The following is a 57,671-nucleotide window of genomic DNA, read 5'->3' on the forward strand; positions in this document are numbered from 1 at the left end:
GTCTGTAACAAAAGCTGTGTACACGAAACCCGACAAAGTTCTGACATAAGTGATATCCGCGACCCACAGCCGGTTTGGTCTATCTGCAGTGAAATCGCGGTTAACCAAATCCGGGCGTGTATCCGGGCGGGGTGAAGGCCGGGTAGTAACTGGTCTACGTCCCCTACGCGCCCCGCAAATCCCGGTCAGGCGCATCAACCTGCCAGTCTGTTCCCGCCCGATAGCAAACCCCGCCCGGCGCATAGCGTGCCAGATTTTACGAATCCCGTAAACACGGTAATTCTGGTCGAAAATCTTTACGATTTCCTCGATTAACAAGGCATCTCTCAATTGCCTAGCGCTCACTTTTCGGGTCTTTGCCGCCCGGTAACCACGTGGCGTGATAAAGCCCCCAACCGTGTGTTCTCTCATAACCCGGCAAATACGCTCGACCGAGAAACAATCACGATACTGGTCAATAAACGCAATCATTTCATCCCGGGATGGTCGAGTTCTTTGGCGAAAAAAGCCGATGCGAGCTTCAAAATCTCGTTCGTACGTTTAAGCTCTGCGTTTTCTTTACGCAACCGCCTTATCTCGGCAGATTCCTCTCGAGTGACCCCGGGGTCTTTCTCCCTGGTCTATCTCGGCTTGAACAACCCAGCGACGCAGTGATTCCCGGCTGACACCGAGTTTCAGTCCGATATCGCTGATAACCGCCCATCTCGAAACCCCAGAATCGTCTCGAAGCCGGTCAAACACCAACCCAACAGCACAATCCCTAAACTCCCGCGAATACTTCCAAGGCATGAAACAACCCTCACAAAAAACCTAGGAACAAAACCCGGGACGCTTCAATTAAACTTGTACGCGAAGCGCTCGTAGCTCAATGGATAGAGCATCTGACTACGGATCAGAAGGTTGGGGGTTCGAGTCCCTTCGGGCGCGCTGCTGAATGATTTTCACCGTCTTGGCGCAGTGTCGTTTTCCCGTTTCCTGGTTTTTCAGTCTGTTTGCGTGTGCCAGTGCCAGCAACGAATGCGCAACCCGTGGAATAACTTGCCAGGCACGGACTCAAATACCCCTTAAAGCCTGACGAGGCGAACAAACCCCACCGACCTTGTGCAGCCAGAGCCCGACGCTTGTGCCACCTCCCGAACGCGCTACCACCCCCCAAAACCGCCTACTGTAACATGAAAATATATGCATTCTCTGGATGCGGACTACAGGGGGACAAAGAAGGGTATACGCATAATTATTCAAATTTGGAAATCCCTCGATTTACGTGTGAACAGGTAATACAATGAATTAGTGCGAAAAATAACAGATGTTTTTAGGGCAGCGGCAATGGGGCGCATACCCCGAGAACGCTGTTTTCGAGACCGCACACTTCACTCCATATAGAAGGGTAAAGAATGAGCAACGACAATGCTGTTGCGGAAACAGAGGAAGTTAAGCTTCCCCTATTCCCGTTGATTGCTTTTGGTATAGGTTCCATGGTTGGAGCGGGTATCTTCGGGATACCGAGCCAGATGGCTGGCAAAGCGGCGCCGGGACCGCTGTTGATAGGTTGGTTGATTACCGGCATCGGTATGCTGATGCTGGCTTTCGTGTTCCAATCTCTGGCAACAACTCGTCCAGACATCACTGGTGGTGTTTATGGCTACGCACGCGAAGGTCTGGGCAACTTCGGCGGCTTTATGTCCGCCTGGTCATACTGGTTATCGGCTTGGGCCGGCAACCTCTCTTACATTGCCTTTTTCACGTCAGCTCTGGGTGGATTCGCGGTATTCTCCGGCTTGATGCAAGGAGATTCCGTTTCTATCGCGGGGTTGATATTCGGTCTGGTCTGCCTGTGGTTGATTCACTTCCTGATTTTGGCCGGTATCCGTACCGCAGCGTTCGTGAACACGATTGTTACCGCGGTTAAGATTATTCCGATTGTTGTCTTTATCATCTGTGCTGCTGTGGCTTTCAAGGTCGGTTTCTTTACGGCTGACTTCTGGGGCAACGTGGTGCAGGTTGGTCCCGAGGGCGAAGAAGTCGGGCTTGGTCCGGTGATGGCTCAGGTTTCCCACATGATGCTGGTTACGGTTTGGGTGTTCATCGGTATCGAAGGTGCTTCGGTGTACTCCACTCGTGCCAAGAAGTCCAGCGATGTGGCCAAGGCTACGGTTATCGCTTTCCTTACCGTGCTGGCATTGCTGGTATTTGTGAACGTCCTGTCCTACGGCTTGATGGCCCAGCCCGAGTTGGCTGGACTCGCCGATCCGTCCATGGGCGGTGCGATGGCGGCTGCGGTCGGTCCTTGGGGTGCCGGATTCATCAACATTGCGGTGCTAATCTCCGTGGCTGGCGCTATGCTGACCTGGGTCATGCTGGCCTCCGAGATTCTATTCGTGCCGGCAGCTGACCACAACATCATGGCGGCCTTTGGCAAGACGAACCGGAAAGGCTCCCCGACAGTTTCGCTGTGGGTGACCAACATTGTGTCTTCCATTGTCTACATCATCATGATTTTGGGCTTTGCCTCGAGCTACACCGACTTGATTACCATCGCGGCCTCGCTGATTATTCCGTGCTACGTGATTTCGGCAATCTACCAGATTATTCAGACCTCGCATGGACGCAACGAAGCGGAAGGTGTGAAGTCTTCTAAGGGCTACCGGATGTGCGTTGGCGTCATCGCTACCGTCTACACGGTCTGGTTGCTGTGGGCTGGCGGCATCGGGCTGCTGTTCCTCAACGGTTTGCTGTGGTTGATTGGCTCCCCGCTGTATTACAAGGGACGTAAGGAACAATATCCTGACCGGCCGGCTTTCCAGGGTAAAGACAAGATTTTGCTGGGCGTGGCTGTAGCTTTCACGGTACTGCTGATTATCTGGGTCACCGTATTCAAGGGTGACTTCATCAGCGCTATGTTCTGGAACGGTCTGTAAAGACTACCGACAATTGAATCTTGCGTTTTCTTTGGCGATGGCTCGGTGAGGTCACCCGACCGACCCGGGACATCGCCAAAGAAAACCTCTTGAAAGATAATTTCATATCCACACAGCATGAGGACTAAAGGGGTCCTCTCGGCTCGGTTCGTACACTTGTACCGATGACTATAAGTCTTCGCGCCCTGAGGCGACCTGCGTACGTACCAAAACAACGATTACGTTAGGAAGGAATCAATATGAACAACAAAGTTGGTGTTTACTCTGAGGCAGGGGTTCTGCGTACTGTGATGGTTTGCAGGCCTGATTTAGCTCATAAGCGGCTAACTCCTGAAAACTGCTCGGACCTACTATTCGATGATGTCTTGTGGGTCGAAGAAGCGCAGAAGCACCACGATGACTTCGTGGCTCAGATGAAGGCCCGCGACATCGAAGTACTCGATATGCAGGTCATGCTGAGCGAAATCCTGGATAACAAGGAAGCTCGCAAGTTTATCCTGGATCGCCGTGTCGCCGACGACATGGTTAACCCCATCGTCGCCAAGGACTTCCGTGATTACTTCACGGAAATGGACTCCAAGGAACTGGCACGTTACCTCATCGGCGGTATCAACCTCGATGAGATTCCCGATGAAGTCGGCGGCGTGTACAAGAAAGCTGTGACCCCTGACGGTTACAACCTGCACGACTGGATTTTCAATCCGCTGCCCAATACTCAGTTCACTCGTGACAACTCCGCTTGGGTGTTCAATGGCGTGTCCCTGAACCCGATGTACTGGCAGGCTCGCCGTCAGGAGACCCTCCTGACTCACGCGATTTACCAGTACCACCCGCGTTTCGCTAACGAGGACTTTAACATCTGGTTCGGCGCTGACCCAGACAAGAAGTGGCACCCCAACACCTTCATCGAAGGCGGCGACGTGATGCCTCTGAAGGATGGTGTGCTGCTGGTCGGCATGGGCGAGCGTACCTCGCTCAACGCCACTACGGAGCTGGCCAAGGAATTGTTCGCCAAGAAGGCTGCTGAGCGCGTCATCGTGGCGCGTATTCCGCGGACTCGTGCGGCAATGCACCTGGACACCATCTTTACGTTCTGCTCCGAGGACGTCGTAAACGCTTACATGCCTTACGTCGACAATACTTGGACCTTCTCGCTGCGTCCTGATGAGTCCAAGTCCAGCGGCGTCGACATTCGCCGCGACGGCACGAAGCTGGTCGACACCTTGAACGAAGCGCTGGGCGTGAAGTTCCATGTCTGCCCCACCGGCGGCGACTACTTCAACGTCGAACGCGAACAGTGGAACGACGCGAACAACACCCTGGCTATTGCACCGGGGGTTGTGATGGGCTACCGCTCCAACATCGAGACCAACAAGAACCTGCGCAATGCTGGTATCGAGGTCCTCGAGATTGACGGCGCCGAACTCGGTCGTGGCCGCGGTGGCTCGCGTTGCATGAGCTGCCCGATTGCTCGCGACCCGCTCTACAAGTAGAGCCACTCGTAAGCGGTTATAAGTTTCCCCTCCGGGCTGCCTCGGAGGTTATCAACGGGGCAGCCCACGGGGGTATGTTTTTTCTGGCCGGTAACCGTAGCGGTGCTGTTATGGTACTATCCAGAAATTTGGAGATTATTCTCCACGCATTACCCATCAACAAGAAAAAACCTATTTGAAAGGAAAACCCATGACTGATTTTCACGGTCGTCACTTTTTGAAAGAACTCGACTTTACTCCTGCCGAGTGGCTGGAACTGCTCGAGCTGGCTGCTGAACTGAAAGCCGCGAAGAAAGAAGGTCGCGAAGTTCAGTACCTGAAGAACAAGAACATTGCTCTGATTTTCGAAAAGACTTCGACCCGTACCCGCTGCTCTTTTGAAGTTGCTGCCTACGATCAGGGCGCTCACGTAACCTATCTGGATCCCTCCGGCTCTCAGATGGGTCACAAGGAGTCTATTGAGGATACTGCCCGCGTGTTGGGTCGTTTCTATGACGGTATCGAATACCGTGGTGACTCCCAGCACAAGGTAGATGTCCTGGCTGAAATGTCCGGCGTGCCGGTGTGGAACGGCTTGACCGATGCTTGGCACCCCACCCAGATGCTGTGTGACATGCTGACCATGCACGAGCAGAGCGGCAAGCCTTACAACGAGATTTCTTTCGCTTACGTGGGCGACTCCCGCTTCAACATGGCTAACTCTCTGTTGATTTCCGGCGCGATGCTGGGAATGGACGTGCGGATTGTGGCTCCTAAGGAACTGTGGAACTCCCCGGAGATTATTGCTAAGGCTGAAGAAATCGCCAAGCAGACCGGTGCCAAGATCCTGCACACCGAGAGCGTTGATGAAGGCGTCAAGGGCGTGGACTTCGTCTACACCGATATTTGGGTTTCCATGGGTGAGCCGAAGGAAGTTTGGGATGAACGCATCAAGCTGCTGAAGCCCTACCAGGTGAACGCTGAACTGATGGCCAAGACTGGTAACCCGAACACCAAGTTCCTGCACTGCTTGCCGTCTTTCCATGACCGCCACACGACCGTTGGTGAAGACATCTACCAGAAGTACGGCTTGGACGGTATGGAAGTAACCGACGATGTCTTTAACGGTGAATGCTCCGTGGTGTTCGATCAGGCCGAAAACCGGATGCACACGATTAAAGCCGTAATGGTGGCGACGCTAGGAGAGAAGTAAGAGATGCGTATAGTTATTGCTTTGGGCGGCAACGCCCTGCTGCGCCGTGGAGAAAAGCCGGATTCCGCCACGCAGATTGCTAACGTTGAGCTGGCAGTGCAGAAACTCGCGCCCTTGGCGGAAGAACATGAAGTGGTTATCACCCACGGTAATGGTCCCCAGGTTGGCGTGTTGGCTTTGCAGTCAGCTAACGATCCGAATCTGACCCAGCCCTATCCTTTCGATACTTTGGGTGCACAAACCCAGGGCATGATTGGTTACTGGCTGTTGCAGTCTCTGCAGAATAACCTTCCGGGGCGGCATGTGGCTTCTTTCGTGAACCAGACTCTGGTTTTGGCTGGAGACCCTGCATTCGATAACCCGACCAAGTTCGTAGGCCAGGTTTACAACAAGGAAGAATCCGAAGAGCTGGCGAAGTCTCGTGGCTGGATAATGAAAGCTGACGGAGAGTACTTCCGTCGCGTTGTCGGCTCGCCTAAGCCGCAGCGTGTGGTAGAGACCCGGTTGATTCGCCGGATGCTCGACATTGGCGCTGTCGTGGTCTGCGCGGGTGGCGGCGGTATTCCTGTCGTCCGTAATGAAAAGGGCAAGCTGCAGGGCGTGGAGGCAGTAATCGACAAAGATTTGACTGCCGCGACCCTGGCCGAGCACCTGGATGCCGATTTCCTGATGATTTTGACCGATGTTCCCGCTGTAATGGAGAACTTCGGCACTCCCGAGCAAAAGGAAATTCACCGGGCCAGCCCTGCCGCTATGCGCGCAGGTGGCTTCCCCGCCGGCTCTATGGGGCCGAAGGTCGAAGCAGCTTGCCGCTTTGTCGAGCTGACCGGTGATGTTGCTGCGATTGGGCAGCTCAGCGATGCTCAAAAGATTATCGCGGGTGAATCTGGCACCATCATTACCCCCGGCGGTAATTACAGTGGTCCCGATGAGATTACCCGTCGCGACTGCAAGAAGATGTAGTACCAAGATGGTGCGGCTGTCACCATCTCGGAAGGCTTGAAAACGCCTTTCGTTGCGAATAATCTGTATTCGCGGGGAAGCTTAGGCTTCCCCGCGAATCGCATTTAACTGCATGAACCACAAGGCCTTCGACCTGATTTGGTAGCGTAACTCAAAAATGAAATAGTTTAGGATTATAGCGTTTGCAGATGCAGTCAAGAGTGCGATGGACTTGGATAAGGGCATCCGGTGGATCCGCGGGGAGGACAATGCTAACCGGTATGGAACGAACCGAACTGGAAAAATTTTCACCGCAGGTCAATTTGCCCGCGGACTTCGTAACTTTTTGGAGCAACACGCTGCAGGACTCTCGTCAGATTCCAGCACATATTCAACTGCAACAGGTCAATACCCCGATAGAGACCGTCGAATTTTACGATGTGACCTTTCCCGGATTTGCCGGGGAGAGCATCAAAGGTTGGTTGGCAGGAGCGCCTGGATTTACCAAGTGTGAAGGTCAACCCCTCATCGTGGAGTACCTCGGCTACGGTGTGGGGCGTGGGGTACCCGGAGAACGCCTGTTCTGGCCTTCTGCCGGTTACGTGCATCTCATTATGGACAGTCGCGGTCAAGGTGGAGACTGCGGCACCGGGGGAGCCACTCCTGACCCGCATCCAGCCCCTCCACACGCCTTCGGGTTCTTTACCCTGGGCATCGAAAATCGTGAAACCTATTATTTTCGCCGTCTGATAACTGACGCCCACCGAGCTATTGATGCCGCAGCGACCTTAAACTTTATCGACCCGAAACGAATTTTTGTAGCTGGAGCGTCCCAAGGCGGAACCTTGGCGGTTTGTGTCGGAGCGTGGCACCAGGGCGTGCGGGCAGTGTTGTCGGATTTAGCTTTGGGCAACGTAATGTATGGGGTCAGCCATAATAATCACATGCCTTACCGGGAAGTGCAGCGTTATCTGCGTGCCTATCCGGATCAATACGAGCAGGTAGAAACAACCCTGTCGTATTTTGATGCCGTCAATTTTGCGCGACAAGCCATGCACCCGGCCTATTTCTCAGTGTCGCTCAGCGATGAGTACGTGCCTCCCGCCTGCACCTACTCAATCTTCAACGAGTGGAGCGGAGATAAATGCCTGGAAGTGTATCCCTTTAACGAACACGACGACCCGAATCTGCACCACCTGTTAAAGCAACACGCCTGGTTGGAGCAGTTCCACTAACTTTCTATGGCGTCCCAGTCCGGGGTGTGCGCTGAAAGCGGAGGTCGCCAATCGGGCGCCGATTGCGGGCTTGCCAGCAGGGCGATTTGGGTATTGACCCCTTTCACCGTATCTAGGGCGAGTTTACGTCCGGAGATAAACCCCAGCGCTCCGCCAATACCCAGGGGAATGAAACGCCCCACAAGGTGTCCCGAAAGTTTTTTAGAAATCTTTTTCCCCGCGAACTGAGCCAAAGCCTTATTGGCTGAGCTCAGAGTGGCGGTAGCATTGTTGGCAACTTGAATTCGTGCCCAATTCCAGATGCCCACTCCAGCTTGGTCATAGACCACTTTGCTCGCCTCATCCCCAAGGATTGCCGAGAGCACCAAAGTCTTGCGCGCTTCCAAATTTTCGGTGGCAATACCGGAAAGCCGCGCCATAGTCAACACATAAAGCGCCGTATTGGCAGCAAATACGCTCAGTTCTAGCCCGGTCAAAGCTGCCCCGATTGCCAGCCCGGAGCCAGGAACCGCGGCTCCTGCCCCCACTCCTGCCGATGCCGTTTGAGATACCCGCACGTAGCGCCGCGTCACCAAATCCATCAGCTCAGGTGTGGAAATCCCCCGATGCTTATCTAGTAGCCGGGCAACTGTTCGCTCGATATGCCGTTCCGGCAGACCCAACATCGCATCCAGCAGGGCATCAATATTTGGGGAGAGTTTCTGCATATGACCAATCTATCGCGAAGAGCGCGATTTCTCGCGGGGACGGTGTATCTGAGAACAGCTAAAACAAAGTTCCCTGAATCCCTGCGCCTCCAGTTTCTAGTGGCGCGTCGGCTGTAATCGGGCTTACAGAAGAACAGGCATTTACAGGCGACTGGGATGGTGCTGCCAAGGCACACAGCTCCGGGCTCAAGCCTGGACCAGTTTGAGGGGAACGTCCCTGTTGATATGCGGTAGCAGCCCCCCGAGCCAGCTTGTCGACTTTCTCGTTGAGAGTGTGTCCGGCGTGACCTTTTACCCAGCGGAAGTCCACCGCGCGTCCCGACAGTTCAGCATCTAGGCGTTTCATCAGGTCATCGTTCAGCACCGCTTTGCCGTCAGCTTTGCGCCAGCCGCGGCGTTTCCATCCCGGCATCCACTTCGTTACCGAGTTGATGACATATTGAGAATCACACAGGAAATGAATGGTCAGGTTGGGAATATCGGAAGTCTTTTCCAAAAAGTCCACCACCGCCATCAGTTCACCACGGTTGTTCGTGGACTTTGTCCAGCCGCCTGCTGACCAACAATTTTCGTCAACGTACCACGCCCATCCGGCTGGTCCGGGATTTCCCAAGGCAGAGCCGTCCGCCGCTACTGTGATTTCCATGTTTTCCATCCTAAGGGCAAGAGGTGCGAAAACGACAGCGGTACTAGCACCTGCAGAAAAACAAAACTGAGGATTTTAACTGCTCTAGGTACGTGTAGACTTAATGATGAAAACAGAATAGTGGATTGATTGCAAAGGATAAGAACAGTGACAGAATCAGACAATCCTCGTCCTTGGGAAAACTTGGCAGAGGAACCGAAAGAAAATTGGCGCGAGCGCAAAGGCGAGTCTCGCGAAAATGAGGGGGACGACCGCGGGTCGCGCGGTGACAAACGAGATAACGAACGTAAAGGTCGCGGGGGGTTCAAAGGCGACCGTAAAGGCGGATACAAGTCAGGTGGCAAGTACAGTCGCGAGGAACGCGGTGGAAAACGTGGCGGCTACTCGGGACGCCCTCGTCGCGACAACGACCGCGATGATTGGCGGCGCGATGACCGGGGTGGCAAACGTAACTTTGAGCGTGGCGGGGAACGCCGTGACTCGGGGCGCTCGGGTTTCCGCTCCGCAGGTTCGGAACGTGGCTCACGCTACAACGATCGGGGATACAACCGCAGTCGCACCGGGTCGGATAAACGCGGTCACGGTACGACCGGACGCTCCCGGTATCTGGAAATCCCCGCTTCAATTACTTGGGATATGTTGGATAAAGAGGCTTGGTCTCGCCTGAGTCCGCTGCCGAAAGAAACCGCGGAAAACGTGGCTCGGCACCTGGTCATGTCCGCGGAACTGTTCGACACGCAGCCCGAACTGGCTCATGAATATGCGCGGGCAGCCCTAAAGATGGCTTGGCGTATCGACGTGGTTCGTGAAGCTGTTGCTTTGACTGCCTACGCCTGTGGCAAGTACAGTGAAGCACTGCGCGAAGTGAAAACTGCCCGGCGGATGAGCGGCATCGAAGTGCTGAAATCGGTAGAAGCCGACTCGGAACGCGGTCTGGGACGTCCCGAAAAAGCGTTGGAAATCATCAAGTCGGTGAAACCGGGGGATTTGGATCGAACGGAACAATTTGAACTTGCTTTGGTGGAGTCCTCTGCCAGGGCAGATTTGGGTGAATATGAGACCGGGCTGGCAGTCATTGAAGCAGCCTTGGCTCAGGTGGATTCCGATGCAGAGAGCTTTGAATATGGACGACTACTCAGCGTGAAGGCTGACCGGCTGCGTGAGCTGGGGCGGGATGAGGAAGCCGCCGCTGCACAGGCGTTAATTCCGCGGGAACCAGAGGACGTTGAAATCCTCGATATTCAAGAAGCTGAAGAAGCCGAGCAAAAGGCTAACCCGACCACTTTGCAAGGGGCGAATGTCCCCCTGGCTCAGCTTTACCCCCTGTTACTTACCGATTTGGACGGGGTAACCTGGAATGGGGCGCAACCGGTAGATGGGGTCGCGCAAAGCATTTCCGCAGGTCGCGAATTGGGCGGAAAGTTCGTGTTCCTGACCAATAATGCGGCGCGCATACCGCAAGACGTGGTGGCGAAATTAGCTGCTGCTGGGGTTGAAGTCGAACCCGATGACATCGTGACTTCCGCGCAAGATGGGGCAGCAAAGCTCAGCGAACTGCTGGAACCGGGGTCGAAAGTCCTGTGCGTCGGGGGTGAAGGAGTGCCACATGCGGTGCAGGAGGCGGGCTTTGAAGCCGTGTCCACGGCTGACCAAAAGCCTGCGGGGGTCTTGCAAGGACTTGGTTTCGAGGTGGGCTGGGCAGAACTGTCCGAGGCCTGTTACGCCATCGCGAACGGCGCGAAGTGGGTGGTTACAAATATGGATTACTCTCTGCCGACCGAAAAAGGCCGAGGCATCGGTAACGGTTCCCTGGTGGAAGCGATTCGTCGTGTTACCAAGAGCGAACCGATAGTGTGCGGCAAGCCGGAACTTTCTATCTACGATTTAGCGATTAAGCGTTGCCACGATTATCTGATGGGAAATGAAGAAATCGCCGCGGAAGTCAAAGCCAATGAAGAAGCCGCTGCGGCGGCACGTGAGCAGGCAAAGCAGGCTCGTGAAGCCAAAGAGGATCCGGATAGCGAACCCGTAGTTCTCAGCGAGGCGGACCTGGCGAAAGAAAAAGAATTCGATCGGGTGAAGGCGGCGGAACGTAAACACCGAATCTTGAAACGGCACGCACTGGCCATTGGCGACCAATTGGCAACCGACATCCTCGGGGCAAACAACGCCCAGTTGGCGTCTTGTGTAGTGCTGACTGGGCTCACTAAACCTCGTGATTTAGTGATGGCTCCGCCCGCCCAAAGACCCACCTTTGTGGCTCTGGATTTGGCTGACCTGTCAGTACCGATTGAACGTCCGGAACTGCGCAATCGCGGCTGGTGGTACACCGAAAACACGCGGGCTCGGGTCAATGGCCACGATATTGAAGTCCGCGGGCTGGGAGTGTTAAGCGAGGACGGTACCGTCGTATCTCTGGGAGAATTCCGCGCTATTCTGGCAGCCGTATGGTACGCCCGCGAGCAGGGCAACCGAGTGGATTGCCCCGAGTTTAGCGTGGTGCGTGAAGTCGAACGAGACTACGGCGAGGAAGACGACCTAGACCCCGACGAAACCGCTCCTGAGTACAACGACGCAAAACCGGTGGTGGAACAAGGGACCACAGATGTCGAATAAACAAGCTCCCACTCCTGCGGCATTGAATGCCCAGGACCTGCATGATTACCGGGAAGAAATTGAAGCTGCGCACGAAGCACCCCTGGAATCACAGCTGGAACTGCTGCAAAAGGTAGCCACCGACCTGCAGACGGTCTTACACGGGGACGAGGCGCTGTCAGCGAGTCATGGGTAAACGCGCGAGGCTAGACACGGAGCTGGTGCGCCGTCACTTGGCTCCCAGCCGCACCCAAGCGGCAGCGATGATTACTGCCGGGCAAGTGTTGGTCGATGGTCAGGAGGCTCTGAAACCTGCTCGGCAGGTCGAATTGAGCTCGGCCATCGTACTGCGCGACCCGGACACAGTCCACTATGTGTCTAGGGGTGCCCACAAATTGTTGGGGGCGCTAGATTACCTGGAGCTTTATGGACCATCGACACCGGTGATAGCCGGGGCGGTGTGTCTCGACGCAGGTGCCTCCACAGGCGGATTTACCGACGTGTTATTGCGTCGTGGCGCGACCAAAGTGTTTGCGGTTGATGTGGGCTATGGTCAACTGGCATGGAGTTTGCGCACCGACAGTCGAGTGGTGAACCTCGAACGAACCAACGTGCGCACGCTGGATTCCGCCCTCATCACCCCGCCTGCGGACCTGGTCGTGGGGGATTTGTCCTTTATCTCACTAGGTTTGGTTCTGCCGGCACTACAACGCGCCGCCAACTCGCAGGCGCAGTACCTACTGATGGTGAAACCTCAGTTTGAAATCGGTCGCGACGGCTTGGGGCGCGGAGGCGTGGTCAGGAATCCTGATGATCGGGGAGAGACCGTCAAGAATGTTGCCCATCAGGCGCACGTGGCAGGACTGGCGGTACTGAACGTGGCTCCGGCTGGACTGCCAGGTCCCAGTGGAAATGTTGAATACTTCCTCTACCTCACCGCGCAGTCTGTGGCGCGGCAGCGAAATCTCCCCGACCTGGAGGGTGAGTTGTTAGAAAACGCCGTTGCGGAAGCTATTGCCAAGGGACCGCAGACGTAAAACATCCGTGCCCAATGGCTTGTGGGTGTGAGAAAATGGAGCGGATAGAAGGGAAAGTTATGGAACAGGAAGTCCGGGGTATGCTGGGGGCGACACCGCCGGAACAACTACAGACTGGTGACGACGTGTGTCAGGATTTGGGAGGATACGCGGATTGCTGCGGAGCCAGCGAGGCTGAGCCCGCTGGTGAATATCAACCTCCCAGCCCGGAATTAGTCCAGAAATATGCACGAAAGGCGCATCCTGGTGAGTAAAGAACGAACCATTATGGTGTTTCACCACCATTACCGCCAGCCCGCTATTGTGGCGGCAGCCAGTGTCCGTGGATACCTGGAAAATGCGGGAATCACCGTGGTAGATCGCACCAGTACGGAGCCAATTGAGCTCATCATTGTGCTGGGTGGGGACGGAACCATTCTGGAAGCTGCGAATATCGCTCATCGTCAGGGCGTCCCGGTCATTGGAGTTAATCTGGGGCACGTGGGATTCCTCGCCGAAGCAGAGGAAGAAGAGCTTGGTGAGCTGTGCGAGCGGGTGGTGCGCGGTGAGTATCAGGTGGAACGCAGAATGTGCATCGACGTGGAAGTGCGTCATCCTGATGGTTCAGTGCAATCAGAGTGGGCTGCCAATGACATCGCGGTGTTGAGCACCGATAAAGGTCATCCCGCACTGCTGGCTTTTGGCGTTGATGGAGAAGCAGTTTCCGAGTACGGGGCGGACGGTTTAATCGTATCGACTCCGACGGGGTCTACTGCCTATAACTTTTCGGTCGGGGGTCCGGTGGTATGGCCTGATGTGCAAGCCTTGGTGCTTTCCCCACTGGCTGCTCACGGCTTGTTTACACGTTCCCTGGTGCTGGGACCCTCGTCAGTGCTAGAGATTCAAGTGCTGCCCCAACAGGTGCAGGACTGCGAAGTTTGGGCTGATGGGAGACGGATTTTGCCCGCACCGTTGGGGTCTTCTATTCGGGTCACGAAGTCCACCACCGATATGCAGTTGGCGCGATTGGTATCCCTGCCGTTCTCCGCTCGGTTGGTGAAAAAATTTGGTTTACCCGTGGAAGGGTGGCGAGGTCGCTAATGCTGGAATCGCTGCGGATTGAAAATTTGGGGACGATTAGCTCCGTCGCGCTGGAGTTTAGTCCAGGGTTTACGGTCATTACTGGCGAGACTGGAGCCGGTAAAACTATGCTGCTGACTTCGCTGGACTGGCTGCTGGGGGCAAAAGTCGAGCCCGCACTGGTTTCCCACGGTGCTCAAAAGGCCGTGGTTGAGGGTAGTTTTCAGGTGGATAACGCGGCTGGAGCAGTCGTGGAAGAAGCCGGTGGGGTGGTTGAGGACGGCGTAGCCGAGGTGTCAAGAGTGGTGCCCTTAGCTTCACGTTCCAAGGCTCACCTGGGAGGACGCACGGTTCCTGCCGCTATTTTGGGTGAGTTCGGTTCTAGCTTGGTGTCGGTTCATGGTCAAGCCGCGCAAGGTCGGCTACGTACCGAGCGGGCTCAGCGTGACGCTTTGGATGCTTATGGAGACGAACCGCATAGGCGGGCTTTGGAACGGTACCTTCGAGATTGGGAGGCTTTGAGTCTCGCCCAGAAGGCTTTTACTCAGTGGGAAGTCAACGCTGAAAAGCGCGAACAACGCCGTGAAGTGTTGGAACGGTTTTGTGAGGAGTTTGACACTCTCCGGCCTGAGGACGGCGAATTCACGGAACTTAGTGCCAGTGTAGCGAAACTGTCCAACGTGGAAAGTTTGCGTGAAAACGTCGCTGCGGCGCTGGGGGCTATTGAAAATGAGGCGGATTCCACCCCGACAGCCATCGATTTGGTCGCCGTGGCCTCCCGAGCTCTACAGCGGGCGGCGGAAGAGGACTCGAGCTTGCAAGAGGTCGCGCAAAGCGTGAGTGGAGTCGGCTATGCCCTCGACGATGCGGCTCGTGAGCTGGGGGTTTATCTGCAGGATTTGAATGCTGACCCGGAGGCACTCCAGGAGGCTTTAAGCCGGCGGGCCGCGTTTACCGATTTGAGTTTACGCTTGGGAGTGGAACCGGAAAACTTGGGCACGGCATGGCAGGATACCGTTACCGAGATGCAAGGTCTGCAGGGCGGAACGGAACATTTAGAACAGCTACGCCTCGCGAAGGAAGCTGCGGCTGAGGCAGTAAACCAGTCGGCAGCAAAACTGCATGAGGCTCGTGAAAAAACGGCACGCGCGCTCAGTAAGGCGATTAATGCGGAACTGGTGGGGCTGGATATGAAAGACACCCAGGTCAACGTGGAAGTCCGCCAAAAGGAGCCAGGTGCCCACGGCGCTGACCGAGTTGAGTTTATGCTGCGCCCGCACCCAAAAGCTCCTGTGCTGGCATTATCTAGCGCCGCCTCTGGCGGGGAACTTTCCCGTATCATGCTAGCTCTGGAAGTGACCCTGGCAGACCGGAGTTCCCGGTTATCCCAGACCAATCAAACTATCCAAAACCCGCAGAACGTCGGGACTCGTGGCACTTTTGTGTTCGATGAAGTCGACGCGGGGATTGGAGGGCAAGCCGGTATTGAAGTCGGGCGGCGTCTGGCACGTCTGGCTCAGGAATATCAGGTCATTGTGGTGACTCACCTGGCACAGGTCGCGGCGTTTGGAGACAGCCAGGTGCAGATTACCAAGAGTGGCGGGGAGAGCCGGATTACAGTGCTGAATCAGGAATCGCGACGCGAGGAGCTGGCGCGGATGATTTCCGGGACGAAGCTCACAAAAACGGCGCTTGCGCACGCCGATGAGTTAATCGAACTGGCTCGTGTGGGACAATCGGAGTCATGATGGCATTGTTTGGCCGAAAACGTAATCAAAAGACAGGAACCAACCTGGGCGGTCTGGTACGCATTGATACACGTACCAAAAATCTGACAAAACGCTTGGGAGCTGGAGAAGTCGCCGTTATTTCGCACCAAGATTTAGACTGGGTGGCTGCCGAGTCACTGAAGGCAATCGAACCTGCCGCGGTGCTGAATGCAGAAAAGTCCACTTCTGGACGATACCCGAACCAAGGACCGAAAGTCCTCATTGAGGCGGGAATTCCCCTCATAGATGATTTAGGTTCGGACATTATGAGCCTGAAAGAAGGTCAACGCGTCGAAATTCGGGATAACCAGGTGTTTTGTGAGGGCAAGCTGGTTGCCGAAGGAGTGCGACAGACCGAGGAAACGAACGCTGCCAATATGGAGGCAGCGAAGGCTTCCCTGGGCGTCCAGATTGAGGCTTTCACTGCCAACACTATGGAATACCTAAAGAAGGAACGGGATTTGATTCTTGATTCCGTGGGTGTTCCGGATTTGCGGACGAACTTTACCGGACGCCAGGTCTTGATGGTGGTACGTGGTTACAACTACAAAGAAGACCTGCTGATGCTCAAGCCCTACATTCGCGAGTATCGCCCCATCCTGATTGGAGTAGATGGCGGAGCGGATGCGCTGTTAGAGAACGGTTTGAAGCCTGACCTGGTGGTGGGCGATATGGACTCCGTGACCGATAAGGCACTGACCTGCGGGGCGGAAATCGTGGTACATGCCTATCCCAATGGAAAAGCCCCCGGTTTGACCAGGGTGCAGGAACTTGGTGTGGAGCACGTAGTGTTTCCGGCCGCGGGCACGTCTGAAGACATCACGATGCTCTTGGCAGATGAAAAAGGTGCCGAACTCATCGTCGCCTTGGGAACCCACGCCACCTTGGTGGAATTCCTGGACAAGGGACGTGCCGGAATGTCCTCAACTTTCTTGACCCGCTTGAAAGTTGGCAGCAAACTCATCGATGCCAAGGGCGTTTCCAAACTTTATCGTCCCCGAATTGCGAACTGGCAGATGGGATTGTTAGTGGTGGCTGGTCTGTTGGCAATGCTGGCAGCATTAGGCTCAACCACGGGCGGACAGACTTTCCTGGGGCTGGTGGCTGCGAACATGGATGCCTGGTGGCATGGCCTGAGGGGCTTGATTGGATAACTGAGATTGTGAATTTGTGAAAGTTAGATTGGAAGAAAACTTATGATTGATTTTCGGTATCACCTGGTTTCGCTGGTGGCGGTTTTCTTGGCTCTCGCGGTGGGGATTATCCTTGGCGCTGGACCGTTGGCTGATCCCATCGGGGACACTTTGACGGGGCAAGTCGACAAGCTCCGGGAAGATCGTAATCAGCTCAACGATCAACTGACCCAAGCCCAGTCTCGAATCAATGTACAAGACCAGACGGTGGAACAGTTCGCGCCGCGGATATTCAACGGACTTCTGCAAGGCACGGGGGTTGCACTGGTGGTGCTGCCGGATGCCGAAGCTGAAGATGTGAAATCCGTGAGTGAAATTGTTACCGCGGCGGGTGGTAGCGTCAACGCTCAAATCAACTTACAAGATAGCTTCTTCGCCCCCGCGAAACAGGCTTACCGGGATGCGCTTTCCGGTCAAATCAGACAGTACCTGACCGATACCGCCCGTGCCACCACGCCGGAATCCACTTTGGCAGCGGCGATTGGTCAGCTGATTTTCACCGGTCAAAATGATTCGCTTTCTGGAATTCTGACGGTGGAAGAAACCCCCCTTATTCAGGTTGCTAACCCAGCGACTCAACCGGCTCGCTCCGCGATTATTGTGGGTTCCGGTCCGCTGAAACCGCAGAATGAGAAACAGCAGAAGGCATCGGAAAAAAGAACCAAGAGCATCGTTGAATTCGCGCAGACCCTCAATACGTTTGCCTCGGGAGTGGTGCTTTACGGTTCGGCTCAGGGAGAGAACGACCTCTTGACCAAAGTGCGGGCGGGCGGAAATCCCGTTCCCACGGTGGACGGCATCGGTACCAAAACTTCACTTCTTTCTCTGCCATTTGCTTTGGTGGCACGTATGAATGGCACTGCTGGAGCCTGGGGCAGTGAACAGAAAGCCTCCGCCCTGGTGCCGCCCTTCATGGAAGTTCCTGCTCCGCCCGCTCCAACTGAGGCCCCCGCCGCCCCGGTCGATTCACCAGCTCCACAGTGAGATTCGGTCAAAACAATCCAGGAACAAAACCGGAAGGCAAGTTATGCAGATTAACTTCCAGCGCACGAATTTCCACGGTCGGAATGTGAGTCTCTGGGGAGGGACAGCAGTTGGTGTCTTGCTGCCGGTAGCTCAAATCATTTCGGGAAGGCGGAATTCTACGGCTCTGCAGGTCGCTATAGCTGCGGCGGGTAGCGCCGCGGCAGGGTTCTTTGACGACATGTCTGACGGCGATGCTACCAACAAGTCCACTAAAGGGCTGCGCGGTCATATCGGGGCATTGAAAGAGGGGCGATTGAGTCCCGGTTTGATTAAAATGTTGGCTCTCATAGCTACAGGGGCTGTGGCAGCTCGCCCACGCCGCGATATTTGGGGTTGGATAATCCAAGCCGGGGTTATCGCGGGGAGCGCAAACTTGCTCAATCTGTTGGATCTCAGACCGGGTCGGGCTCTCAAAGTGGCGTTACTGGGAGGCGCTGCCGGATTCTTACCCGCCCACAGTGGGTGCAACTTCGCACGTCGACGCCTGGCGGCAACAAACTGTGCTGTTATCGCCGCTGCCCTGCCCTTAGATTTGCGTGAAGTCACCATGTTGGGCGACACGGGCGCAAACGCTTTGGGAGCAGCTTTGGGAACCACTTGGTCGCAGGGAAGAACTACCCGCACCAACCTCGTGACCTTGGCGGGAATCGCTGTCCTGACCCTGGCTAGTGAAAAAATCAGTTTCTCGAAAGTCATCGACAGTCACCCGGTGCTAAAAGCTGGAGACAACTGGGGACGTTTGCCCGCGTAGGATTCGCGTGGAACGGCACGTTACATAAACAGTCCGAAAGGTGAGTAAACCGATTTGAGAAAGCGTGAAAAAACCGTTACGAACCCGGTAGCCGCTTTAGCAGGGGCAGCCGGGACCGTAGCGGTGATTACGCTAGTCTCCAGGGTTTTTGGTTTCGGACGATGGTTGGCTCAAGCCACCTGGGTCGGAGCGGACACGGTCGGCAACGCCTATGCCTCGGCGAACCAAATCCCCAATGTGATTTTTGAGGTCGTGGTAGGGGGCGCTTTGGCTTCCATTACCATCCCCCTGCTGGCTCAAGCTATTGCCGGTTCGCTGAAAGACGAAGTGAATCGTATCGCTTCGGCGCTGCTCACCTGGACGCTGACCATGCTGGTTCCGCTGGGGTTAATAGTTTTCGTGGCAGCAGAGCCTATCGCCGCGGTGCTGCCTGTCTCGGTAGGTTCCGACGTTGCCACACAAAATGCACTGACAGCTTATTTCCTGAGGGTGTTTGCCTTCCAGATTCCTCTCTACGGGGTCGCCGTGGTGCTGGGGGGAATCCTCCAAGCTCACCATCGGTTTGCCTGGCCAGCCCTGATGCCGGCGTTTTCCTCCGTAGTAACCATTGGTGCCTATGCCGCCTACGGCGCCGGGAGCGGCTCTGACCCGACCGAATACACGGCTATTACCGCTCTGGCATGGGGAACTACCGCAGGCGTGCTGGTGCTGAGCGTTCCACTGTTCATTCCCGTCTGGAACGTGGGAGTGCGCCTCAAACTCGTATGGAAGATGCCCCGGGAACAATTCCGGCACGCTCTCACGTTGGGAGCCTACGGTATCGGAGCCCTGCTGGCAGCCCAAGGCTACATGCTCGCCACATTGTTCCTGACCCGGTGGGGCGGGGTGGAAGGCACTATCAATGTTTTTCAGTATTCCCAAGCTATCTATCTGCTGCCCTACGCGCTGTTCACTTTTCCGGTCGCGACTGTCGTATTCCCGCTATTGACCAGGAGCTTCGCCGCGGGGCAGACCGTAAAAGCTGGAGAGCTGACCACCAGTTCCACCGCGTTAATTGCCGGTCTGTCTCTGCTGGGTGTCTCCGGTTTGATCGTGGTGGCACCCGGTATGGCAGCCATTTTTGCATGGAACAGACCCATTCCGGGACTGGAAATGGCAGTCGTGGCGATGGCTCCTGCCCTGGTGGGATACGCCTTGCTCTATCACTTGTCAAGAGTGTTTATTGCCCTTAATCATGCCCAGCATTCCTTTTTCGCAGCACTGCTGGGGTGGGGGATAGCTGCTATCAGCGGATGGCTGCTGATTATCGTTTTGGCGCCTTCGCGCGGTAACGGTGTTGCTACGCTCCTCGCACTGGGCGCTGGCAATGTCCTGGGTATGAGCGCGGCAGGGGTTTATCTGCTGATAATGTGGGGACGTCTCCAGGTGGGTTCTCCGGCACAAGTGTTGCGGGCATTGTTGATTGCTCTGCCCGGCGCTGTCCTGGGGGGCGCTTTCGGGCGCTTATCCTATGCGGGGGTCATGACCCTAGATCTGCCCCTGGGAGTGCTCTGGGCAATTCTCGCAGCCGGTTTTGTGGCGGTAATCTGTGCCTTGCCGGGACTGAAAATCATTGCCACGCCCTTCTGGAAACAAACCCGGGCCGCCCGCCAGGTTCCCGAAACCGTCGAAACAAGCGAGAACCTTGAGCAAAGCTCCTCCCCGCAGAATTCCCGACAGTCCCAACTGCAGACACCGCGTTCGGAAGAAGGCGAATCGTGAAAATAACCATGGTGATGGGTGAAGCCGCACACTCGATGGGCACTTTCGTGGCATCGCTTTCCAGCGTTTTGGTAGCGAAAGGTCACGATGTCCAGATTATCGCGGAACCCACCAGCGCTAAGCGGTATCGTCTCAAGAATGTTTTGCCACTGTGGCTCGTGACACCCCGGAGACTGTTCCTGATAGGTACGAATTTGCGACGATTGCGCCGGGCCCAAGACGTGTTAAAAAACTCTGATGTCATCCACGTTCACGGGTTGAAAGCGGCGCTGTATGCTCTGGTATTGACCACGTTCATGCCTAACACCCCGCCACTTTTAGTCTCGCTTTATGAACTGAATGATGAACGTCGGGATACCGTCTGGCGGCGGTTGCTGTTTCGGTGGATGGATAACCGGGCCTCTCTCATTTCGGGGTCCTCGCTGCGCTTGACCGCAAAAATTGACCGCAAATCCTCGGCGGACACTGACTCGGCAGTATCTTTCCTGGTCAGCCCCAGGGTAGAAAAACTCTTGCAGACCGGAATGCTCAATCGTAAGGAGCGGGTGAGTAACTGGACCAAATTGGCAGCTGCGGAACGGTTGCGCAACCGTGGTCAGCTGGTGCTGGGAATTGGTCCAATTGAGCAAGAAAAGCGTTTTGACCGATTCGTTCGTGCTATGCAGCGGGTGACTTATCCAGCCACAGGAGTGGTCATCGGGGATGGGGATCCGCAGCTGCTGGCGGGTTTGCGTTCTTACGGCACCGACGCACAAGTGTCTTTCCTGGGGTGGCGCAAGTCCTTGGATACCTGGTTGCAGGCAGCGAGCGTGTTGGTGATTACTTCGGAGTGGGAGTCGCGGGGTTTCATCGCCCAAGAAGCCATGAGCTTGGGGCTGCCGATTGTGGCTGCTCCGGTTGGAAAATTGCGGGATATCCTGCTGCCCGCCGGAGTGGCGGTGGAAAGCCCCCCAGGTGAAAGTTTGACCAGAGGGGAACACCTCGCGGGAACGTCACGAGAGACGGAACTGGGCATCGGCAGCCTTGTGGTAGACACAGACGATGCTGATGCGACAGCTCAAGCCATCACAAAACTGCTCGCTAACCCCAGTATTTGGTATGAAAAGCAAGAGTCTGCGAGACATCGCGCCGCAACCTGGCCGACTACCGACCAAGTCGCTAGCGAATGGCTGGGATTCTATCGGCGATTCTAATCGGGGCAGTCCCAGCCAGAAAACCAGAGCACCCCGGAACCACAAACAGGAGACCACAATGACTGATAACCCCTCGCAGTTGGCGTCACCAACAGATGAGCGAACCGAATTTCCCGTAGTGGATTCCAAGGAAGTGTTTAGGGGTAAAGTCTTTTCTTTGCTCACCGAGCAGGTTAGCTATGGAGACGGGATGGCGACTCGGGATTTTGTGAAGCATCCGGGGGCGGTAGCCATCGTTCCTCTGCGGGAAGGCGCAGAGAGCGCTTCGGGAGAGCCGGAAGTACTGCTGATTAGCCAGTATCGTCACCCGGTGAGGGCGACCTTGTGGGAGATTCCTGCGGGACTGCTGGACATCGCGGGGGAGGACCCGCTGCGGGCAGCGCAACGGGAACTCGCGGAAGAAGCCGACTTGCGGGCTGCACGGTGGGATGTGCTGGTGGATTATTTCACCACGCCAGGCGGATCGTCTGAAGCCCTGCGCGTGTTCTTGGCTCGCGATTTAACTCTGATTCCGGTACCGGAGCGCAGTTTTCAACGTGAAGCTGAGGAAGCGTTCATGACGCGACGCTGGGTGGGGCTGGGAGATGCCGTGGCAGCGATTTTTGCGGGTCAGATACACAATCCTTCTGCGGTCGTGGGAGTGCTGTCTACCGCGCTGGCGCTGGGGTTGCCAGATGTTTCCCCGGTTTCGTTACGTCCGGTGGCAGCCCCGTGGTTTCGGAAAATCTATCAGGATTAGCCTTGGTGCTAGCCGGGGAAGGTCCCTTTTCACTGACACTGGCGGGGCTAGACTGACGGGGATTCAAAAATGATTTCTGATACACTTCTGTTGCGCAATTTTTCAATAAAACCCCTGTTTGGTGTGTTTTGGCGGCTTTTAAGCAATGACTAGCTTGGGAAAATATGCTAGATTTAGGAAAGTCATAGTTGATGTAAAGATTTTGACGAAGGGGGAGCGGGATGCCAGCAATCGTAGATGATCAGGGCACCCGTCAAGTCGTTCTGGACCTAATCATTGAAAAGGGTCCCATTACCGCTTCTGTCTTGGCTAATATCCTCAAACTTACTCCGGCAGCAGTTCGGCGCCACCTCATCTATCTGGAAGAAAGTGGGCAAATCGAGAACCTTGAAGCCACCGGAAAGATTCGCGGTCGCGGACGTCCGGCACGTCACTATGTAGCGACTGACGCTGGACGTGCTACGTTGCCAGATGGTTATTCGCAGATGGCGAACAAAGCTCTGGACTACTTGCAGCAGGTCGCCGGGGATCAAGCCATCGAAGACTTTGCCAACCGGCACTCGCGGGAGGTGGAACGCCGCTATGCTCCGGTGGTTCACGCTGCCGGAGACGACCCACAAGCGCGGGTTGTCGCTTTGGCAGATGCGCTGGCGCAAGATGGCTATGCCGCGACCGTTCGACAAACTGCGCACGGGTTGGCGCTGCAACTTTGCCAAGGATCCTGCCCGGTGCAGGACGTGGCCAAGTCCTATCCAAAACTTTGCGAAGCCGAAACGCAGGCTTTTTCTCGACTGCTCGATACCCATGTGCAGCGTCTCGCCACTCTCGCCGAGGGGGATCATGCTTGTACCACCAGCGTGCCGCTAACCTTGCGCAAAAACGGAACCGTGAGCAGCATTAATGTGTTGAGTGGGGTGAAGGTCGCGCGTCGGGGGGAATAAAATAGTGAGGATGTCTCCTGGTGGCTCTTGAGAGTTAAGCCCCGGATGAATTGTCTAGACTTAGAGAAAACCTCGGATGAAAGGATAGAGATGAGCGATGCTCTGACTGAGTCAGATCAGAAAAAGCGCGCGGATGATGAGATTATCGAATCTATTTCCGATAAGTACGAGTTCGGCTGGCATGATTCCGATGCTGCTGGGCAAGCCGCAAAGCGTGGCTTGGATGAGGACGTGGTGCGCTACATCTCCAAGATGAAAGATGAACCGGAATGGATGTTGAAACTGCGGTTGAAAGCCCTGAAAATCTTTCAACGCAAACCCATTCCGAATTGGGGTCCCGATTTGAGCTTCCTGGACTTTGACGAGTTCAAGTACTTCGTGCGGGCAGCCGATAAAGTGGCTCAATCCTGGGATGACCTGCCCGAGGACATCAAACAAACCTATGACCGTCTGGGTATTCCGGAAGCGGAGCGGCAACGCTTAGTGGATGGAGTGGCTGCCCAGTACGAATCGGAGGTCGTTTACCACCAAATCCGTGAGGACCTCGAGAAACAAGGCGTTATCTTCCTTGATACCGATACGGGATTGAAAGAATATCCTGAACTGTTCCAGGAATACTTTGGGCGGGCAGTACCGGCAGGAGATAACAAGTTTGCTGCCCTGAACACGGCGGTATGGTCCGGCGGTTCTTTCATCTACGTTCCCAAGGGAGTGCAGTGCACAGTTCCCCTGCAGGCGTACTTCCGCATCAATACCGAAAGCATGGGTCAGTTTGAACGGACATTGATTATCGCTGACGAAGGTTCCTACGTCCACTACGTGGAAGGCTGTACCGCCCCGATTTACCAATCGGATTCCTTGCACGCCGCCATCGTGGAAATTTTTGTGAGAAAGAATGCCCGCGTGCGCTACACGACCATCCAAAACTGGTCGAATAACGTGTTGAACCTGGTGACCCAACGCGCCTTTTGCGAGGAAGGCGCCACAATGGAGTGGATTGACGGCAACATCGGTTCACGCATCAACATGAAGTATCCCTCGGTATATCTGCTGGGCGAACACGCTCACGGCGAGACTCTGTCCATTGCTTTTGCAGGCAAGGGCCAGCATCAAGACACCGGCTCAAAAATGCTGCATCGGGCACCGCACACGTCCTCGCATATTGTCAGCAAATCTATCTCCCGGCAAGGGGGACGCTCGTCATACCGGGGTCTGGTCGATATTGCCGAAAATGCCACTGGTTCCAAGTCCAACGTACTGTGCGACGCCCTGCTGGTGGACACCATTTCCCGCTCCGACACCTATCCTTATGTGGATGTGCGCAACGACGAGGTCGAAATGGGTCACGAGGCAACCGTTTCCAAAGTGTCCGAGGACCAGCTGTTCTACCTGATGAGCCGGGGACTGACTGAGACGGAAGCGATGGCAACCATCGTGCGCGGATTCGTAGAGCCTATTGCCAAGGAACTGCCGATGGAATACGCCTTAGAGCTGAATCGACTAATTGAACTACAGATGGAAGGCTCGGTGGGTTAAATGACTGAAGTGACTATGCCAACTGGCGATGCGCTGACCGCACCGACCCCAACTCGACTGACCTCCACGTCAGTAGAGGATTTTCCGATGCCTACCGGACGGGAAGAAGCCTGGAGATTTACCCCTCTGTCCCGATTCGCCGGTTTACTGGAAGAATCTCTGGAGGGCGGCGGTGCCAAGTTTGCGATAGATGGCGTGGCTTTGCGCGCTGACGAACCAGTCCAGCCCGAGGCGGGTGTGACCCTGAAACTGTCCGCGTTGGTGGGGCTGTCACCACTGGCAGGAGCACCTTTCGATCGTGCCGGAGTGGTGGGTTGGAACAACATTTCCCAGACCCTTGACGTGGCGGTTACAGGCGTGGTTAGTCGACCGGTCTGGATTGATGTCACTGCGGAAGGCACCGACACGGTCGGTCACGTGCGGATACATGCGGAAAAGAACTCCCAAGCCACCATTGTGCTGCGTCACCGTGGTGGCGGTTCCCTGAACGAGACCTTGGAAGTGAAAGCGGAGCCGGGCGCGAAACTGAACGTGGTTAGCCTGCAAGCCTGGGACGCCACCGCTGTGCATATGGCGACTCAACAGCTGACTTTGAGTGAAAACGCCAGCGTGAAACACGCCAACGTTACTTTGGGAGGGGACTCAGTCCGTATTGCGATGGGAGTGAACCTTCCTGCAGAACGCAGCGATTTGAACCTGTTGGGGCTGTACTTTACTAACTCAGAACAACATCAGGAACACCGGCTGTTCATTGAGCACAAGGGGCAAAAGTCTAAGTCCCGGGTGACCTACAAAGGGGCTTTGCAAGGTCAGGATGCCCATGCCGTATGGGTTGGTGACGTTGGCATCGGGCCGCAGGCTTTCGGGACTGATTCCTACGAACTGAACCGAAACCTGGTGCTGGGTAAAGGACCCCGCGTGGATTCCGTGCCGAATCTAGAAATTCATAACGGCGAAATCGAAGGTGCCGGACATGCTTCCGCAACCGGCAGATTTGACGATGAACAGCTGTTCTATTTGCAAAGTCGTGGCATCGATGCAGTCAATGCGAAACGACTGGTGGTGCGGGCGTTCTATGCGGAGCTATTGAATATGCTAGAAATACCGGAGCTGACCGACTATGTATTGGAAACCGTAGATAGCCACCTGAGCGTAGGGAGTTTGCAATGAGCTTTATTAATGTTGCCAGTGTTGACGAGATTGAGCCGGGAACCGGCAAAGAAGTTAGCGTGGAAGGCACCGACATCGTAGTATTGCGCAGCGATGAGGGAGATTTTCACGCGATGGCAAAGGAATGCCCGCACGCCGGAGTATCCATGGTGGACGGCATTATTGAAGATGGCTGTGTGGAATGCGTCGCGCACGGGGCACAATTTGATTTGGAGACAGGTCAGCCCCTGTCTCCGGCGTACGACCCGCTTAAGATTTACCCGGTGCAAATTGTTGACGGATTTATCGCGGTGGATTTGAAAGCATAACAAAGCCCGTCTCAGCGTGGGAAACGTGTGAGTCGCTCGGAATGGAACAAGAAACAGGAGAAAACAGTGTCAGTGTTGGAAGTAAAGAACCTTAAAGCCCAGGTGGAGACTCCAGAGGGACCAAAAAAGATTTTGAAAGGCGTAAACCTGACCATCAACTCCGGGGAAGTGCACGCCATTATGGGACCCAACGGTTCGGGTAAATCGACTTTGAGCTATGTCTTGGCAGGACACCCGAATTATGAGGTTACCGGTGGTGAGGCTCTGCTGGACGGAAAGAATATCCTGGAGATGAGCGTGGATGAGCGCGCTCGGGCGGGTTTGTTCCTGGCGATGCAGTACCCCGTCGAAGTTCCTGGCGTGAGCGTGTCGAATTTCCTGCGTGCTGCCAAGACCGCGGTGGCGGGGCAAGCTCCGTCGCTACGCAAATGGATGAAAGAAGTCAACGGCGCTTTTGACGACTTTAAGATGGAGAAAGAATTTGCCAGTCGGGATTTGAACGCGGGTTTTTCCGGCGGGGAAAAGAAACGCTTGGAAATCCTGCAGATGCAGCTGTTGGCACCACAGTTTGCGATTCTGGACGAAACGGATTCCGGCTTGGATATTGACGCCCTCAAAATTGTTTCCGAAGGTATCAACCGGGTTCACGAGTCTGCCAATACAGGAATTCTGCTGATTACCCACTATTCCCGGATTTTACGCTACGTACATCCCGATTTCGTTCATGTTTTTGTGGACGGGCGCATCAGCGAAGAAGGCGGACCCGAACTGGCAGACGAACTCGAAGCTGAAGGCTACGACAAGTACCTGGGAGCCTCGACGGCTGTCTGAATGCGGCACGACAGGCAAAGGGAAGGAGTGGTCATGGTTACAGTCCCGAAGACGACAGATTTTAGCCCGGCGGAGCTCGCCCGGATGCGTGCGGATTTTCCGATTCTGACCATTCCGGGACGTGATGGTCAGCCCCTCGATTACCTGGATTCGGGGGCAACCTCACAAAAGCCGGCAGCGGTGTTGGATGCCATTGACGATTTTTACCGTCATCACAATGGGGCGGTGCATCGCGGCACCCACCAGCTCGGCGACGAAGCAACCTCCTTGTTTGAAGATGCTCGGCAGGACGTGGCGGACTTCTTAGGGGTGAGCGACCCCGAAGAAATCGTGTGGACTTCGGGGGCAACCGCAGCGTTAAACCTGGTGGCTTACGGGTTTGCAGCTGCTACCTGGGAGCGTGCAGGCGGTCCTTTTGCCTTGCAGCCCGGTGATGAAATCGTGTTCACCAGGGCGGAGCATCACGCTAACCTGGTGCCGTGGCAGTTGGTCGCTAAACGTACCGGAGCTGTGACGAAAGTCATCGAACTCACTCCCGACGGGCGCGTGGACGTGAATCACCTGGAGGATGTCATTACGTCGCGCACGCGGGTGGTTGCGTTCACGCACCTGTCCAACGTGACGGGAGCGGTGACAGACATCGCGCCAATTATTGCTGCCGCCCGGGCAGTCGGTGCCATCGTCGTGATGGATACCTGCCAGTCCAGTGCTCACCTGCCGCTGGACGTGGATCAGCTGGGCGTTGACTTTACGTGTTTTTCCGGGCACAAGATGCTTGGACCCACCGGGGTAGGAGCCTTGTGGGGGAGGCGTGAGTTACTCGAGCAGCTGCCGGTATTCCTCAGTGGCGGTTCTATGATTGAAAACGTCACGGTGGAAGAAACTACTTTCATGCCGGCTCCCTATCGGTTTGAAGCCGGTACACAGCCGGTAGCCCAGATTGTCGGGTGGGCTGCCGCTTGCAAATACCTGCAAGAACTGGGGATGGAACGGGTCGCTGCACACGAACAGGCTCTCACCGCTTATGCCCTGCCGAGACTGGTCGACATTCCCGGTGTGAAGGTACTGGGTCCCACCGACATGACGCATCGCGCGGGGGTGTTGTCTTTTGAAATGAAGGGCATTCATCCTCATGACCTGGGGCAATACTTGGATTCTCAAGGGGTGGCGGTACGCGTGGGACATCACTGTGCCATTCCGCTGCATCGGTTCTTTGGGGTAAGCGCCTCCACCCGAGCCACGTTCAGTCCTACCACGACTATTGAAGAGGTTGATCGTTGGCTGCAGGCGTTACCCCAGGCCGCGAAGTTCTTTGGGGTTACACCCGAGGGTGACTGATAGACAGAAGGAATACAAGTGAACGAACTGGAAAACCTGTATCAACAGCTCATCTTGGAGCAGTCCAAAGCTCGGCATGGTGCCGGTACTCTGCCCGGCTGGGCAGCGAGTTCCCACCAGGTCAATCCGACTTGCGGAGATGAGGTTACGCTGCAGGTGAAAGTGACAGACGGAAAGTTGCGTGAACTGGTGTGGGACGGGCATGGCTGCTCGATTTCGCAAGCGTCTCTGTCGATGATGTGGGAGCTGGTGCAGGGACAGGACCTGGAAGCCGTGCACGGGCTGGAACAGGATTTCAACGAAATGATGCATTCACGTGGTCGAGGGGTGGACGAAGACCTACTCGATCGCCTGGGCGATGCATCCAGTTTGGAAGGAGTCTCTCGGTACGTCAATCGTGTGAAATGCGCTCTGCTGGGGTGGATGGCTTTGAAAGATGCCCTGGCTCAGGCGGAAGTGACGGATGGAACCGGCGGCGGGACCCAGACGGCGCCGCACTGTGACCCGAAAGTGATGAACCGGACTTGTGACCCGCAACACCCCCAAATGGCAAAGGAATAAATCCATGAGCGAAGAACCCTTGAGCAAAGAATTATTGAACGAATTGGGAACTCCCGACACCAGCGCGATGGTGGAATCCGAGGGCAGCGCCACGCCAGCGGGGGCAGTAACCGTGGTCGAAGGGGTAGCGGCGGACACCGTGTCGGCACCAGGAGCAGAGCTTTCCGAGGAACAGCGAGCTCTGGTGGAAGAAATCGTGGAACTGCTGAAGGACGTCATCGACCCGGAACTGGGCATCAACATCGTGGATTTGGGGTTGCTTTACGGGCTGCACCTGGACGGAGATGCCCTGGTCATTGATATGACTCTGACCTCTGCCGGCTGCCCGCTGACGGATATGATTGAACGCCAATGCCGTTTCGTGCTGGAAGATTTGATGAAAACCGTGTCAATCAACTGGGTGTGGCTGCCACCGTGGGGTCCAGACAAAATCACTGAGGACGGTCGCGAGCAGCTGCGGGCTCTCGGTTTCAACGTGTGATTCACTCAGAGGCGAATTTGTGCTGCCTGGGGCGGGCTAAGGTATTTCACAGTTAGATTTGGCTTGAGGAATAACATGGGCGCAAAGATTCCTCGGCTCTTGTTAGAATTACCCCATGTCCCACCTTTTTACGCCGTTTCGACTGAAAAACCTCGAGACCCGCAACCGCTTGTGGATGCCGCCGATGTGCCAATTTACTGCCTCTTCCGAGGGACCGTCTGCGGGTTGGCCTAACGATTGGCATGAAGTTCACTACGGTGCTAGGGCAGCAGGCGGGGTGGGCGCTGTCATCGTGGAAGCGACCGCGGTGAACCCGGAAGGACGCATTAGTCCCTTTGATTTAATGCTGGATCGGGACGAGAAAATCCCCGCGTTCGCGCGACTGGCTACCCTCATCAAGGAAGGTGGCGCGGCTGCCGGCATTCAGATTTCTCACGCGGGCAGAAAAGCCTCCGCTTCTCCGTCCGGTACTCCCTTGGCTCCAGAAGACTCCGACTTGGGAGGAATCGGTTGGCATACGGTGGCTCCCAGTCCGATTCCGTTTACTGCCCGCCACGAGACTCCACGTGAAATGAGTGTCGCGGAGATTCGTCAGACACAAACGGATTTCGTCTCTGCCATCCGCCGCGCCCTGGAAGCCGGGTTCGATTTTGTGGAGCTTCACGGTGCCCACGGTTACCTGTTGAGCCAGTTTATTTCTCCGCTGACGAACCAGCGTACTGACGAGTACGGTGGTGACTTGCAGGGAAGGTTCCGGTTTTGGCGCGAGCTGGTCATTACGATTAGAGGGGAGCTGGGAGAGAACTTCCCGCTCTTAATGCGAATTTCCGCGACAAACTGGGTACCCAACGGAGCTTTCGGTTTGCAGCGTGACGTCACCCTAGAGGACTGGGGTCGAATCGTTCAGGATTTGGCAGCCTTCGGCGTTGACTTCATTGACGTGTCCACCGGTGGGCTGATTGCCGGGGTGGAAATTCCGCAGGCCCCCGGTTATCAGGTGAAATACGCCACTGAGATTCAAGACCGAGGCCCGCTTCCTGTTTCAGCAGTCGGCTTGATTACCGAACCGGCGCAAGCTGAGCAGATTTTGGTCAACGGTCAAGCTTCTGTGATTCAGGTTGGCAGACCGCTGCTGACTGATCCCTCGCTGCCATTGGCTTGGGCGGCACGTTTGGGTGATGAAGCCCCGATTCCCAAGCCTTATATCAATGGCACTCCGCGCAGCTGATGTCTATCAGCCTTGACTTCGAGGCGGCGCGACTATTGACCTTAGGGCAGCGGTTCAACGGGAACTACTTTGCCTTCGCAATCAGAGCTTGACCCAGATACGTCACGAATCGCTGCAATTCGGCACGCACCTCGTTAGCGTCCTTGACTGGATTCTTGCCGTCAAAATACACCCGAATTTCCAAGTTACCGACTCTCTGAAACACCCCGACTTCGGTAGTGGCAAGCTGACCTTCACCGGGGTCCGTTCTGCTAGTCATCATCAAGCCGTCTTGGGCTCCGTCAAGCGGATAATCCGCCGCGGCGGTGGTAAACCGGAGGCTTTTGTCTCCGGGAGCCGTCACTGCATAAGTGGGACAGGCTTGTGCTAAATCCCGCTGGACTTTAATGGCTTTCTGGGCCTGCGCCACGGAATCATAAGCTCGCAGTTGAGTGCGCACAACGGTGGCGTGATTATTAAGGTTAGCTTGGGAAAAAGCAGCGGGGATGCTTTCCTGATCCGCATACGAGTCGAGAACTTTTTGCTGGCACTTTTCAGGTTTAAAGGTAGTTTGCCGCAACAAATCTAACGCTTGGTGATCGGCAGAGCGCATCGAAGCGGTGGTCTCTTCGTCATAGACTTTCAGGCTTTCACCTTTGAGTTTTAACCCACTCAAAATAATGGCCAGATTCGGACCGGAAAACTGTTTCACCATTGTGGGGAGGTCATCTTTTTGCTTGACATAAGCGCTGTCAGGGTGATCCAGAGTCTGTTTCGTACCGGTGGTACATCCGCTCAACGTTGCTGCCAGCAGTGCCGCCCCCAGGATGCTGGCGACGGTCTTTTGATAACGCATCAGTTTTCCTCTCTAGTCTGTTTCAAACAGTTTACCGTTTCGTGTGGTGTGGATAGACAACGGTTTAATCTACTTCAACCAGTTCCAGATAAGTTTCGTCCCACAGGTCCTCATCACCATCGGGCAGCAGCAGAACCCGTTGCGGATCCAGTGCCTTCACCGCGCCCGGATCGTGGGTGACCAAGATTACTGCCCCTTCATAGGTGGCTAAGGAATTTAGAATCTCCTCGCGCGAGGCAGGATCCAAGTTGTTGGTCGGTTCGTCCAGCAGCAGTACGTTCGCCCCGCTCACCACCAATGTGGCTAAAGCTAGACGGGTCTTTTCTCCGCCGGACAGCACTGCGGTGGGTTTATCTGCATCCGCTCCGGAGAACAGGAACTGTCCCAGCAGGGAACGTACCTGGGTGTCATCAAGTTCCGGAGCTGCCCGCCGTAAGTTCTCTACCACGGAGAGGGAGTTGTCCAGCGTCTCGTGTTCTTGGGCGTAATAGCCGAGCTTCAATCCGTGACCAGGAACCACTCGTCCCGTGTCGCTGGTCTCCAAGCCAGCTAGGATACGCAGCATGGTCGTCTTTCCCGCGCCGTTGAAGCCTAACACCACCACTTTTGAACCGCGGTCGATAGCCAGCGTCAGATTGGTAAAAACTTCCAAGGAACCGTAAGTTTTAGAAATTCCCTCCGCGGATAGGGGAACTTTTCCACAAGGCTGGGGCTGAGGGAAATCCAGTTTGGCGACTTTTTCCTTCGGACCTTCCGCCTGGGTATTTTCCAGCAGCTGCGCCGCTCGGCGCAGCATCTGTTGGGCAGCCACAGCCTTGGTGGCTTTCGCGTGGAGACGTTCGCCTTGAGCTTGCAGAGCCGCGGCTTTCTTTTCTGCTACCGCCCGTTCCCGTTTCCGCCGTACCTCATCATCAGCGCGAGCCTGCAAATATGCCTTCCAACCCATGTGGTACACGTCCAACACGCCACGCATCGCATCCAAATACAAAACCTGGTTCAGGGTTTCGTCCAAGAGCTTGACATTGTGCGAAATAATCAGGACTCCGCCAGGGAATGAACGCAGGTACCCGCGCAGCCACACTATCGAGTCGTGGTCTAAGTGGTTGGTCGGTTCGTCCAGCAGCAGGGTGTCTGCCCCGGAAAACAGCACGCGTGCCAGCTCGACCCGGCGGCGTTGCCCTCCGGAGAGCGTCCCCAAAGGCTGCCGTAATGTTTCGTTAGAAATCCCTAAGTTAGCGGCGATTTGTGCAGCTTCGGAAGCTGCCGCGTAACCGCCGGACATGTGAAACTCCTGATCCAGGCGCACATATTTTTCCATGGCCTTTTGCTGTTTTTCGCCTGATTCACGACTCATCGCCTCCTCCGCTTTGCGGATGCGAGATTCGATGACATCCAGTCCGCGCACGCTCAAGATGTGGTCGCGCACTATCTGGTCGGGATCAACTTCCCGAGGATCTTGGGGAAGGTAGCCTGGGGCGGTCGACCGGGATACGGTTCCCTCAACTTGAATAGCATCGGGCAGACCGGTACCGCTCAGTAGTCTCATTAGGGTGGTCTTGCCGGCGCCGTTGCGCCCCACCAAACCGACCCGCATACCTTTGTTGACCTGGAATGAAGCGTGTTCCATCAGGATGCGATCCGCGATCCGTAAGGTGAGGTCAGTGGCAGTAATCACCCCAAGAGTTTAGTCGGAAAACCGCCAGAACTGAAAACCTGCTCAACCGACCTTGTGACGTGAGATCGCAATTTACAAAATCCGTCTGGCAGAGGACTCTCAGGACGGAAAACCACCCCAAAAGTGTGCGTCTGATTATTTTCGGGTGCGAATCCACAGACGGTCGAATTCCCAGGCGGAGAGTTCCGCAGCGACTTCGCCGTGGCGTTCCATGCCGTGTAGTAACTCCCCGGCTTCGCGCAGCAGCGAGAGCGCCCAATGAATGGTGGTTTCTCGGTCCGACCCGGCAGAATAAACCAGTTGTACCGCGCATTTTCGCAGGTAGCGGGCCCGCAAAAGCGGTCGTTCGCTGTACAAATCCGCAGCGCAACCATAGAGCCCAGCGGCGCGGATGCCCTGCAGATCGCGTGCTGCCAAATCCGCGGCAATAACCGTAAATTCTTGCTCCAGTGCCAGATTCCCGTGGCGCTGCGCCCACGCTGAAACTTCCTCAGCGTATTCAATGCCTTTTTTGGCTCGTCCCATCCGCGCCAGCGAACGAGCCAGCACTGCTTTGACGCCGATGCGACGGGATTCTCCCAGATTCAGCTGGTCAAAAAGCCGGAGAGTCTCTATACCGTGGGAAATGACGTCTTGATCCAGATGCATTTCGGCATCGAGATCAGTTCGAGTGGCACTCAGCAGGGCTTGCTGGAGCAACAGCCCCTCCGATTTGGCCTGCTGGAATAACGTTTTTACCCGATTCAGGGCAGCGGCGTAGTTCCCGCTATCCTGATCCATTTGCAGACGAAACATTCCGATGGTCATGCGGGCGCCCTGCAGATCAGAAAAAATCCCCGGGTTGCCCTCTAAATCGTCAAGAAAAAACAGTGCCTGCTCCCGCTGCCCTTGAGCCAGATAGATTTTCACCTGTAACAGAGCGGAATCCAGACGAATCCGGGCTGAGCTGACCGCAGCTTCACCGCGGAGAATCCGGGCGGCTCGCAAATCCCCCAATTCCAGCAGGCTGTTTGCTAAAAGCACCAAGGATTCAGATTTTTCTAATGAATCAGGTACTCTGGCGAGGAATTTAATCAGCTGTGCTGCGGTCTCGGAAGCCTCCGCCGGAGGAATCTGAGGCAATAGTAGAGCGTGTGCCTGCGCCAGGGCATAGGTAGCCCCCCTCAAATCGTCTCGATGATGACACCACACTGCGACTTGTTTCCAGATGGAGGCTGCCGCGCTGTTCTCACCGCGGGCTACCAGCATATCTGCCCATAGGCGCAGAATGTTCAGATTTTCTGTCTCGCTGCGACTCGGGCTGGGAGCAAAAGGTTCAGCAAGAGGGAAAGCCTGCAGGGCATAAGCCAGCAGACGCAGACTGACGGAATGCGACGAGGTGGCGTACTGGCTGGCCAAATCCGGCAGCAGCAGCGTAATATCCATCCGATTTGCCATTACGCTTTTCCCTCCTCGGACGAGTCTGACGGTGGTGGTGCACTTTCGTTAGGCACAATCGAAGTGTCCGCGTCACCCTCGACACTCGCCATCCAGGTGCGCAGTTCATTCCATTTAGCAAGTTCCTGCGCAGCGAGTTCGCGTTCTCCCTCCGGAGTGGACATCAACAGCGAAAGCGCTTCCTCCAAAAGATCCTTTGCTAGAGACAGTGCAGTTCTTGCTTCAATAGATTTAACATCCGGAGTAATCTCTAGGTGCTGTAGCGTTTCCGCTTCCAGTCTTGCGGCGGGGTCGTCCGGGAATGGCGCACAGGAGTCCTCGGGCAGCTCCCGACGCGGAGGTTTCAGACCTACGGTCTCTAAAATTGCCGCGGACTCTTTACGTAGGAAGCGGGCTCGCAGCGATATTTCACCACCGGCTAGTTCCGCGCAGAATCCGTAAAGATTAGCGGCACGAGCTTGATCTCCGCTAGCTCTGGCAGATTTAGCTCCCATTTCAAACAGCACAATGGCGGTATCTACGTCCCCGTGTTCCCGAGCTCGCGTGCCGGCAATCTCAGCGCAATTAACCGCCTGAATATGCCGCCCTAAACTGGCCAAACTTTGAACCAAGACAATGTCCAAAGTCCTCACCACCTCGTTATTGATACCGAGATCGTGAGCTACATCCAGAGCCCAGGACGCTAAATCAACCACGATTTCCGTTTTGTTCAGTTCCACCAGGGAAGAAATCTGTTCCATTGCCGCAATCACAGCCATGTAGGGCAGGTCATAGTCGCGGCACAGGTCGGTCACAATCCGGAGGTGATTGGCGGCATCTACGTGACGGCCTATGGCTCGATACCAGGTCCCTAAGAACTCGCGCACCTCGACTTGTAACGCCAGTGGGTCTTCGGAATCGCGCCCTAATATAAGTTCCCCGAATTCCAAAGCCTCATCAATCTGCCCGCAGCAAGCCAGCAGCACGGCATCAGCCAGGTCCAAACTGGCTTTGAGAGATTCTTTTTCGGGACAGATAACCCGAGCTTGATCCAGGGTCTCCCGGCCATCAGCATTGGCTCCAATGAGAGCAAAACCGTGCACCAGATGGGCGAGGGTTGCCGTGGACAAATCCGGATTTTGTGCCATAGCTGCGGGATTATCCAAAAGCAGATTCACGATGTCTCGCAAATCCTTACGAATATCTCCCACAAAAGGTGAGCCGTGCTCGGTGTCATCATCGAGACGGAAAGATCGATCCACGTGCAGCTGCGCCAGAGCGGCCGCTTGGGACACTATGTCGCCCGCCCCTGCGGCTTGGGTAGCCGCGAACTTAAAGATAGCCCGACAGGCACTGACATCCCCCAAAGCATCTAAAATGGTTGCCCGCAGTCGCAGGAACGAGATAGCGTGGCGAGGCGCCACCGCGCTCAGAGGAGCGTTCGGAAAAGCCTGCAGCATCCGGTCCGCGAGCCGCCACGCATAAGATCCGGTCGCATCCGTATACGCTTCACACAGCTCATCCAGAGAATCCGGAACAGGAGGTAAGGCGAAACGTTGCATGAAGAAAGTTTATCCCGCCAACAGGGACAAATCGTCCAAGAGCGCGCGAGGTTTGCCCGAAATAGTAGCATCTATAAACTCGTCAGCCCGCACCAGCCAGTTACGCGCCACACTCAAATCGTCCAACTGCCAATAAGCCTGCACCAGGTAGCACGCCAAACGCAGCGACTGACGGTGATCGTCCACTCGTTCACCGATTTCCAGCAGCAGTTCACCCGTATCTATAACCTCGTTCCACTTGCCGGCCGCGGCCAAGAAAGCCACCCGGTTTGTCCCCAGCACCAAGCGTTCTTTATCGGCAGAAATCGCAGCTGGCAGCGCTGAAAAATCAATCGACTCCTCAAAGGCTCGCAGCTGTTTCTCGACGGCAGAGGCCTGTTGAAAGTCCAACAAATGAAACTCTGGAACAGGTTGATGCGCCCAAGACGGATCGTCTAGCTCTGGCAGCACCCATTCTGGACTGTTTTCGCTCAACCCCTGTTCGGCAAGCAGATTCTTTACGCCAAAACGGACTCGCAAAAGGTCTTTCACCGCAGCGAAAGAACACAGGGGAGCTTCGTGCAGACTCTGGGTGACCCTTGTGGACATGGTGTTGTTAGCGTTACGGAAGTCAAAAGCCAACGCAAGTTTCATGGCTACCGATTCCAACCGGGCTTGTGCCAGCGCTAAAGTATCCGCCGGACTGAGACTCTCGAAGGAGAGCCAACGATTCGACCCGTTGATAGCAAATCCGAGGGGCGGCACTTTTGTGCCCGTCCCAATAAAAGCCCCCACCGCGCGGGAGAGGAAAGCTGCCGCGGAGCGGGTCGCCACCAGTAAATCCCAAGGGTCCTCAGGATTAGCGAACCATTGCGCATGGGTTTCCAGCAGTTCCAAGCCTTCGGGAATGTTCCACGTCGCCGCGCAAAAACGCAGGTGAGAAGCGATGTCGCCGAGGTATTGGGAAGTTTCGGTTTGGTGACGGTAAGAACGTTCGTGAGCGCGCCACGCCGCATCACCTTCGCCTGCCCAAGACAGTGGCAGCATCAGGAGGGGATTGATGTCATCCGGTTGAATGCACTGCCAGTCAGCGGCAGCGCACCGCTCCAAAGCATCGCGATAGAGGGAGAGCGCTTGGGGAAATTCCGAAGCGTTGACTGCCCAAGCGATGCGGGAACGATAATGGTGCAGGGGACAGTCCGCCTCGTCGCGAACTTCCCGTGGCAGTTCTTCCAAAGCAGAAATAATATCGAGAGCTTCGCGAGCGGCTTCGCGATGTCCCCGTCCCAACTCCACCTGGTGTCGGGTAATCCAGCGGGAACGCAAGGAAATACCCGCTTCAGTCGTGAAGTATTCCATCCAGTAGGTCAAGTGTTCGAGGAGTTTCGCGCTTACGCCGGGGTGTCGGGCTGCCAAGGTAGGAATTTGCAGCAGCTGTTGGGCGATGACCTGGGTTTGAGCTTCGTTCGGGACCATTTGCCCGTGCGCGACCTGCTGTAGCACCCACGACAGGGTCGCCAAGGCGGATTCGGAGTCGCCGGATTCGAGGGCATCCCACACGACTTCCAGGCGGATGGTGGCTTCCACTTCGTCCAGACCGTGTTTTTGAGCCAGAGTCGCCAGTTCTTCCAGGCGATGCAGGCGATCTGTACTCAATGGTTCACGCAAAGCAGTTTCCAGATCATCGCCAATCTGCATGGTCAGAATTTCTGGATCCACTCCGGGGACGAAGCCGTCGGACTCAAAAATGCTCATTAGCACCCATTCTTACATATTCACAAGGTTCCTCGTCCGGTTTCCCGGTGTGTCACACGTGCTAGGACAGCGCGCCCCGGTATGGTGATTTTAACCGGGATAGGTAAGGGGGAGTCTGTTGAGCATAACGTTTTCCGATGATGCTTACTCTTTTGACTCCGCATCTGATGATTCTGCCCCTCACAGCGCGGCGGTGTTGTCCACGCAATTGATGAATGCTGCCTCGATTCCTCCCGGACTGCCACGTACAAAAGCGACTTTAGACGTGGTGAGTGCAGCTCGTGACGCTGGATATGACGATTTGTTGGCAGGGGCTGAAATTGAGCTGATTGGCTGCTATCTGGAAGGTCGGAATCCCGGCAAGGCTTTGGAAGCATTTTCTTCAACGCTGACCCGCCTGTTGCATCGCCCGGAACTGTATGATTCGCGTCAGTTGGAGCAACTCTCTCGCTTCTATCCCGAGGTCATCGAGAGTGCCTGTACACACCCTGATGTCCCCCTGTCCCTGCTGAATCATTTATTGGCTGGCTTGCAGGCTTTCCAAGCTAGCCTTGGTCCCTCGCCGGCTGCCGGGGATTACCTGCGTCATCGGATGCGGGAAGCCTTGGGGAACCCTGCTGAGGAACGGTATTTTTTGGATCGTGCTATCGACCGGATTACTCCCGCGGATCATCCGGCTCTGGGGCGCGCGATAGATATTTCGCAGGTGGCACTGGCTTGGGAGCATCATCCCGACCAGGCCTTGCAGGTGTCGTGGCGGATGTTGACTCACGAGATTCCGGCTCCGCAAAAGGCGCGGTTGCTGCGGGTGATGCTACCGGGGCTGGTCGCCGCTGATGCTTGGCAGGTTGCCTGGGAAGCGCACTTGGTGGCTTATGAATATGATCGTGAGAACTCCCGGCTTTCCGAGCTGTGCGAACACTTTCAATTTCTAGCGGTGGCAGGGATGTGGTCACGCCTGCTCCTGTTACTGGAGCGGCACCTGGGGTTGATTCGTCAGGCTCACGACCCGTGGGATTTATTGGTCGGGATGCGTGCCCTCGTCGGGGCTTTAGAAGCGTTGGATTGGGCTGGATATGGGAGGTATTCCCTGAAGGTGTCGTTGGCTTCGACTTCGCGTTTCCACGAGATTCCTGCCCTGGTGCATCCAACTGTGGCACAGGCTCGCGATTTGCTGGGGCAGGCAGCTGCCACACTGGCAGCCCGGTATGACGAGCGTAACGGCAATGTTGAGGTGTCATCGTCTTTGGGGTTGCTGGATTCTCACCTGCTTCCCGACGGTTTGTTACTGCAGGGAACCGAAGGAGACGCGCGGTTTATGGCGCGGCTGTTGCGGGCGCGGGCTCTCTTGGAATGCAACCAGGGATTTGACGCTTTGCTACTGCTGGGAGGGCTGGAACAGACGAACTTCCCCTCCGTGCGACGTCTGGGTCCCGAGATTCGGATGCTGACATCTTTAGCGCGGATGCAGATGTCTCATGATTCTGCCAGTGCCGCGGAATCATCGACTGCTGGATCCTCCCCGGAATCCCAGTCTGCCTAGCCTTCTGCGGTCTCGGCGAAGGCACCGTTACCGTGGCTGCTCGCCCTGCAGCTTGTGCAGGAATTGGCGAGTCCGTTCCTGAGTAGGGTGGTGAATGAGCTGTTCCGCGGGACCCTCTTCCAACACGGTGCCGCCGTCCATGAAAACGGCACGGTCCGCAACTTGGGCGGCGAACTCCATCTCGTGAGTGACGATGACCATAGTCATTCGTTCGTCAGCCAGAGAGCGGATAATAGCCAAGATTTCGCCGGTGAGCTCAGGATCTAGCGCGGAAGTTGGTTCGTCAAAATACAGCATCCGCGGCTTCAATGCGAGCGCCCGAGCGATGGCCACGCGCTGCTTTTGACCTCCGCTCAGCTCAGAGGGGTAAGCATTGCCTTTATCTCCCAAGTTCATACGTTCCAAGAGCTGGTGGGCTTCGGCGCGAACCTCGGTCGGATTGCGATGCTGCACTTTAATCGGGGCATCGGTGAGGTTGCGCATGACATTCCAGTGGGGGAACAGGTTGAAGTTCTGGAACACCAGCCCGTAATCATGCCGGAACCGTTTCTCGTCGCCACTCGAGGTTTTTTCACCATTTTTCATGCTCAGGGCGGTTTCTCCGAAGTACGCGATGCTTCCGGAATCCATGCGATCCAGGAACGTGGCGCAACGCAGTAAGGTGGACTTGCCCGAACCGGAAGGACCCAGAATCGCCAGGACCTCACCCTGCTCGACCTGTATGCAGACCCCCTTCAGGACTTCCAGGTTGCCGAAGCTCTTGTGCATGTCTTTGATGGATAGTGCGGTGCTCATTTTTTCCTGCTTTGCTGGTGACATCTCAGATTTGGTATTTGCTGACGCGTTTTTCCAACTTGTTCATGGTCACAGCCACCACCATGTTAAAGACGTAATAGAAAATCCCGGCAGCGACGAAAGGTGCCATCGAGGCGGTGGTGGAGGCATATTCCCTGGCAATGGAAAACATTTCCAGGAAAGAAATGACTTGGGCCAGGGAAGTGTCCTTGACCAGGGTGATGACTTCGTTGGTGATTGAAGGCAGTACCGTGCGAAACATTTGGGGCAGCTTGATGGTGTAGAAAGTGCGCTGCTGGGAGTACCCCAGTACAAACGCCGCTTCAGTTTGCCCCTGGGGGATAGCTTGGAAACCGCCACGATAGATTTCGGCAAAATAGGCTGCGTAGTTGACGGAAAAAGCGATGATGGCTGCCCAGAAGTTGTATGACGCACTGATAGGCACTTTGAACAGGTAATACGGTCCGAAATACACGACCATGAGCTGCAGCATCAGGGGAGTGCCGCGCATAATCGAGATATAGAACTGCACTATCCAGTTCAGGGGTTTAAACGGAACCACGCGTCCGGCATACACCAGCAATCCCAAGGGAAGGGAAAGTATCAGGGTCAGCGCGAACAGAATCACGGTGCGACCAAAGCCCAGGGTCAGTTCAGGAAGGAAAGTCCACTCGTTCATATTGCATTCTCAAGCCGAGGAGTTTGCGGTGCCGTTGGTTACGGTACCTAGGAAATCGCGGCACCACAAACTCACTTTTGCATACGTTTACTTGTTGATAACGGCTTTTTCTAAGCCGTATTTCTGGGCGAGTTCCATGAACTTGCCGTCTGCTTTCATCTGGTCCAGGGTGGTTTGTACCTGGTCACGCAAGGCTTTATTGCCGAGTTTGAAGCCTATGCCGTACTGTTCGGTTTGCACCGGTTTTTCCATAATGGTGTACATGCCCTTTTGTCGTGTCTCCAGTTGGTAGTTGGCGACTCCAAGGTCCACGACTACCGCATCGGCAGCTCCCGCTTCCAAACTCATGAATGCGTTGTTGTAGTCGGGAACTTTGTTGAGGGTCTTAAACGAAGCGAGCAATTCCTTGTTCGATTCGTCCTCGAGGGCTGCTAAACCGGATGAATCAGCTTGCACAATGACGGTCTTGCCTGCCAGGTCTGCAGCGTCTTTCAGGTTGTCGGCGCTGCGCGTTACAAAGACGATGGAGTTATCCACATAAGGCTTTGACCAAGTGTATTTGTCCTCGCGGCCGTTCATGGTGAAACCGTTCCACAAGCAGTCCACTGAACCTGATGAGAGCTGCATATCTTTGGAATCCCAGTCGATAGGTTTCTTTTCTAGGGTCCAGTGGTTGCGCTTCGCTACTTCGGTCGCTAAATCCATGTCAAAACCGGTATATTCCCCGGTTTTTTCGTCTTTGTAACCGTAAGGGGGAAAGTTTGCGTCGAAGCCGACCACAAACTTGTCGCCGGCGCTTTTCGCCACATTGTCACCCGCGTTACCGGCATTGTTACTTGCCGCACCGCCGCAACCAGCTAAAGAAAAAGCCAGGGCTAAACCCGCTGCTACGCTGACAATTTTTTTGAAGACCATTGTTTTTCCTTTAGATAGTGAAAAAGTTGTTTTTGTCTTTTGCAGTCTAACAGTGCGGTCGCCGGGAATTAAACCGTGACGGAAATTTGTGTAATTCCAAAACACGCCGAAGCGCATCCCGGTTAATCGCATAACACTCACTAAATTTCTGGCGTCAAAAAGGCGGCGTTACTTTAACCCTTAAGTTCAAGGTTAAGGTTGGAAGGGGAAACCATTATGGAACCAGCACCACTGGCAGTCATCCGTGTCGTAGGCGTCGGGGGTGGCGGTGTCAACGCGGTGAACCGAATGATTGAATCAAATCTGCGTGGCGTGGAGTTCATCGCGATTAACACCGACGCACAGGCACTGCTCATGTCAGACGCGGACGTCAAACTTGAGATTGGCAGAGAGTCCACACGCGGATTGGGCGCGGGAGCTGATCCGGAAGTTGGCAAAGCTGCCGCAACTGCTCACGAGGACGATATTCGTGAGGTGCTGCGCGACTCTAACATGGTTTTTGTCACCGCTGGAGAAGGCGGTGGCACCGGTACAGGGGCGGCACCGATTGTGGCAGGTATCGCTCGCGAGCTCGGGGCTTTGACCATTGGTGTGGTCACCCGACCTTTCCAGTTTGAGGGGCGTCGTCGGGAACAGCAAGCTGATCGAGGCATCGAGGCACTGCGCGAACAAGTCGATGCCCTCATCGTGATTCCGAACCAGCGTCTGTTGGAATCCACGGAGGAGAACCTCTCGGTTTTGGAGGCTTTCCGTGCCGCTGACCAGGTCTTGCAATCGTCCGTGCAAGGCATTACCGAAATCATCACTATCCCGGGCACTATCAACGTTGACTTTGCCGATGTAACCACCACCTTGAAAGACGCCAAGACCGCTCTGATGGGCATCGGGACGGCTACCGGTCCGGACCGCGCACGCGTTTCGGTTGATATGGCAATCTCTTCACCGCTGTTAGAAAGCTCTATGGACGGCGCTGACCGCGTACTTATTTTCTTCCAAGGCGGAACAGACATGGGTATGCAAGAAATGAACGATGCTGCCGAGATGGTTCGTGAACTCGCCGATCAGGACGCTAACGTCATTATCGGCTACGCCCCGAACGAAGAATTTGCCGATGAGATTAAAGTGACGGTTATCGCCGCGGGGTTTGGAAGTAAGGACGCGGCTGCAGCTTCTGCGCGGGTCGTCCAGACTTCTGCTGTTTCCCGCACCGCAGCGCGTCCCGCCCCGGCTGTACCGAGTGCTAAGCCGGCGGTGCCAACTCGGAATAGTGAACCGAGTGAGCCTCGTCCCGCGCCCCAGCCTAGTGCAGAAACTCCCGCAGCCCCGCAACCCGCCCCGGCACCTGTTGCCGCCCCGGCGCCGGCTGAGCCCGCTGCAGAGAAAGAAGAAATTCTTGACGGAATAGAAGCCCGGCTGGCACAGCATCGCCATGAGCCGGCAGCGAAAGTCCCGGAGCTGAAAGCGCCGAAATTCCCTGCGGGAACCGAAGCGGTGGGCAGCTTGCGTCCCAAAGCAGAGCAACACAAACCCGATATTAAACTCACCAGTTTGAACGGAATTCCTGACGCGAAACACGAGCCTCTGGCTGTCACCTCCGGGATTCGTCCGGTATCTCCCGATGCGGCAAGTGTGCCGGACTATGTGGACTCCTCGCGTGAACAGCGGGCTCCGGCACTGCGCCTGGAACACGTATTCGATGATATTGCGGGAGACGATGAGCTCGACATACCGGACTTCTTGAAATAAATCTGCCGTGCGCAGGCGGTAATACTGGCGCGGCTGAAAACTTTTTCCTATCTCCCAATAAAAGCCGTTCCCGTCGTTGACTACCAGTCAGCGACGGGGCGGTTTTTGCATTTTCTCGCTTCGATTGGCGACACTCCGTAAAAATTCCCCAATAAACACCGGTTATCGCGTAACCTCGTTCCAGTTGTCTAAAAATACAATCGAGACCTAGGGGAGAAAATATGGGGCTGGCGTTGCGTAACGTTTTAGAGAAAGTCGGTTTGCGGGAACCCGACGTCGATGATTACGAAGACGAGGAATTTATCGAAGACGAGACTCCTTTGGGCGAGCTGCACGAATTCCCCGGTTCTACAGAATCTGAAGCTGCGCCGGAAGCTCCGGTGGAGGCTCCAGTCGTCACTATTGACCGGATTAAGACCGCCAAGCCCACGACGTATTCCGATGCCAAAGAGATTGGCGATTACCTGCGCGATAACGTTCCAGTCATCCTCAATCTTGCTTATCTTTCGGTCAAGGAAGCGCAGCGTATGGTTGATTTTGCATCCGGTCTGACTTATGGTCTGCGCGGTTCTTTCGAGGAAGTTGGCACCCGAGTGTTCTTGCTTTCTCCCCAGAACCTTAAAACTATCGAGGACACACCAAAATCCTCGACTTCTCTGTTGCAAACTTTGTGACCACCAGTCTCCTTCCATCCTGAGGTTCCCCCGTCGCGTCCCCGTGGCGGGGGAACCTCAATCTGTTCGGTCTGCGACTCTCAGGTAGGATGTGTGCTGTGAGTATGGTGCAATTGCTGGGTCTGGTCATTTATTACGTGATAAATGTTTATGTTTTTATACTGATTTTGCGGGTAGTTCTGGACTGGGTACAGATTCTGGCCAGAGACTGGCGTCCCCGGGGAATTATTTTGGTGTTAGCTAACTTGATTTATGCCCTGACGGATCCGCCGGTACGCTTCTTTGGGCGCTTAATCCCCCCGCTACGCATTGGCGGATTGGCTCTTGACATGGGATTTATGGTGCTTTTCATATTGCTGTTCGTGGTGCAGAGGGTGGCAGTCAGTATTGTTTTTATGGTTTAGTTGCCACGTTTTGGCTTTTGACGGTCCGCGGAATTAGCAAATTTCCCCCTTTTCGGAGTAAGTTTTAAACCTCAGTATTCACACAAGTAACAAAAAATGTGTAACAATGTCTTTTGTACAAAACGTGCGAATGCCCAAGAGGTTTTGGAAATCGGGGCGCAAGCCCCCTGACACGGACGAGGTGACGAATATGGCGTTGCTCACCACAGATGACATCGTCAACAAGAAGTTTCAGCCCACGAAATTCCGCGAAGGCTATGACCAAGATGAAGTGGACGATTTCTTGGACGAGGTGGTGAATACCCTCGATACCCTGACTAAAGAGCGTGACTCGCTCCGGGTTGAGCTGGATGAAGCAAACCGCAAGATTGCTGAACTGAGCAACGGCGTGGCGCCGGTGGCGGAAACAGTTTCCGAACCGGCTGTTCCGGAACCTGCCCCGGTGGCAGAACCCGCTCCGGCTACGGGCGAGGTTCCCGAGTCGACTTCTGCTGTCTCCATGCTGGATATGGCGCAGCGCCTGCACGACGAATACGTGCAAGACGGTCAAAAGAAGGGCGAAGAGATTATTGCCGATGCCCGCGTCGAAGCTGATCGCATCGTTGCCGAGGCGGAGCAAGAACATACCCGGGTACTGACTCAGTTGGAGCAGGAGCGTGGCATGTTGGAGCGCAAGATTGAAGAGCTCAAGACTTTCGAATCCGAATACCGCTCCAAGATGAGTTCTTTCCTGGAAGGTATTCTTTCGGACTTGGCGAACTCTGCCCCGACCAACTAAATTGGCGCTCGCAATCAAACTTGCCCCGCAGTCAACGTGGCACCCTTTCCGGGTCTCACGTTGGCTGCTGGTCATTTTTATCGGATTGATTATTGGTGCGGTTGACCAAGTCACGAAGGCTCTGGCGGTTAACTTGCTGCCCTACGACGGAACTGCATTGCCCTTGCTTGGCTCTTGGGTTACCTTGCACGTGACGCACAATTCCGGGGCAGCATTGTCGTTGCTCGATTCGGCCACAATAGTTGTCACGGTGTTGAGTTGCCTTTTGACTCTCGTTTTACTCGTGCTGGCGTTGATGACCCCCAATAGTATCTGGGCTGGCGTTTTAGCGGTCATTGCCGGTGGTGGGTTGAGCAATATCGTGGATCGGGGGCGCGGCAACCCGTGGGGAACCGGTGCGGTCATTGACTTTATTGACTACTTTGGGTGGTTTGTAGGTAATGTGGCCGACATCTTCGTGGTTGTCGGGGTTGCAGTGGTGTTCGTATTGATGTTGCGAGGCATGCCGCTGGGTGTGGTGTGGTTGCGGCGTGCAGACGTCGCAGCGGCCCTTGAAAGCGGAAAATCCGTCCAGGGCAAGCACGGTGTTTACATTTTCTTAGACGAAGCAAAGGACGCCTTGTGAGTCGCCTGTTGCCCGTTCCAGAAGGGTTGGCGGGGTTGCGGGCTGACGTTGGTCTGTCGCGGCTGCTGGGGCTGTCACGAGCAAAAACAGGAGCCTTGTTAGAATCCGGAGCGGTCATACAAGACGGGGAAACTCTCAAAAAATCCGATCAACTCGCTGCCGGCAATCTGCTGGAAATCGATATTCCCGAGCCTACTGGCTACGTTCCCGAAGCCACCCGCGTGGATAATTTGGGAATTTTATATGCCGATGATGATTTGGTGGTGGTGGACAAGCCAGCCGGGGTCGCCGCCCATACCGGTCCCGGTTGGGAGGGTCCCACAGTAGTCGGTGCGCTTAGAGCTGCGGGGATTCGGGTGTCGACCTCCGGTCCAGTGGAACGTGAAGGAATCGTGCATCGTCTGGACGCGGGAACCTCGGGAGCGATGGTCGTCGCTAAATCAGAACTCGCCTACGGCAAACTGAAAAACGAGTTTCGCTATCACCGGGTCGAAAAAATTTATACCGCCCTCGCCACGGGAAAGGTGAAACCCCCGGTAGGAACCATTGATGCTCCTATTGGGCGGGCGCCGGGGCGCGAGTTTAAGATGGCGGTAGTCTCCGGGGGAAAGCCCGCGGTAACGCACTATGACATCATCGAGGAGCTTCCGGGCGCAACCCTGTTGAAAGTCCAGCTGGAGACGGGGAGAACCCACCAGATTCGCGTGCATCTCGCGGCTATCGGACATCCCTTGGTGGGAGACACGGAATACGGGGCGGATCGGAAGACAGCCGCCCGGCTGGGTCTGGAGCGGCAATGGCTGCACGCCAGTAGGCTGGCGTTTAAGCATCCGCGAACCGGGCTAGAAGTCGCAGTGCAGGCTCCGTTACCAGCTGATTTAGCGACTGCTGTAGAGCTTTTGCGCCAATAATCAAACTGGAATCTGCGAGCCACATCCTCACCGGAGAGACTGGGACCTTTCAGGTTCGGCGTGCAAAATCGACTAAGATTAATCCATGCCTAGTTCCGAATTCGTCCACCTTCACGTCCACACTGATTACTCGATTTTGGATGGGGCAGCAAAGATTAAGCGGCTGGTTGCTAAAGCGGTAGAAAACCAGCAGAAAGCCGTGGCGATTACCGACCACGGTTACCTATTCGGGGCTTTTGAGTTTTATCAAGAATGCCGTAACGCCGGAATCAAACCCATTATTGGTTTGGAAGCTTATGTCACGCCGGGAACTTCGCGTTTTGACACCACGCGGGTGCAGTGGGGGACTTTGGAACAGCAAAAGGCCGGTGATGACGTGTCCGCTCGTGGCGCCTACACGCATATGACACTGCTGTCCCACACGACTGAGGGGATGCACAACCTGTTTCGGCTCGGTTCTTATGCCTCCCTGGACGGTCAGATGGGGAAATGGCCGCGGGCTGACCGGGAACTGTTGGAGCGCTATCACGAGGGACTCATCGGCACAGCAGGATGTCCCTCTGGAGAGGTCCAGACGCGGCTGCGTTTGGGGCAGTATCAGGAAGCCGTGCGTGCCGCCGGGGAACTGCAAGATATTTTTGGCAAAGACTATTTCTATGTGGAACTGATGGATCACGGGTTGTCCATCGAAAACCGTGTGCGGAAAGACCTGCTGCGCTTAGCTCGAGAAATCAACGCACCCATCATCGCAACCAACGACTCACACTATGTTTATAAGGAAGACCGGGAGATTCAGGATGCCATGCTGTGCATCAACTCCGGGGATCGTCTGTCTAACCCGGATCGGTTCCGCTTTGACGGTACGGATTATTATCTGCGCCCCAGCGAGGAAATGCATGAGCTGTTTGCGGAAATCCCCGAAGCCCTAGATAACACCCTGTTGATTGCGGAACAGTGCAATGTCGAATTTCCAGACGTGAAAGAGGGCACCTTCATGCCGGTGTTCCCGGTACCTGCCGGGGAAGATGAAGTGTCCTGGTTTATCAAGGAAGTCGAACGCGGTTTACAGTATCGTTTCCCAAATGGCATTTCTGAAGAAGTCAGGAAACGTGCCGACTACGAAGTCGAGATTATTGTGCAGATGGGATTCCCGTCGTACTTCCTGATTGTTTCAGACTACATTCAGTGGGCCAAAGACAACGGGATTAGAGTCGGACCGGGGCGTGGCTCCGGCGCAGGTTCCATGGTTGCCTATGCGATGCGCATCACGGACCTGGATCCCATCAAGCACGGGCTGTTGTTTGAACGTTTCCTCAATCCCGAGCGGGTGTCCATGCCGGATATCGACGTGGACTTTGACGACCGCCGTCGTCAGGACGTAATCGACTACGTGACCCGTAAATACGGCAAGGACAAAGTGTCCCAGGTCGTGACCTACGGCACGATTAAATCGAAACAAGCACTTAAAGACGCGGCGCGGATTTCGGGCGCGGATTTCTCAAAAGGGGAGAAACTCACCAAGGCAATGCCACCGGCGGTCATGGGCAAGGATATTCCCCTGTCAGGCATGTATAACCCGCAACATCCGCGTTACAAAGAAGCCGAAGAGTTCCGCAAAGTCGTGGCGGAGGATCCCTTTAATCGCCAAATTTTCGACCTGGCAGCCGGGGTGGAAGGCATGGTTCGCCAGTGGGGGGTACACGCCTGCGCGGTCATCATGTCTCGAGAAACCTTGACTGACGTCATTCCCATGATGAAACGCCCGCAAGACGGAGCCATGATTACCCAGTTCGACTACCCGACTTGTGAGCACCTCGGTCTGCTTAAGATGGACTTCCTGGGACTAAAGAACCTCACCATTATTTCCGACGCCCTGGACAACATCAAGATTAACGGCAAGACTCCTCCCGATTTGGAACGCTTGGACGTCGATGACAAGGCGACTTATGAACTGTTGTCCACCGGAGAGACCCTGGGCGTGTTCCAGCTCGATGGTGGGGGAATGCGCACCCTGCTGAAGCAGCTGCGACCCACCGAGTTCGATGATATTTCCGCTCTGGTGGCACTGTATCGACCCGGACCGATGGGCGCGAATTCCCACACGAACTATGCATTTCGGAAAAACGGACTGCAAAAGATTGAGCCAATTCATAGTGAGCTGGAAGAACCCCTCAAGGATATCCTTGGCTATACGTACGGTCTGATTATCTACCAAGAACAGGTCATGGCTATCGCCCAAAAGGTCGCCGGGTTCACCCTGGGGCAGGCTGATATTTTGCGTAAAGCCATGGGGAAAAAGAAAAAAGACGTCCTGGACAAGCAATACGTGAAGTTCCACGATGGAATGATTGAGCACGGTTATTCCGAGGATTGTTGTGAAACCCTGTGGGGAATCCTGGTGCCCTTCGCCGACTACGCATTTAACAAATCCCACTCCGCGGCATACGGGCTGATTGCATACTGGACCGCCTATCTAAAGGCAAACTTCCCGACCGAGTATATGGCGGCGGTGCTGACCACCCAGACGGATAAAGACAAACTGGGGATGTACCTGAACGAGGTGCGCCGCATGGGAATCAAGGTCTTGCCTCCCGATGTGAACCAGTCTTACGGGGTTTTTGCACCTGATGGAAATGACATTCGTTTCGGACTGGCCTCAATCCGTAACGTTGGTGAAAACGTGGTGGCAGAAATCATCAAAGCACGCCAAGAAAAAGGTGCCTACACGTCCTTTTCCGATTTCCTGAAAAAGGTTCCGGCGGAAGTCTGCAATAAGCGCACCATCGGTTCACTGATTAAGGCTGGAGCTTTTGATGCTTTCGGGGCGCCGCGCAGCGCTCTCACCGCGATTCATGAGCAGGCAGTGGAAGCTGTGGTGTCCACGAAACGGCAAGAGTCCAACGGGCAGTTCGACCTGTTCGCTGCCCTCGAGATGGAGGGGACAGAGTCCCCGGACAATCTGTTAGGTTCAGCCAGTATCGATATTCCGGATATTTCTGAGTGGCCCAAAAACGAACTGCTCGCTTTTGAACGTGAAATGTTGGGCATGTATGTCTCGGATCATCCGCTGTCAGGCATGAATCGGGTGTTGGAAGGCTTGGCTGAAGACCGGATTGTTGATCTGACTTCGGACGAGGGGAAAGGCAACGATTCCCCGGTTAAGATTGCCGGTCTGGTGACCGCGGTAAATGTTAAAATTTCCAAACGGTCTGGACAGCAATGGGCGATTGCCAAAATCGAAGACATGACCGGTTCCGTGGAAGTGTTGTTCTTTGCGAAAACCTATGAAAACATTGCCGGTGACCTGGTCCAGGATAATATCGTGGTGGTCGGCGGACGGCTGCGCCGCGAGGATGAATCTGTCTCGATTTATGCCAGTGACCTGAGCGTACCCAAGATGTCGCTCCATCTGGATCACTTGGATGAGGTTGAGTTATTGCTTCCTGCCGAGCGCTGCACGAAAGAAAACATGCGTGCCTTTGGGGCTCTGCTGGAACGTTTTCCCGGTCAGGCTCCGGTACGTTTACATATCCTGGAGGAAGGGGAACTCCAAGTTTTGGATTTGGGACCCGAACGCCGGGTTAACGCCGGTCCGGACTTCCTGGGCGAGCTGCGTGCCATGCTGGGATATGACTCGATTATCACACCGGGAACTAACCCCTTGGAATCCAACGCGGCAGCTGAACTGGCTGAACTTGATGCGGTCGCGGCAGATGCGTCTCCGGAGTGCCCGGAGGCAACTTTGTTCGATACCGGCAGCTAGACGAGCTTTCCTAACGGGTTTCCGGTTAATCCCTGTGGTCGCTTTTCATCAGGCAGATGGGTGGGCTTCGTGAGCTGGGCTGGCGGGGTTTTCGACCCTAGTCAGTTAGCGGTTAAGATGAATAGTGTGTTTAACTTATTGGATTTTTCAAAAGAAGACGTTGATGCTGCAGTGCTGCGCGAGCGCCTTCCACGGGCAGCCCTCGACGTAGAGCAGGCTGTGGCGGCGGTAACGCCCCTGATTGAAGCGGTGCGTCGGGAAGGCGCCAAAGCCTTGCGAGACCAAGCCGAGCAGTTCGACCGGGTCCGCCCGCGCCTGTTACGAGTTCCAGAGACTCAAATTGACCGCGCCTTGCAGGAACTGGATCCGGCGCTGCGCGAAGCGATTGAAACTTCCATTGCCAATAACCGCAAAGGTCACGAGGCACAGTTGCCCCACCCGGTCGTCACCGAGATTATTCCCGGCGGCACCGTTACGCAACGCTGGATTCCGGTGCGGCGCGTGGGACTGTACGTTCCGGGCGGGCTGGCAGTCTATCCCAGCTCGGTCATCATGAATGTGGTGGCAGCACAAGTGGCGGGGGTGGACCAGATTGCTCTGGCCTCCCCGGCACAGCGGGCTTTCGACGGCTCGGTACACCCGACCGTGCTGGCGACCTGCGCCTTATTAGGAGTGCGTGAAGTCTATGCCATGGGCGGGGCAGGCGCGATTGGTGCATTTGCCTACGGTGCGAGGGGAGAGAACGCAGATGACGGTCAGGTTCTGGTGGAGCCTGTGGACGTCGTTACCGGTCCGGGCAATATCTATGTCGCGGCGGCGAAACGTGTGGTATCCAGCGTCTGCGGTATCGACGCCGAAGCCGGTACCACCGAGATTGCCATCATCGCGGATAGCAGCGCCACTCCGAAATTTGTTGCTGCAGATTTAATCAGCCAAGCCGAACACGACCCCGCAGCCGCCTCGGTCCTGATTACCGACTCGACCGAACTTGTGACCCAGGTGCGCGCCGAACTGGAACGCCAAATTCCCCAACGCGACCACCACGAACGCATCGTCACTGCCCTATCCGGACCGCAATCGGGCGCTATCCTCACTCGGGATATTGAACAATCCATTGCCGTGGCAAACGCGTACGGCGCTGAACACCTAGAGATTCAAACCGCTGATGCTCGTGAGGTGGCAGCAAAAATTCACAATGCGGGGGCAATCTTTGTCGGTGACTACACCCCGGTGCCCCTGGGGGACTACCTAGCAGGCTCCAACCACGTCTTGCCCACCGGAGGCACGGCCTCCCACGCTTCGGGACTGAACGTGATGGCATTCTTAAAATCCGTGCAACAGATTGAATACACCCAGCAAGCTGCGGATGCGCTGACCGACCGCCTGGTGGTATTCAGTCATGCCGAGGACCTGGAAGGTCACGGAGCGTCCCTGCTGGCACGTCGGGAAGGCAAGTAAATGAGTGCCTCAGATGCCCGTGCCATGACTGAGTGCTCGATTCAACTGCCCGTGCGGACGGACCTGGTCGGGCTAGAACCCTACGGGGCGCCCCAGTTGCAGGTGCCGGTGGCTATCAATGTGAACGAAAACCCCTATCCGGTGCCAGCTCCGGTGATAGAGGCGATAACCACGGCGGTGCGGGAGGTAGCAGGCAACTTAAACCGTTATCCCGACCGGGATTTTCCGGAACTACGCCTTGCTTTGAGCGATTATTTGGAGCGGGAATCCGCGGTGCGAGTGGCTCCCGAGTGGATATGGGCTGCCAATGGTTCTAACGAGGTCATGCATCATTTGTTTAGCGCTTTTGGAGGACCGGGACATCCGGCGCTGTCGTCCTCACCCACGTACTCGATGTATCCCGAATATGCTCGCAACACCCTGACCGAGCTGCTGGACGTGCCGCGGCGGGAGGACTTTTCCGTGGACGTGGTCGCGTTGAAGCAAACCGTAGACCACGCACACCCGGCGTTGCTGGTGCTGGCTTCTCCCAACAATCCTACGGGTACTCACCTGAGCTCCGCGGACGTGGCTGAAATCTTGAACTTTACCCGTACCAGTGGACCGCAGGGGAGCGCGACCCTGGTGGTCATTGACGAAGCCTACGGGGAGTTTCGCCGCGACGGGGTGCCTTCCGCTCTGGAACTGTTGGCGGCGCACCCGCACCTGGTAGTGTCCAGGACCATGTCTAAGGCTTTCGCGATGGCTGGTTTGCGACTGGGATACCTGGCGGCTCATCCGCAGATTATTTCCCAGCTCATGCTGGTGCGATTGCCCTATCATCTGTCGGCTCTGACCCAAGCGGCAGCTCTGGCAGCGCTGTCTCGGGCAGATTTGTTGCAAGCCCAGGTGGCAAAGATGCGCCACACTCGCGACTGGATGGTGCAAACTCTGCGAGGAATGGGTTTGACCGTGGCAGAATCGGATACGAACTTTGTTTTCTTTGGAAAGTTCGGCAATCGTCAAAAAGTCTGGCAAGATTTACTTGACCGTGGCGTGTTGATTCGCGTAGTCGGACCCGATGGCTGGCTGCGAGCCAGCGTGGGCACTGAGGAGGAAACTGAGGCGTTTCTTTCCGCCCTGAAGGAGATATTGCAATGAACGAAACTCGGACCCCCAGGGTGGCGGAGATCACGCGGGCAACGTCGGAATCACGGGTAAAGGTGCGGGTGAACCTGGACGGTACCGGTCAAGCCAACATTCACACGACGGTGCCGTTTTATGACCATATGCTCACCGCTTTGGCACGTCATTCCCTGATTGATTTGGACATTGAAGCTTCCGGGGACACTGATATTGATGTCCATCACACAGTGGAAGATACGGCTATTGTTTTGGGGCAGGCTTTGCGTGAAGCGTTGGGGGACAAGGCGGGTATCCGCCGTTTCGGTGACGCTTGCGTGCCCTTGGACGAAGCTCTGGCTCACGCGGTGGTGGATTTGGCGGGACGCCCTTACGTCGTCTGCGAAGGAGAACCGGAAGGTCAGCAGTATCACCTGATTGGCGGACACTTTACAGGTTCGCTGACCTATCACGTGTTTGAATCTCTGGCGCTAAATGCCGGGATATGCCTGCATTTGCGCCTGCTGGCGGGACGGGACCCGCACCATATCGTAGAGGCCCAATTTAAGGCTTTGGCACGGGCGTTAAAGGTCGCAGTGGAATATGATCCGCGAGTGGTAGGTGTCCCCTCCACCAAAGGAACTCTGTAACATCAGGGAAGGCTAGTGATGAGTGAACCGCAAGAACCCCGAAAACCTGAGGACAACAGGCAGGATTCCGCCGATCAGCAAGCCTATGATGCTGAGTTTGCTGACCTCATCGCAAAATTGGGAGATGTTGACTTTGAACCGGAGTCCGCGGTTTCCAGTCAGGACGAACAGCTGGATTTACCCGAGGAATCAGAGCCTCCGCTGGTGAATCGGCAAGCTACTGCATGTTTTCTGACCCCGGTGGCTTCGGCGGAAGCCTTGGGGGCACTGTGCGCTTTGAGCGGTATCTCTGCGGTTGTGGTGCCCACAGAAGCCGGAGCGATGGTGGTACAAAACCTGGAGCTGACCGAGGAACAGTGGGGCATGGCGCTGCTGGTCGAAAGTCTAAATGAACTCGACTCAGACTTGGACACAGTCGCGTCCACGCTGACGGAGATTATTCGGATGCCCGTGGTGGTGTTGTCTGCGCTGTTGGCTCCCGGTACCGAACAAGAGCCCGGCGTGACCGGTCAGGTTTTGGCGGGTCGTTGGGTCAATCAGGCTTTTGAGTCAGATTTGCCGGCGGGGCTGGTTATTGCACAAATGCCAATCGTGATTGAGGAATTAGTGCTGGGTCGGGTTAATCCGGCGGAGGTGGACGGGGCGGTAGATACCGTCGATATTCCCCGCTGGAAAGCTTTGCGGATGTTGGGCAGAGGCATTAAAAACTCTCGTGAAGAACGCCGGCGCCAACGTGGACAGACAGATTCTCACGATGACGCGATGGGGGACACGGACGCAGCAGGGCGGGGGGACGCCTCATGATTGCTCCCCAAGTCGTCGTGCTGGATCACGGATATGGCAATGTTCTTTCCGTTGCGCACGCCCTGGAGCGGGCAGGGGCACGGGTGTCTCTCTCGGCTGACCCGATGGAAGTTGCCCACGCAGACGGTTTGGTGGTTCCTGGAGTGGGGGCATTCGCGGCGGTGATGCGGTCCCTGCAGGCCTCTCGTGCTCCCCAGATGATTGAGCGTCGTCTCGCCGGAGGTCGCCCGGTACTGGGCATCTGCGTCGGGTTGCAGGTCATGTTTGAAAGCGGCGACGAAAACGGGGAAGTGACTGAAGGCTTGGGCGAATGGCCCGGAATGGTGACGGCTCTGCCCGCAGCGCGTTTACCACATATGGGCTGGTCAAAAGTGCACGTCCCGGCGCAGTCGCAGCTGTTGGCGGGGCTTGACGGGCAGAGGTTCTATTTTGTGCACTCTTATGCTTGCCCCAGCGACCCCGCCGCAGCCTTAGGGACAGACGAGGAATCGCGGCGACTGTTCCGCCCTCCGCTGGTGTCTTGGGCGCATTACGGAGCCGACTTCGTGGCAGCAGTGGAAAACCGAGCCTTGTGCGCCACTCAATTCCACCCGGAAAAGTCCGGACCAGCCGGGGCGCGCGTGTTCGCAAACTGGTTAGAGATGCTCTAGTGGTGGCGGGTCGTGAATCGACCCTGGAAAGGACGCTCAATGACACAATTAGTGCTGTTACCAGCAATTGACTTGGTTGACGGAAAAGCGACCCGGCTGACCGAGGGTAAAGCCGGAACCGAAAAAGTTTACGGCGAGCCCGCACAAGTCGCGGCGGAGTTCCTCGCTGCCGGAGCGCAGTGGCTGCACCTAGTCGACCTGGATGCCGCTTTCGGGCGGGGCTCCAACGCCGACCTGGTGGAGTCGCTGGTGAAAACCTATCCGGGCTTGAATATTGAGGTCAGTGGGGGATTACGTGACGATGACTCGCTGTGCCGCATGCTCGATGCGGGAGCGGCGCGGGTAAACCTGGGTACTGCTGCAATCGAAAATCCCGAGTGGTGCGCCACGGTCATTGAGCGGTTTGGGCAGCGCATCGCAATCGGTTTAGACGTGCGCGGCGAACGGGTGTATGGTCGCGGCTGGGTCAGTGAAGGACCACTGCTGGACCAGATTGTGCGGGATTTGGACGCTTTGGGGTGCGCCCGTTACGTGGTGACGGACGTGTCGAAAGACGGCACTTTGACTGGACCGAACCTGGAGCTGCTGGCTCTCGTGTGTCAATCCAGCCCGGCAAAAGTCGTGGCGAGCGGGGGAGTGTGTGCTCTGCGCGACCTGCAGACCCTGCGGGATTTGGCTGTCAAACACCCCAACTTGGAGGGGGTCATCGTTGGTAAAGCCATCTATGAGCGACGTTTCACGGTTGCTGAAGCCTTGGCGAACCTGGCGGACTGACGCAGTGAGGTTCTGTTTGAAAGCGCGGCAGCATACATGAAACACCTGGCGAGCAATCCCTTTGCGTCGGATTGTGGTGATTTGCTGCCCGGAACCCAGCGCGCCCTGGAACTTGCCGCGGTCAAAGACGTGGGGGCAGCGCAGGCTGAACTGTTTTCAGCGCTGCAAACGGAGCGTCTCATTGTGGAGGCGCCCGTGGCGGTCTCCGGAAGCTGTGAATCACCGACCTTTGCGGGTGTTTATGCCCCCTACGGGTCGGCCTTGCCGGTGTATTCCAGCGCCACGCGTTTCGCGGAGCTAACGAACCCGGAAGACCGACCGTTGCTGGTCAATCCCGCACGAATCGCCTTGGCAGCGCTGGCTACTGAAGGATTTATATGGCTGGATGCCCCGGTAATACTAGGTAGCGCTACTCAGACCAAGCCGCTGGCGAAAAATCCGGAGTGGATTCACGCCTATGCTCCGAGCATCATGCTGGGACCACCCGCGTTGAATGCCCTAGCCAGCGGCGACAACTGGCTCCCCGCCTGGGAAGATGCCGAACTTGCGACACTGCTCTATTCACTGTCAGCCCATACAGGCGTCAAAATCGAGACCATCGCGGCCGGTCCGGCAGGGGGACTGGTCGTTACAGTCCGCACCCCCGACGACCTAGATGCCGCGAAACTTGCCGTCAAACGGTTCCACAAATCCCTTCTGCGTTCGCCAGAAGTCTCCCCTCGCGCTACTTACGTGCAACTCCTTCCCGTGCGCTGACGACCTCCGCGCTGGCTATCCCTGCGCTCGGTGACGCGACGTTACCGGGTGTGAGCGGGAAGACTGGTGGATCTGACACGGGACGCTAGCGCTGCCACCGCCCCACCGCCCTTGTGAAAGGCATTAAGCGTGGGGAATATCGCCCAACCAGTCAGCAACGTGTTGAATCAAGGCTTCGTCAAAAACATCATCCGAGTGGTGTTCGCCAATCCACTTCTGAATCGAACCACCGGCTGCCGCGTCCATCTGTTTCCGAGCCTCCGCAGGCTTAACCAGGACCTGCCACAGCATGTTCTTGGCTTCTTCCACCGAGTGATAAAAAAATGGGTAGTCTGCCGGCACCAAGGCGTGAGCCCATTCGAGGTCAGGAAAGACGCCGATGACTCCCGCCCCCAAGGCTTCCACGTATTCGATGCCGTAAGATTCTTCCTCAGTGGTCGCCAGGAAAGCGGTCGTATGCGCCAAAGCCTCCCAATAGGACTGGCGCGTGGCTGTCAGGGGTCCCACCCAAATCCAGTCACGATGGGAAAACTTCATGGCGGCTTCGCTGACCAGGTGGGTTTCGTGCAAACGCATCTCGACCCGCAGCGGAATCTGGCGGTGTACCCAGTTGACCACGTCCAAGAAAATATCCGGGCGCTTCTTTGCCGAAAGATAAATCGAGGGGTAGAGCACGACCGGAATCTCCGTCTCTACCCGCGGACGGACATGAGCCAGACGGAACCCCAGGTTTACCCACCCCAGCTGCATCTGTTCATGCAGCGGTTTCACAG

General features: G+C 55.8%; 53 protein-coding genes and 1 tRNA gene (1 of these 54 running past the window's edge). 42 read left to right on the forward strand and 12 right to left on the reverse strand.

The window, feature by feature from the left end:
- On the reverse strand, positions 1-345 hold a 345-nt coding region (locus HMPREF0574_RS00010; RefSeq protein WP_169303839.1), incomplete at its 3' end, for an IS3 family transposase.
- Positions 346-854: 509 nt separating this feature from the next.
- Here HMPREF0574_RS00010 and HMPREF0574_RS00020 point away from each other — a divergent pair.
- The 6 genes from HMPREF0574_RS00020 (at position 855) to HMPREF0574_RS00045 (ending at position 7,780) form a co-directional block, all read left to right on the forward strand.
- Positions 855-927: transfer RNA gene (locus tag HMPREF0574_RS00020), tRNA-Arg, on the forward strand.
- A 467-nt stretch (positions 928-1,394) separates the two neighbouring features.
- Complete coding sequence (locus HMPREF0574_RS00025; RefSeq protein WP_004006598.1) at positions 1,395-2,918, forward strand: basic amino acid/polyamine antiporter; 1,524 nt, start codon at positions 1,395-1,397, stop codon at positions 2,916-2,918.
- 239 nt (positions 2,919-3,157) lie between these two features.
- Positions 3,158-4,411 carry an arginine deiminase gene (locus HMPREF0574_RS00030; protein ID WP_004006599.1) on the forward strand — a complete coding sequence of 418 codons (1,254 nt, stop codon included), beginning with the start codon at positions 3,158-3,160 and terminating at the stop codon, positions 4,409-4,411.
- Between the two features lie 190 nt (positions 4,412-4,601).
- Complete coding sequence (gene argF / locus HMPREF0574_RS00035; RefSeq protein ID WP_004006601.1) at positions 4,602-5,603, forward strand: ornithine carbamoyltransferase; 1,002 nt, start codon at positions 4,602-4,604, stop codon at positions 5,601-5,603.
- Between the two features lie 3 nt (positions 5,604-5,606).
- Positions 5,607-6,566 carry a carbamate kinase gene (arcC, locus tag HMPREF0574_RS00040; protein WP_004006602.1) on the forward strand — a complete coding sequence of 320 codons (960 nt, stop codon included), beginning with the start codon at positions 5,607-5,609 and terminating at the stop codon, positions 6,564-6,566.
- A gap of 260 nt (positions 6,567-6,826) precedes the next feature.
- Positions 6,827-7,780: an acetylxylan esterase gene (locus HMPREF0574_RS00045; protein WP_236585900.1), complete on the forward strand. Its 954-nt coding sequence runs from the start codon at positions 6,827-6,829 to the stop codon at positions 7,778-7,780.
- Here the strand turns inward: HMPREF0574_RS00045 and HMPREF0574_RS00050 are convergent.
- Together HMPREF0574_RS00050 and HMPREF0574_RS00055 are read right to left on the reverse strand one after the other, a co-directional pair.
- Positions 7,777-8,487 carry a hypothetical protein gene (locus HMPREF0574_RS00050; RefSeq protein WP_004006605.1) on the reverse strand — a complete coding sequence of 237 codons (711 nt, stop codon included), beginning with the start codon at positions 8,485-8,487 and terminating at the stop codon, positions 7,777-7,779. The two genes, HMPREF0574_RS00045 and HMPREF0574_RS00050, sit on opposite strands and share 4 nt — an antisense overlap.
- Before the next feature lie 58 nt (positions 8,488-8,545).
- Complete coding sequence (locus HMPREF0574_RS00055) at positions 8,546-9,142, reverse strand: ribonuclease H family protein (RefSeq protein ID WP_004006606.1); 597 nt, start codon at positions 9,140-9,142, stop codon at positions 8,546-8,548.
- 627 nt (positions 9,143-9,769) lie between these two features.
- On the opposite strand from HMPREF0574_RS00055, the gene HMPREF0574_RS00060 reads away from it, so the two are divergent.
- From HMPREF0574_RS00060 to HMPREF0574_RS00160, 21 genes are all read left to right on the forward strand, one after another.
- Positions 9,770-11,749 (forward strand): HAD-IIA family hydrolase, encoded by a 1,980-nt coding sequence (locus HMPREF0574_RS00060; RefSeq protein WP_004006608.1) that lies wholly within the window; start codon positions 9,770-9,772, stop codon positions 11,747-11,749.
- Positions 11,739-11,924: a hypothetical protein gene (locus tag HMPREF0574_RS00065; protein WP_004006609.1), complete on the forward strand. Its 186-nt coding sequence runs from the start codon at positions 11,739-11,741 to the stop codon at positions 11,922-11,924. Before HMPREF0574_RS00060 ends, HMPREF0574_RS00065 begins: the two co-directional genes overlap by 11 nt.
- Positions 11,917-12,765 (forward strand): TlyA family RNA methyltransferase, encoded by an 849-nt coding sequence (locus HMPREF0574_RS00070; RefSeq protein ID WP_004006610.1) that lies wholly within the window; start codon positions 11,917-11,919, stop codon positions 12,763-12,765. Before HMPREF0574_RS00065 ends, HMPREF0574_RS00070 begins: the two co-directional genes overlap by 8 nt.
- 59 nt (positions 12,766-12,824) lie before the next feature.
- Positions 12,825-13,019, forward strand: coding sequence for a trehalose phosphatase (locus HMPREF0574_RS00075; RefSeq protein ID WP_236585898.1), 195 nt, complete (start codon positions 12,825-12,827; stop codon positions 13,017-13,019).
- Complete coding sequence (locus HMPREF0574_RS00080; protein WP_004006612.1) at positions 12,991-13,845, forward strand: NAD kinase; 855 nt, start codon at positions 12,991-12,993, stop codon at positions 13,843-13,845. Before HMPREF0574_RS00075 ends, HMPREF0574_RS00080 begins: the two co-directional genes overlap by 29 nt.
- Positions 13,845-15,572 (forward strand): DNA repair protein RecN, encoded by a 1,728-nt coding sequence (gene recN, locus HMPREF0574_RS00085; protein WP_004006613.1) that lies wholly within the window; start codon positions 13,845-13,847, stop codon positions 15,570-15,572. Before HMPREF0574_RS00080 ends, recN begins: the two co-directional genes overlap by 1 nt.
- On the forward strand, positions 15,569-16,747 hold the full coding sequence (gene steA, locus HMPREF0574_RS00090; protein ID WP_004006614.1) for a putative cytokinetic ring protein SteA: 1,179 nt from the start codon (positions 15,569-15,571) through the stop codon (positions 16,745-16,747). The genes recN and steA overlap by 4 nt, the downstream gene beginning before the upstream one ends.
- Before the next feature lie 42 nt (positions 16,748-16,789).
- Complete coding sequence (locus HMPREF0574_RS00095) at positions 16,790-17,770, forward strand: copper transporter (protein WP_004006615.1); 981 nt, start codon at positions 16,790-16,792, stop codon at positions 17,768-17,770.
- 43 nt (positions 17,771-17,813) lie between these two features.
- The gene (locus HMPREF0574_RS00100) at positions 17,814-18,563 is read left to right on the forward strand and encodes a hypothetical protein (protein ID WP_004006616.1); all 750 of its coding nucleotides are present in this window, start codon (positions 17,814-17,816) and stop codon (positions 18,561-18,563) included.
- Positions 18,564-18,617: 54 nt separating this feature from the next.
- Positions 18,618-20,324 (forward strand): murein biosynthesis integral membrane protein MurJ, encoded by a 1,707-nt coding sequence (gene murJ, locus HMPREF0574_RS00105; RefSeq protein ID WP_004006617.1) that lies wholly within the window; start codon positions 18,618-18,620, stop codon positions 20,322-20,324.
- Positions 20,321-21,517 carry a glycosyltransferase family 4 protein gene (locus HMPREF0574_RS00110; protein WP_004006618.1) on the forward strand — a complete coding sequence of 399 codons (1,197 nt, stop codon included), beginning with the start codon at positions 20,321-20,323 and terminating at the stop codon, positions 21,515-21,517. Before murJ ends, HMPREF0574_RS00110 begins: the two co-directional genes overlap by 4 nt.
- 58 nt (positions 21,518-21,575) lie before the next feature.
- Entirely contained in the window at positions 21,576-22,256 is a 681-nt protein-coding gene (locus tag HMPREF0574_RS00115; RefSeq protein ID WP_004006619.1) for an NUDIX domain-containing protein, read from the forward strand.
- Positions 22,257-22,477: 221 nt separating this feature from the next.
- The gene (locus HMPREF0574_RS00120) at positions 22,478-23,197 is read left to right on the forward strand and encodes a helix-turn-helix transcriptional regulator (RefSeq protein ID WP_004006620.1); all 720 of its coding nucleotides are present in this window, start codon (positions 22,478-22,480) and stop codon (positions 23,195-23,197) included.
- A gap of 90 nt (positions 23,198-23,287) precedes the next feature.
- Entirely contained in the window at positions 23,288-24,733 is a 1,446-nt protein-coding gene (gene sufB / locus HMPREF0574_RS00125) for a Fe-S cluster assembly protein SufB (protein ID WP_036324173.1), read from the forward strand.
- On the forward strand, positions 24,734-25,903 hold the full coding sequence (gene sufD, locus HMPREF0574_RS00130) for a Fe-S cluster assembly protein SufD (RefSeq protein WP_004006622.1): 1,170 nt from the start codon (positions 24,734-24,736) through the stop codon (positions 25,901-25,903).
- A complete protein-coding gene (locus tag HMPREF0574_RS00135; RefSeq protein WP_004006623.1) occupies positions 25,900-26,211 on the forward strand; it encodes a Rieske (2Fe-2S) protein in 312 nt (103 codons plus the stop codon). Before sufD ends, HMPREF0574_RS00135 begins: the two co-directional genes overlap by 4 nt.
- Before the next feature lie 66 nt (positions 26,212-26,277).
- Positions 26,278-27,042: a Fe-S cluster assembly ATPase SufC gene (gene sufC / locus HMPREF0574_RS00140; protein ID WP_036324785.1), complete on the forward strand. Its 765-nt coding sequence runs from the start codon at positions 26,278-26,280 to the stop codon at positions 27,040-27,042.
- Positions 27,043-28,380: an aminotransferase class V-fold PLP-dependent enzyme gene (locus tag HMPREF0574_RS00145; RefSeq protein WP_004006625.1), complete on the forward strand. Its 1,338-nt coding sequence runs from the start codon at positions 27,043-27,045 to the stop codon at positions 28,378-28,380. It abuts the gene before it with no gap.
- Positions 28,381-28,398: 18 nt separating this feature from the next.
- Positions 28,399-28,941, forward strand: a complete 543-nt coding sequence (gene sufU, locus HMPREF0574_RS00150; protein WP_004006626.1) for a Fe-S cluster assembly sulfur transfer protein SufU — start codon at positions 28,399-28,401, stop codon at positions 28,939-28,941.
- A 4-nt stretch (positions 28,942-28,945) separates the two neighbouring features.
- Entirely contained in the window at positions 28,946-29,422 is a 477-nt protein-coding gene (locus HMPREF0574_RS00155) for a metal-sulfur cluster assembly factor (protein WP_004006627.1), read from the forward strand.
- Between the two features lie 115 nt (positions 29,423-29,537).
- Positions 29,538-30,650 carry an oxidoreductase gene (locus HMPREF0574_RS00160; protein ID WP_004006628.1) on the forward strand — a complete coding sequence of 371 codons (1,113 nt, stop codon included), beginning with the start codon at positions 29,538-29,540 and terminating at the stop codon, positions 30,648-30,650.
- 64 nt (positions 30,651-30,714) lie between these two features.
- Here HMPREF0574_RS00160 and HMPREF0574_RS00165 read toward each other — a convergent pair whose 3' ends face one another.
- From HMPREF0574_RS00165 to HMPREF0574_RS00185, 5 genes are all read right to left on the reverse strand, one after another.
- A complete protein-coding gene (locus HMPREF0574_RS00165) occupies positions 30,715-31,485 on the reverse strand; it encodes a hypothetical protein (protein WP_004006629.1) in 771 nt (256 codons plus the stop codon).
- A 64-nt stretch (positions 31,486-31,549) separates the two neighbouring features.
- Positions 31,550-33,160, reverse strand: a complete 1,611-nt coding sequence (locus HMPREF0574_RS00170; protein WP_004006630.1) for an ABC-F family ATP-binding cassette domain-containing protein — start codon at positions 33,158-33,160, stop codon at positions 31,550-31,552.
- 135 nt (positions 33,161-33,295) lie between these two features.
- Positions 33,296-34,597 (reverse strand): hypothetical protein, encoded by a 1,302-nt coding sequence (locus HMPREF0574_RS00175; protein ID WP_004006631.1) that lies wholly within the window; start codon positions 34,595-34,597, stop codon positions 33,296-33,298.
- On the reverse strand, positions 34,597-36,138 hold the full coding sequence (locus HMPREF0574_RS00180) for a hypothetical protein (RefSeq protein ID WP_004006632.1): 1,542 nt from the start codon (positions 36,136-36,138) through the stop codon (positions 34,597-34,599). The genes HMPREF0574_RS00175 and HMPREF0574_RS00180 overlap by 1 nt, the downstream gene beginning before the upstream one ends.
- Before the next feature lie 9 nt (positions 36,139-36,147).
- A complete protein-coding gene (locus HMPREF0574_RS00185; RefSeq protein WP_004006633.1) occupies positions 36,148-37,872 on the reverse strand; it encodes a hypothetical protein in 1,725 nt (574 codons plus the stop codon).
- A 118-nt stretch (positions 37,873-37,990) separates the two neighbouring features.
- Here HMPREF0574_RS00185 and HMPREF0574_RS00190 point away from each other — a divergent pair, with 118 nt between their 5' ends.
- Entirely contained in the window at positions 37,991-39,415 is a 1,425-nt protein-coding gene (locus tag HMPREF0574_RS00190) for a hypothetical protein (RefSeq protein WP_236585897.1), read from the forward strand.
- Between the two features lie 27 nt (positions 39,416-39,442).
- On the opposite strand, the gene HMPREF0574_RS00195 is transcribed toward HMPREF0574_RS00190, so the two are convergent.
- The 3 genes from HMPREF0574_RS00195 to HMPREF0574_RS00205 all read right to left on the reverse strand — a co-directional run bounded on the left by HMPREF0574_RS00195 (position 39,443) and on the right by HMPREF0574_RS00205 (position 41,804).
- Complete coding sequence (locus HMPREF0574_RS00195) at positions 39,443-40,234, reverse strand: amino acid ABC transporter ATP-binding protein (RefSeq protein ID WP_004006635.1); 792 nt, start codon at positions 40,232-40,234, stop codon at positions 39,443-39,445.
- 1 nt (position 40,235) lies between these two features.
- The gene (locus HMPREF0574_RS00200) at positions 40,236-40,889 is read right to left on the reverse strand and encodes an amino acid ABC transporter permease (RefSeq protein ID WP_004006636.1); all 654 of its coding nucleotides are present in this window, start codon (positions 40,887-40,889) and stop codon (positions 40,236-40,238) included.
- A gap of 87 nt (positions 40,890-40,976) precedes the next feature.
- The gene (locus HMPREF0574_RS00205) at positions 40,977-41,804 is read right to left on the reverse strand and encodes an amino acid ABC transporter substrate-binding protein (protein ID WP_036324790.1); all 828 of its coding nucleotides are present in this window, start codon (positions 41,802-41,804) and stop codon (positions 40,977-40,979) included.
- 216 nt (positions 41,805-42,020) lie between these two features.
- Here HMPREF0574_RS00205 and ftsZ point away from each other — a divergent pair, with 216 nt between their 5' ends.
- The 14 genes from ftsZ (at position 42,021) to HMPREF0574_RS00275 (ending at position 56,898) form a co-directional block, all read left to right on the forward strand.
- Positions 42,021-43,550: a cell division protein FtsZ gene (ftsZ, locus tag HMPREF0574_RS00210; protein ID WP_004006638.1), complete on the forward strand. Its 1,530-nt coding sequence runs from the start codon at positions 42,021-42,023 to the stop codon at positions 43,548-43,550.
- Between the two features lie 221 nt (positions 43,551-43,771).
- Positions 43,772-44,224: a cell division protein SepF gene (locus HMPREF0574_RS00215; protein WP_004006639.1), complete on the forward strand. Its 453-nt coding sequence runs from the start codon at positions 43,772-43,774 to the stop codon at positions 44,222-44,224.
- Positions 44,225-44,328: 104 nt separating this feature from the next.
- Positions 44,329-44,628 (forward strand): YggT family protein, encoded by a 300-nt coding sequence (locus HMPREF0574_RS00220; protein WP_004006640.1) that lies wholly within the window; start codon positions 44,329-44,331, stop codon positions 44,626-44,628.
- A gap of 190 nt (positions 44,629-44,818) precedes the next feature.
- On the forward strand, positions 44,819-45,406 hold the full coding sequence (locus tag HMPREF0574_RS00225; protein WP_036325002.1) for a DivIVA domain-containing protein: 588 nt from the start codon (positions 44,819-44,821) through the stop codon (positions 45,404-45,406).
- A 1-nt stretch (position 45,407) separates the two neighbouring features.
- Positions 45,408-46,031, forward strand: coding sequence for a signal peptidase II (locus tag HMPREF0574_RS00230; protein WP_004006642.1), 624 nt, complete (start codon positions 45,408-45,410; stop codon positions 46,029-46,031).
- Entirely contained in the window at positions 46,028-46,942 is a 915-nt protein-coding gene (locus HMPREF0574_RS00235; RefSeq protein ID WP_004006643.1) for an RluA family pseudouridine synthase, read from the forward strand. Before HMPREF0574_RS00230 ends, HMPREF0574_RS00235 begins: the two co-directional genes overlap by 4 nt.
- A gap of 85 nt (positions 46,943-47,027) precedes the next feature.
- Positions 47,028-50,705 (forward strand): DNA polymerase III subunit alpha, encoded by a 3,678-nt coding sequence (gene dnaE / locus HMPREF0574_RS00240; protein ID WP_004006644.1) that lies wholly within the window; start codon positions 47,028-47,030, stop codon positions 50,703-50,705.
- A 126-nt stretch (positions 50,706-50,831) separates the two neighbouring features.
- A complete protein-coding gene (gene hisD, locus HMPREF0574_RS00245; protein ID WP_036324793.1) occupies positions 50,832-52,163 on the forward strand; it encodes a histidinol dehydrogenase in 1,332 nt (443 codons plus the stop codon).
- Entirely contained in the window at positions 52,164-53,303 is a 1,140-nt protein-coding gene (locus HMPREF0574_RS00250; protein WP_004006646.1) for a histidinol-phosphate transaminase, read from the forward strand.
- Positions 53,300-53,914 (forward strand): imidazoleglycerol-phosphate dehydratase HisB, encoded by a 615-nt coding sequence (gene hisB, locus HMPREF0574_RS00255; RefSeq protein ID WP_004006647.1) that lies wholly within the window; start codon positions 53,300-53,302, stop codon positions 53,912-53,914. Before HMPREF0574_RS00250 ends, hisB begins: the two co-directional genes overlap by 4 nt.
- Positions 53,915-53,932: 18 nt before the next feature.
- The gene (locus HMPREF0574_RS00260) at positions 53,933-54,718 is read left to right on the forward strand and encodes a hypothetical protein (protein WP_004006648.1); all 786 of its coding nucleotides are present in this window, start codon (positions 53,933-53,935) and stop codon (positions 54,716-54,718) included.
- The gene (gene hisH / locus HMPREF0574_RS00265; RefSeq protein ID WP_004006649.1) at positions 54,715-55,368 is read left to right on the forward strand and encodes an imidazole glycerol phosphate synthase subunit HisH; all 654 of its coding nucleotides are present in this window, start codon (positions 54,715-54,717) and stop codon (positions 55,366-55,368) included. The genes HMPREF0574_RS00260 and hisH overlap by 4 nt, the downstream gene beginning before the upstream one ends.
- 39 nt (positions 55,369-55,407) lie before the next feature.
- Positions 55,408-56,142: a HisA/HisF-related TIM barrel protein gene (locus tag HMPREF0574_RS00270; protein ID WP_004006650.1), complete on the forward strand. Its 735-nt coding sequence runs from the start codon at positions 55,408-55,410 to the stop codon at positions 56,140-56,142.
- A gap of 36 nt (positions 56,143-56,178) precedes the next feature.
- Positions 56,179-56,898 (forward strand): hypothetical protein, encoded by a 720-nt coding sequence (locus tag HMPREF0574_RS00275; RefSeq protein ID WP_004006651.1) that lies wholly within the window; start codon positions 56,179-56,181, stop codon positions 56,896-56,898.
- Positions 56,899-57,021: 123 nt separating this feature from the next.
- Here HMPREF0574_RS00275 and HMPREF0574_RS00280 read toward each other — a convergent pair whose 3' ends face one another.
- Positions 57,022-57,671 carry the 3' portion of a hypothetical protein gene (locus HMPREF0574_RS00280; RefSeq protein ID WP_004006652.1) on the reverse strand. Its footprint extends 415 nt past the window's final position, so the window shows 650 of its 1,065 coding nt (coding positions 416-1,065); its start codon lies off the right edge, out of view — the gene reads right to left on this strand; its stop codon occupies positions 57,022-57,024.

The organism is Mobiluncus curtisii subsp. curtisii ATCC 35241, from assembly GCF_000146285.1.
In the GTDB taxonomy this organism is placed as follows: Bacteria; Actinomycetota; Actinomycetes; order Actinomycetales; family Actinomycetaceae; genus Mobiluncus; species Mobiluncus curtisii.

Excerpts from the sequence above, each read along its gene's own strand:
- HMPREF0574_RS00215 (WP_004006639.1), top strand. The coding sequence starts at position 43,772 with ATGGGGCTGGCGTTGCGTAACGTTTTAGAGAAAGTCGGTTTGCGGGAA.
- HMPREF0574_RS00025 (WP_004006598.1), top strand. The coding sequence starts at position 1,395 with ATGAGCAACGACAATGCTGTTGCGGAAACAGAGGAAGTTAAGCTTCCC.
- HMPREF0574_RS00030 (WP_004006599.1), top strand. The coding sequence starts at position 3,158 with ATGAACAACAAAGTTGGTGTTTACTCTGAGGCAGGGGTTCTGCGTACT.
- HMPREF0574_RS00175 (WP_004006631.1), bottom strand. The coding sequence starts at position 34,597 with ATGGCAAATCGGATGGATATTACGCTGCTGCTGCCGGATTTGGCCAGC.
- HMPREF0574_RS00065 (WP_004006609.1), top strand. The coding sequence starts at position 11,739 with ATGTCGAATAAACAAGCTCCCACTCCTGCGGCATTGAATGCCCAGGAC.
- HMPREF0574_RS00260 (WP_004006648.1), top strand. The coding sequence starts at position 53,933 with ATGAGTGAACCGCAAGAACCCCGAAAACCTGAGGACAACAGGCAGGAT.
- HMPREF0574_RS00060 (WP_004006608.1), top strand. The coding sequence starts at position 9,770 with ATGTTGGATAAAGAGGCTTGGTCTCGCCTGAGTCCGCTGCCGAAAGAA.
- HMPREF0574_RS00160 (WP_004006628.1), top strand. The coding sequence starts at position 29,538 with ATGTCCCACCTTTTTACGCCGTTTCGACTGAAAAACCTCGAGACCCGC.
- HMPREF0574_RS00275 (WP_004006651.1), top strand. The coding sequence starts at position 56,179 with ATGAAACACCTGGCGAGCAATCCCTTTGCGTCGGATTGTGGTGATTTG.
- argF (WP_004006601.1), top strand. The coding sequence starts at position 4,602 with ATGACTGATTTTCACGGTCGTCACTTTTTGAAAGAACTCGACTTTACT.
- recN (WP_004006613.1), top strand. The coding sequence starts at position 13,845 with ATGCTGGAATCGCTGCGGATTGAAAATTTGGGGACGATTAGCTCCGTC.
- ftsZ (WP_004006638.1), top strand. The coding sequence starts at position 42,021 with ATGGAACCAGCACCACTGGCAGTCATCCGTGTCGTAGGCGTCGGGGGT.
- HMPREF0574_RS00270 (WP_004006650.1), top strand. The coding sequence starts at position 55,408 with ATGACACAATTAGTGCTGTTACCAGCAATTGACTTGGTTGACGGAAAA.
- HMPREF0574_RS00165 (WP_004006629.1), bottom strand. The coding sequence starts at position 31,485 with ATGCGTTATCAAAAGACCGTCGCCAGCATCCTGGGGGCGGCACTGCTG.
- HMPREF0574_RS00195 (WP_004006635.1), bottom strand. The coding sequence starts at position 40,234 with ATGTCACCAGCAAAGCAGGAAAAAATGAGCACCGCACTATCCATCAAA.
- HMPREF0574_RS00225 (WP_036325002.1), top strand. The coding sequence starts at position 44,819 with ATGGCGTTGCTCACCACAGATGACATCGTCAACAAGAAGTTTCAGCCC.
- HMPREF0574_RS00050 (WP_004006605.1), bottom strand. The coding sequence starts at position 8,487 with ATGCAGAAACTCTCCCCAAATATTGATGCCCTGCTGGATGCGATGTTG.
- steA (WP_004006614.1), top strand. The coding sequence starts at position 15,569 with ATGATGGCATTGTTTGGCCGAAAACGTAATCAAAAGACAGGAACCAAC.
- HMPREF0574_RS00120 (WP_004006620.1), top strand. The coding sequence starts at position 22,478 with ATGCCAGCAATCGTAGATGATCAGGGCACCCGTCAAGTCGTTCTGGAC.
- dnaE (WP_004006644.1), top strand. The coding sequence starts at position 47,028 with ATGCCTAGTTCCGAATTCGTCCACCTTCACGTCCACACTGATTACTCG.
- arcC (WP_004006602.1), top strand. The coding sequence starts at position 5,607 with ATGCGTATAGTTATTGCTTTGGGCGGCAACGCCCTGCTGCGCCGTGGA.
- HMPREF0574_RS00045 (WP_236585900.1), top strand. The coding sequence starts at position 6,827 with ATGGAACGAACCGAACTGGAAAAATTTTCACCGCAGGTCAATTTGCCC.
- HMPREF0574_RS00200 (WP_004006636.1), bottom strand. The coding sequence starts at position 40,889 with ATGAACGAGTGGACTTTCCTTCCTGAACTGACCCTGGGCTTTGGTCGC.
- HMPREF0574_RS00080 (WP_004006612.1), top strand. The coding sequence starts at position 12,991 with ATGCACGAAAGGCGCATCCTGGTGAGTAAAGAACGAACCATTATGGTG.
- sufD (WP_004006622.1), top strand. The coding sequence starts at position 24,734 with ATGACTGAAGTGACTATGCCAACTGGCGATGCGCTGACCGCACCGACC.
- hisB (WP_004006647.1), top strand. The coding sequence starts at position 53,300 with ATGAACGAAACTCGGACCCCCAGGGTGGCGGAGATCACGCGGGCAACG.
- HMPREF0574_RS00070 (WP_004006610.1), top strand. The coding sequence starts at position 11,917 with ATGGGTAAACGCGCGAGGCTAGACACGGAGCTGGTGCGCCGTCACTTG.
- HMPREF0574_RS00185 (WP_004006633.1), bottom strand. The coding sequence starts at position 37,872 with ATGAGCATTTTTGAGTCCGACGGCTTCGTCCCCGGAGTGGATCCAGAA.
- sufB (WP_036324173.1), top strand. The coding sequence starts at position 23,288 with ATGAGCGATGCTCTGACTGAGTCAGATCAGAAAAAGCGCGCGGATGAT.
- HMPREF0574_RS00115 (WP_004006619.1), top strand. The coding sequence starts at position 21,576 with ATGACTGATAACCCCTCGCAGTTGGCGTCACCAACAGATGAGCGAACC.
- HMPREF0574_RS00075 (WP_236585898.1), top strand. The coding sequence starts at position 12,825 with ATGGAACAGGAAGTCCGGGGTATGCTGGGGGCGACACCGCCGGAACAA.
- HMPREF0574_RS00155 (WP_004006627.1), top strand. The coding sequence starts at position 28,946 with ATGAGCGAAGAACCCTTGAGCAAAGAATTATTGAACGAATTGGGAACT.
- HMPREF0574_RS00145 (WP_004006625.1), top strand. The coding sequence starts at position 27,043 with ATGCGGCACGACAGGCAAAGGGAAGGAGTGGTCATGGTTACAGTCCCG.
- HMPREF0574_RS00135 (WP_004006623.1), top strand. The coding sequence starts at position 25,900 with ATGAGCTTTATTAATGTTGCCAGTGTTGACGAGATTGAGCCGGGAACC.
- HMPREF0574_RS00100 (WP_004006616.1), top strand. The coding sequence starts at position 17,814 with ATGCAGATTAACTTCCAGCGCACGAATTTCCACGGTCGGAATGTGAGT.
- HMPREF0574_RS00220 (WP_004006640.1), top strand. The coding sequence starts at position 44,329 with ATGGTGCAATTGCTGGGTCTGGTCATTTATTACGTGATAAATGTTTAT.
- hisH (WP_004006649.1), top strand. The coding sequence starts at position 54,715 with ATGATTGCTCCCCAAGTCGTCGTGCTGGATCACGGATATGGCAATGTT.
- HMPREF0574_RS00205 (WP_036324790.1), bottom strand. The coding sequence starts at position 41,804 with ATGGTCTTCAAAAAAATTGTCAGCGTAGCAGCGGGTTTAGCCCTGGCT.
- HMPREF0574_RS00180 (WP_004006632.1), bottom strand. The coding sequence starts at position 36,138 with ATGCAACGTTTCGCCTTACCTCCTGTTCCGGATTCTCTGGATGAGCTG.
- HMPREF0574_RS00250 (WP_004006646.1), top strand. The coding sequence starts at position 52,164 with ATGAGTGCCTCAGATGCCCGTGCCATGACTGAGTGCTCGATTCAACTG.
- HMPREF0574_RS00095 (WP_004006615.1), top strand. The coding sequence starts at position 16,790 with ATGATTGATTTTCGGTATCACCTGGTTTCGCTGGTGGCGGTTTTCTTG.
- HMPREF0574_RS00055 (WP_004006606.1), bottom strand. The coding sequence starts at position 9,142 with ATGGAAAACATGGAAATCACAGTAGCGGCGGACGGCTCTGCCTTGGGA.